The 57,671-nt window shown below is 46.9% G+C and carries 49 protein-coding genes and 1 riboswitch (2 of these 50 only partly in view); of the genes, 30 read left to right on the top strand and 19 right to left on the bottom strand.

Annotated features, from left to right (window positions below; all coding sequences use genetic code 11):
- The 4 genes from oppC to C9J01_RS29790 form a co-directional block, all read right to left on the bottom strand.
- On the bottom strand, nt 1–156 hold the beginning of the coding sequence (gene oppC / locus C9J01_RS13455; RefSeq protein ID WP_107298690.1) for an oligopeptide ABC transporter permease OppC. The gene continues 756 nt to the left of window position 1, outside the view; 156 of the gene's 912 nt are visible here — the first part of the coding sequence; it begins with the start codon at nt 154–156; the stop codon falls past the left edge of the window.
- A gap of 15 nt (nt 157–171) precedes the next feature.
- A complete protein-coding gene (gene oppB / locus C9J01_RS13450) occupies nt 172–1,092 on the bottom strand; it encodes an oligopeptide ABC transporter permease OppB (RefSeq protein WP_039463976.1) in 921 nt (306 codons plus the stop codon).
- 116 nt (nt 1,093–1,208) lie between these two features.
- Nucleotides 1,209–2,840, bottom strand: a complete 1,632-nt coding sequence (locus C9J01_RS13445; protein ID WP_107298662.1) for an ABC transporter substrate-binding protein — start codon at nt 2,838–2,840, stop codon at nt 1,209–1,211.
- A 427-nt stretch (nt 2,841–3,267) separates the two neighbouring features.
- On the bottom strand, nt 3,268–3,441 hold the full coding sequence (locus tag C9J01_RS29790) for a hypothetical protein (RefSeq protein WP_170114906.1): 174 nt from the start codon (nt 3,439–3,441) through the stop codon (nt 3,268–3,270).
- A 623-nt stretch (nt 3,442–4,064) separates the two neighbouring features.
- On the opposite strand from C9J01_RS29790, the gene C9J01_RS13440 reads away from it, so the two are divergent.
- Nucleotides 4,065–4,457 carry a MerR family transcriptional regulator gene (locus C9J01_RS13440; protein ID WP_107298661.1) on the top strand — a complete coding sequence of 131 codons (393 nt, stop codon included), beginning with the start codon at nt 4,065–4,067 and terminating at the stop codon, nt 4,455–4,457.
- 104 nt (nt 4,458–4,561) lie between these two features.
- Here C9J01_RS13440 and C9J01_RS13435 read toward each other — a convergent pair whose 3' ends face one another.
- From C9J01_RS13435 to moaA, 6 genes are all read right to left on the bottom strand, one after another.
- The gene (locus C9J01_RS13435; RefSeq protein ID WP_107298660.1) at nt 4,562–5,611 is read right to left on the bottom strand and encodes a porin; all 1,050 of its coding nucleotides are present in this window, start codon (nt 5,609–5,611) and stop codon (nt 4,562–4,564) included.
- Nucleotides 5,612–6,097: 486 nt separating this feature from the next.
- Complete coding sequence (locus tag C9J01_RS13430; protein ID WP_107298659.1) at nt 6,098–6,634, bottom strand: hypothetical protein; 537 nt, start codon at nt 6,632–6,634, stop codon at nt 6,098–6,100.
- 268 nt (nt 6,635–6,902) lie between these two features.
- A complete protein-coding gene (gene moaE, locus C9J01_RS13425; RefSeq protein ID WP_107298658.1) occupies nt 6,903–7,352 on the bottom strand; it encodes a molybdopterin synthase catalytic subunit MoaE in 450 nt (149 codons plus the stop codon).
- 2 nt (nt 7,353–7,354) lie between these two features.
- The gene (gene moaD, locus C9J01_RS13420) at nt 7,355–7,600 is read right to left on the bottom strand and encodes a molybdopterin synthase sulfur carrier subunit (RefSeq protein ID WP_107298657.1); all 246 of its coding nucleotides are present in this window, start codon (nt 7,598–7,600) and stop codon (nt 7,355–7,357) included.
- Nucleotides 7,597–8,076, bottom strand: a complete 480-nt coding sequence (gene moaC / locus C9J01_RS13415; protein WP_107298656.1) for a cyclic pyranopterin monophosphate synthase MoaC — start codon at nt 8,074–8,076, stop codon at nt 7,597–7,599. Before moaC ends, moaD begins: the two co-directional genes overlap by 4 nt.
- A 45-nt stretch (nt 8,077–8,121) precedes the next feature.
- Nucleotides 8,122–9,111, bottom strand: coding sequence for a GTP 3',8-cyclase MoaA (moaA, locus tag C9J01_RS13410; RefSeq protein ID WP_107298689.1), 990 nt, complete (start codon nt 9,109–9,111; stop codon nt 8,122–8,124).
- A riboswitch (molybdenum cofactor riboswitch) is annotated at nt 9,100–9,243 on the bottom strand. Its footprint overlaps the gene before it by 12 nt.
- 178 nt (nt 9,244–9,421) lie before the next feature.
- On the opposite strand from moaA, the gene C9J01_RS13405 reads away from it, so the two are divergent.
- From C9J01_RS13405 to yvcK, 3 genes are all read left to right on the top strand, one after another.
- Entirely contained in the window at nt 9,422–9,649 is a 228-nt protein-coding gene (locus tag C9J01_RS13405) for a hypothetical protein (protein WP_107298655.1), read from the top strand.
- 153 nt (nt 9,650–9,802) lie between these two features.
- Nucleotides 9,803–10,378, top strand: coding sequence for an LON peptidase substrate-binding domain-containing protein (locus tag C9J01_RS13400; RefSeq protein ID WP_107298654.1), 576 nt, complete (start codon nt 9,803–9,805; stop codon nt 10,376–10,378).
- Between the two features lie 209 nt (nt 10,379–10,587).
- Complete coding sequence (gene yvcK / locus C9J01_RS13395) at nt 10,588–11,493, top strand: uridine diphosphate-N-acetylglucosamine-binding protein YvcK (RefSeq protein ID WP_107298653.1); 906 nt, start codon at nt 10,588–10,590, stop codon at nt 11,491–11,493.
- Here yvcK and C9J01_RS13390 read toward each other — a convergent pair.
- The 3 genes from C9J01_RS13390 to uvrB form a co-directional block, all read right to left on the bottom strand.
- The gene (locus C9J01_RS13390; RefSeq protein WP_107298652.1) at nt 11,455–11,814 is read right to left on the bottom strand and encodes an Hpt domain-containing protein; all 360 of its coding nucleotides are present in this window, start codon (nt 11,812–11,814) and stop codon (nt 11,455–11,457) included. The two genes, yvcK and C9J01_RS13390, sit on opposite strands and share 39 nt — an antisense overlap.
- An 18-nt stretch (nt 11,815–11,832) precedes the next feature.
- Nucleotides 11,833–13,275, bottom strand: coding sequence for a quorum-sensing sigma-54 dependent transcriptional regulator LuxO (luxO, locus tag C9J01_RS13385; protein ID WP_107298651.1), 1,443 nt, complete (start codon nt 13,273–13,275; stop codon nt 11,833–11,835).
- Between the two features lie 396 nt (nt 13,276–13,671).
- Nucleotides 13,672–15,708, bottom strand: a complete 2,037-nt coding sequence (uvrB, locus tag C9J01_RS13380) for an excinuclease ABC subunit UvrB (protein ID WP_107298650.1) — start codon at nt 15,706–15,708, stop codon at nt 13,672–13,674.
- 861 nt (nt 15,709–16,569) lie between these two features.
- On the opposite strand from uvrB, the gene rsxA reads away from it, so the two are divergent.
- The 12 genes from rsxA (at nt 16,570) to C9J01_RS13320 (ending at nt 29,109) form a co-directional block, all read left to right on the top strand.
- Entirely contained in the window at nt 16,570–17,151 is a 582-nt protein-coding gene (rsxA, locus tag C9J01_RS13375) for an electron transport complex subunit RsxA (protein WP_107298649.1), read from the top strand.
- Between the two features lies 1 nt (nt 17,152).
- The gene (gene rsxB, locus C9J01_RS13370) at nt 17,153–17,734 is read left to right on the top strand and encodes an electron transport complex subunit RsxB (protein ID WP_107298648.1); all 582 of its coding nucleotides are present in this window, start codon (nt 17,153–17,155) and stop codon (nt 17,732–17,734) included.
- 1 nt (nt 17,735) lies between these two features.
- Nucleotides 17,736–20,237 (top strand): electron transport complex subunit RsxC, encoded by a 2,502-nt coding sequence (rsxC, locus tag C9J01_RS13365; RefSeq protein ID WP_107298647.1) that lies wholly within the window; start codon nt 17,736–17,738, stop codon nt 20,235–20,237.
- A 2-nt stretch (nt 20,238–20,239) separates the two neighbouring features.
- The gene (rsxD, locus tag C9J01_RS13360; RefSeq protein WP_107298646.1) at nt 20,240–21,286 is read left to right on the top strand and encodes an electron transport complex subunit RsxD; all 1,047 of its coding nucleotides are present in this window, start codon (nt 20,240–20,242) and stop codon (nt 21,284–21,286) included.
- Between the two features lie 10 nt (nt 21,287–21,296).
- Nucleotides 21,297–21,929: an electron transport complex subunit RsxG gene (rsxG, locus tag C9J01_RS13355; RefSeq protein WP_107298645.1), complete on the top strand. Its 633-nt coding sequence runs from the start codon at nt 21,297–21,299 to the stop codon at nt 21,927–21,929.
- Nucleotides 21,929–22,627 (top strand): electron transport complex subunit E, encoded by a 699-nt coding sequence (locus C9J01_RS13350; protein ID WP_107298644.1) that lies wholly within the window; start codon nt 21,929–21,931, stop codon nt 22,625–22,627. Before rsxG ends, C9J01_RS13350 begins: the two co-directional genes overlap by 1 nt.
- A gap of 127 nt (nt 22,628–22,754) precedes the next feature.
- Entirely contained in the window at nt 22,755–23,390 is a 636-nt protein-coding gene (nth, locus tag C9J01_RS13345) for an endonuclease III (protein ID WP_107298643.1), read from the top strand.
- 454 nt (nt 23,391–23,844) lie between these two features.
- Nucleotides 23,845–24,687: an ABC transporter permease gene (locus C9J01_RS13340; RefSeq protein WP_107298642.1), complete on the top strand. Its 843-nt coding sequence runs from the start codon at nt 23,845–23,847 to the stop codon at nt 24,685–24,687.
- Between the two features lies 1 nt (nt 24,688).
- Entirely contained in the window at nt 24,689–25,645 is a 957-nt protein-coding gene (locus tag C9J01_RS13335) for an ABC transporter ATP-binding protein (protein ID WP_107298641.1), read from the top strand.
- A gap of 23 nt (nt 25,646–25,668) precedes the next feature.
- Nucleotides 25,669–26,793 carry an extracellular solute-binding protein gene (locus C9J01_RS13330; protein ID WP_107298640.1) on the top strand — a complete coding sequence of 375 codons (1,125 nt, stop codon included), beginning with the start codon at nt 25,669–25,671 and terminating at the stop codon, nt 26,791–26,793.
- 20 nt (nt 26,794–26,813) lie between these two features.
- Nucleotides 26,814–27,674, top strand: coding sequence for an ABC transporter permease (locus C9J01_RS13325; RefSeq protein ID WP_107298639.1), 861 nt, complete (start codon nt 26,814–26,816; stop codon nt 27,672–27,674).
- A 43-nt stretch (nt 27,675–27,717) separates the two neighbouring features.
- A complete protein-coding gene (locus C9J01_RS13320; protein WP_146157079.1) occupies nt 27,718–29,109 on the top strand; it encodes a CehA/McbA family metallohydrolase in 1,392 nt (463 codons plus the stop codon).
- A gap of 55 nt (nt 29,110–29,164) precedes the next feature.
- Here the strand turns inward: C9J01_RS13320 and C9J01_RS13315 are convergent, their stop codons facing one another.
- The 3 genes from C9J01_RS13315 to motY all read right to left on the bottom strand — a co-directional run bounded on the left by C9J01_RS13315 (nt 29,165) and on the right by motY (nt 30,891).
- Nucleotides 29,165–29,503 (bottom strand): hypothetical protein, encoded by a 339-nt coding sequence (locus C9J01_RS13315; protein ID WP_237156966.1) that lies wholly within the window; start codon nt 29,501–29,503, stop codon nt 29,165–29,167.
- Nucleotides 29,504–29,641: 138 nt separating this feature from the next.
- Nucleotides 29,642–29,965, bottom strand: a complete 324-nt coding sequence (locus C9J01_RS13310) for a hypothetical protein (protein ID WP_107298637.1) — start codon at nt 29,963–29,965, stop codon at nt 29,642–29,644.
- Between the two features lie 77 nt (nt 29,966–30,042).
- Entirely contained in the window at nt 30,043–30,891 is an 849-nt protein-coding gene (gene motY, locus C9J01_RS13305; RefSeq protein ID WP_201797824.1) for a flagellar protein MotY, read from the bottom strand.
- 243 nt (nt 30,892–31,134) lie between these two features.
- On the opposite strand from motY, the gene rnt reads away from it, so the two are divergent.
- The 3 genes from rnt (at nt 31,135) to C9J01_RS13290 (ending at nt 35,883) form a co-directional block, all read left to right on the top strand.
- Nucleotides 31,135–31,803, top strand: a complete 669-nt coding sequence (gene rnt / locus C9J01_RS13300; RefSeq protein ID WP_107298687.1) for a ribonuclease T — start codon at nt 31,135–31,137, stop codon at nt 31,801–31,803.
- A gap of 413 nt (nt 31,804–32,216) precedes the next feature.
- Entirely contained in the window at nt 32,217–33,437 is a 1,221-nt protein-coding gene (locus tag C9J01_RS13295) for an outer membrane protein transport protein (RefSeq protein WP_419686913.1), read from the top strand.
- A 40-nt stretch (nt 33,438–33,477) separates the two neighbouring features.
- Nucleotides 33,478–35,883 carry a VolA/Pla-1 family phospholipase gene (locus C9J01_RS13290; protein ID WP_107298634.1) on the top strand — a complete coding sequence of 802 codons (2,406 nt, stop codon included), beginning with the start codon at nt 33,478–33,480 and terminating at the stop codon, nt 35,881–35,883.
- Nucleotides 35,884–35,978: 95 nt separating this feature from the next.
- On the opposite strand, the gene C9J01_RS13285 is transcribed toward C9J01_RS13290, so the two are convergent.
- On the bottom strand, nt 35,979–36,584 hold the full coding sequence (locus C9J01_RS13285) for a peroxiredoxin C (protein ID WP_107298633.1): 606 nt from the start codon (nt 36,582–36,584) through the stop codon (nt 35,979–35,981).
- 316 nt (nt 36,585–36,900) lie between these two features.
- Between C9J01_RS13285 and C9J01_RS13280 the strand changes: the two genes are divergently transcribed.
- From C9J01_RS13280 to C9J01_RS13270, 3 genes are all read left to right on the top strand, one after another.
- Nucleotides 36,901–38,223, top strand: coding sequence for a Na+/H+ antiporter family protein (locus C9J01_RS13280; RefSeq protein WP_107298632.1), 1,323 nt, complete (start codon nt 36,901–36,903; stop codon nt 38,221–38,223).
- 156 nt (nt 38,224–38,379) lie between these two features.
- Complete coding sequence (locus C9J01_RS13275) at nt 38,380–39,762, top strand: response regulator (protein ID WP_107298631.1); 1,383 nt, start codon at nt 38,380–38,382, stop codon at nt 39,760–39,762.
- Nucleotides 39,763–39,890: 128 nt separating this feature from the next.
- Nucleotides 39,891–44,159 carry a transporter substrate-binding domain-containing protein gene (locus C9J01_RS13270; RefSeq protein ID WP_158264540.1) on the top strand — a complete coding sequence of 1,423 codons (4,269 nt, stop codon included), beginning with the start codon at nt 39,891–39,893 and terminating at the stop codon, nt 44,157–44,159.
- Nucleotides 44,160–44,326: 167 nt separating this feature from the next.
- Here C9J01_RS13270 and C9J01_RS13265 read toward each other — a convergent pair whose 3' ends face one another.
- Nucleotides 44,327–44,665: a Grx4 family monothiol glutaredoxin gene (locus C9J01_RS13265; protein WP_107298629.1), complete on the bottom strand. Its 339-nt coding sequence runs from the start codon at nt 44,663–44,665 to the stop codon at nt 44,327–44,329.
- Nucleotides 44,666–44,963: 298 nt separating this feature from the next.
- On the opposite strand from C9J01_RS13265, the gene sodB reads away from it, so the two are divergent.
- The 3 genes from sodB (at nt 44,964) to C9J01_RS13250 (ending at nt 49,993) form a co-directional block, all read left to right on the top strand.
- Nucleotides 44,964–45,548 carry a superoxide dismutase [Fe] gene (gene sodB, locus C9J01_RS13260; RefSeq protein WP_107298628.1) on the top strand — a complete coding sequence of 195 codons (585 nt, stop codon included), beginning with the start codon at nt 44,964–44,966 and terminating at the stop codon, nt 45,546–45,548.
- 249 nt (nt 45,549–45,797) lie between these two features.
- The gene (locus tag C9J01_RS13255) at nt 45,798–46,904 is read left to right on the top strand and encodes an efflux RND transporter periplasmic adaptor subunit (protein ID WP_237156965.1); all 1,107 of its coding nucleotides are present in this window, start codon (nt 45,798–45,800) and stop codon (nt 46,902–46,904) included.
- Nucleotides 46,904–49,993 carry an efflux RND transporter permease subunit gene (locus C9J01_RS13250; protein ID WP_107298627.1) on the top strand — a complete coding sequence of 1,030 codons (3,090 nt, stop codon included), beginning with the start codon at nt 46,904–46,906 and terminating at the stop codon, nt 49,991–49,993. Before C9J01_RS13255 ends, C9J01_RS13250 begins: the two co-directional genes overlap by 1 nt.
- A gap of 58 nt (nt 49,994–50,051) precedes the next feature.
- Here the strand turns inward: C9J01_RS13250 and asd are convergent, their stop codons facing one another.
- Complete coding sequence (gene asd / locus C9J01_RS13245) at nt 50,052–51,170, bottom strand: aspartate-semialdehyde dehydrogenase (RefSeq protein ID WP_170114905.1); 1,119 nt, start codon at nt 51,168–51,170, stop codon at nt 50,052–50,054.
- Between the two features lie 797 nt (nt 51,171–51,967).
- On the opposite strand from asd, the gene nhaC reads away from it, so the two are divergent.
- The 5 genes from nhaC to hcp all read left to right on the top strand — a co-directional run.
- Nucleotides 51,968–53,419 carry a Na+/H+ antiporter NhaC gene (gene nhaC / locus C9J01_RS13240; protein ID WP_107298626.1) on the top strand — a complete coding sequence of 484 codons (1,452 nt, stop codon included), beginning with the start codon at nt 51,968–51,970 and terminating at the stop codon, nt 53,417–53,419.
- 496 nt (nt 53,420–53,915) lie between these two features.
- Nucleotides 53,916–54,635 (top strand): nucleoside recognition domain-containing protein, encoded by a 720-nt coding sequence (locus C9J01_RS13235; protein WP_107298625.1) that lies wholly within the window; start codon nt 53,916–53,918, stop codon nt 54,633–54,635.
- Complete coding sequence (locus tag C9J01_RS13230; RefSeq protein ID WP_107298624.1) at nt 54,635–55,099, top strand: YjiG family protein; 465 nt, start codon at nt 54,635–54,637, stop codon at nt 55,097–55,099. The genes C9J01_RS13235 and C9J01_RS13230 overlap by 1 nt, the downstream gene beginning before the upstream one ends.
- A 79-nt stretch (nt 55,100–55,178) precedes the next feature.
- Nucleotides 55,179–56,300, top strand: a complete 1,122-nt coding sequence (locus C9J01_RS13225; RefSeq protein ID WP_107298623.1) for a M20 family metallopeptidase — start codon at nt 55,179–55,181, stop codon at nt 56,298–56,300.
- Between the two features lie 443 nt (nt 56,301–56,743).
- A protein-coding gene (hcp, locus tag C9J01_RS13220) for a hydroxylamine reductase (protein WP_039459247.1) crosses the window boundary here: on the top strand, nt 56,744–57,671 show its 5' portion. Its footprint extends 422 nt past the window's final position; the window shows 928 of its 1,350 coding nt (coding positions 1–928); the start codon lies at nt 56,744–56,746; its stop codon lies beyond the right edge, outside the window.

Below are 57,671 nucleotides of genomic sequence, written 5' to 3'. Positions count from 1 at the left end.
CGCCAAGGTGATCAAGCAAAGGATCGTCAAACTCACCATTGCAGCCTTGTTTCGCATAAAGCGGATACGGGCATCCTGCCACAAACTACGGCCTTCAATTTCCAATTGCTCGGAGAATTTCTCAACCGCGTCTACATTTTCTTTTTTAGTCAGCATCATCGGTTGGGCTCCTTAGTAACGGATTTTCGGGTCAATGTACGCCAGAACAATGTCGACAATGGCGTTGAAGATAATGGTCAATGAACCAATCAGGATAGTGATACCCAGTACTAGAGAGTAATCACGGTTAAAGGCAGCGTTAACGAACAGCTTACCGATACCCGGTAGGCCGAAAATTGTTTCGATAACTACCGAACCCGTGATGATACCGACGAAAGCCGGGCCCATGTAGGAGACAACTGGCAGCAGTGCAGGCTTAAGTGCATGCTTAATAATGATATAGCCGTAGCTCAGGCCCTTGGCACGAGCGGTGCGGATGAAGTTACTGTTGAGGGTTTCAATCATGCTACCACGGGTAATACGGGCAAACGTTGCCACGTAAAGCAGTGACATACCCATCATTGGCAACAGCATGAACTTCAGGCCGCCATCGTTCCAGCCACCAGCTGGAAGCCAACCCAAGTTAATAGAGAAGATGTAGATAAGTACCGGGGCGAGTATAAACGACGGCATTACCACCCCGGCCATGGCCGTCGACATTATGCAGTAGTCTATCCAACTGTTTTGCTTCAAGGCGGCAATGGTACCGACGGTGACCCCCATCACCAATGCAAAAATAAAGGCAAAGAAACCGATTTTCGCCGAAACAGGCAAGGCTTTGGACACCAACTCGTTAACAGTGAAATCTTTGTACTTGAATGAAGGACCAAAATCACCCTGTACGATGTTGCCAAGGTACGTGGTGTATTGCTCGAATACAGGCTTATCTAGGCCATACTTGGCTTCGATGTTCGCCATGACTTCCGGAGGAAGCGGACGCTCGCTGGAAAATGGGTTACCTGGTGCAAAGCGCATCAGGAAAAAGGAAATTGTGATTAGCACCAACAGGGTTGGTATTGCTTCAAAAATCCGTTTTGCGATGAATTTAATCATAAACTCCACCGTTCTATTTAGTCTGTGACAGTCGAAAATTTACTGGCGTGAAATACCAGAAAGGGCACTGCTCCCGTCCTGAGAGCAGCGCTTATTATCATGCTTCTTGCTGGTTATTATTCAGCAATGATGTACATATCTTTGGTGAAGAGCTTGTCTTCTGCGTTGTTCGCAGGGTAGCCACCCACTTGTGGGTTAACCAGACGCGCTTTCACGTATTGGTAGATAGGAGCAATTGGCATATCTTCCGCTAGCTGTTTTTCAGCCTGGATGTATAGCTGCTCACGCTCAGCATCTGAAGTCGACTCCAGTGCTTTCGCCATGATTGCATCATATGCTTTGCTGTTGTATTTAGGGTCGTTAGAACTGTTGTTGCTCTGCATTAGTGACAGGAAGCTAGATGCTTCGTTGTAGTCACCACACCAACCTGCACGCGTTACATCGAAGTTACCTTGACGACGTGTATCTAGGTAAGTCTTCCACTCCTGGTTCTCCAGGTTTGCTGTTACGTTCAGGTTCTTCTTCCACATAGAAGCGATAGCTACCGCGATCTTCTTGTGGTTTTCAGATGTGTTGTAAAGCAGAGTGAAGTTCAGTGGGTTACCTGGGCCAAAGCCTGCTTCTTCTAGTAACTCTTTCGCTTTCTCGTTACGTTCTTTCTGGGTCATCTGACCGTACTCAGGCGTAACAGGGTTGAAGTTAGCAGTGATTTCTGGCGTCAGGAAGTAACCTGATTTCTGGCCTTGGCCAAGCAGCGCTTTAGTCACGACATCACGGTCAATCGCGTAAGACAGGGCCTTACGGACACGCACATCGTCAAACGGTGCTTTTTGGTTGTTGAAACCGTAGTAGTAAGAACACAGGTTACCTGAAATAGACACGGAATCAGCGTGCTGGCTCTGTAGACGGCGGAAGTGCTCGTTTGGCAGTTCGTTGGTGATGTCGATTTCGCCCGCTAGGAAGCGGTTCATTTCAGCAACTTGGTTTTCGATTGGCAGGAACGTAACCTTGTTGATAACCGTATTGTCGTTATCCCAGTAGTTCTCGTTACGAGTAAGCACGATACGCTCGTTCACTACCCAGTTGTCTAGGGTGTAAGCACCGTTACCAACGAAGTTCTCTGGTTTAGTCCAGTTATCACCGAACTTCTCAACAACCTTGCGGTTAACTGGTTTAACTGTGGTGTGGCCCATCATCTTAACGAAGTATGGTACTGCCTGCTCTAGCTCGATAACCAGTGTGTAGTCATCTTTTGCAGAGACACCCAGTGTTTCTTTGTCTGCTTTACCCGCGATGATTTCATCTGCGTTCTTCATGGTAGTCATTTCTAGGTACCATGAGTAAGGAGATGCTGTTGCAGGGTCGACAGCACGCTTGAAGCTGTACACAAAGTCGTGTGCAGTTACAGGATCGCCGTTAGACCATTTTGCATCTTTGCGCAGGTGGAATGTGAATGAGCGGTTGTCAGTGGTTTCCCAAGACTCTGCAACACCAGGGACAGTGTTACCGTTCTCGTCTTGGTTGACTAGGCCTTCTAGAAGGTCACGGATAACGTGTGACTCTGGCACACCTTCCGTTTTATGTGGGTCAAGAGAAGCAACTTCAGTACCGTTACCACGAACCAACTCCTGCTTGGCAGCAAGTTTTACCCCTTCCGGTACGTCAGCAGCAATAGTGGAGAAAGAAGTGGCTGCTACAGCCATACCAGCACCCAGAAGAATCGCCTGGGTAATTTTATTCTTATACATGCATTAGCTCCAATACATCGTTAAATACGTCCTTGCGTTCTCCAGTCGGTGCCATCTCACAATATTTGTATCGTTAATCCTAAACAATACAAAGCAAACCGAAGAATTGGTCAAAACATTATCAGGCATTGAAGTAATTTGCCACATTTTGATTACAAAAACCGACATAATTCTTAATAATCAATATGCCACCAGCACAACCCACTAGGTGACATAATTGTTGCAGCCAGATCTATCACAAAATCCAACATCCAGAGAAAAATCCGCCAAATAAGCCAAAAAAAAGTAAAATTTGAATAAATAATTGTAAGATTGAATAAATATACAGCAGAAATATCTTTTATTTTTTACATTACCCCAATATGTCAATAACATTAATGCAAAAACATGACTTTCAGCCATAAAAAAAGCGCCTTTCGGCGCTTAATTATTTGGTATCGCTATCAATGTTGATATTGGGTGGGGCTTCATTTATTGATTGTTCTTTACCCTCCACCATTGAATGTTGATCGTTACTTATCGCTTCATCGAACAAACCGTCGTGGTTGATGTCTTCCATCATTTGCTTGATACGACGATTGGACATTCTTTTATGCTTCATGGAACCCTCCGCTGTTAACCACAGCACTATTGACCCATAAGTTATATTGTTCTGTGCCTCGGATTCTTCACCGCTGCGGCTGTCATACCTTCAGCACAAAAATAACTATGGCACAGGATCCGCAATCCTGCCTGAAGTACCACACTAACAACGTGGTTATAATAACCAAAACTAATATAAAACAAATTTTATAGATTAAGTTATCACATAACTGAACTTTTCAACTTTGATACGTTTCTCTCACCAATTATTAACGCTACTATCGTTTTGTTGGCTAAACCTTTAGTTTGCCCAACGTTCCGTTCCCGTTCCGTTATCCTTGAGAGTAAAGAAAATATGAGACCAGCTGGTTGTTTTTCGCGTCCAAGCCCTTCCCGCGTCCGCCACGGCTACGTGCCAAAATCACGCAAGCCAAAAGCGGAATAAGCGTATCAACTTGATAGACAAGTCCACAAAGCCCCTCATCGAGGGGCTTTCTTTTACTTCTTCGTTAGCAATGATAACTAAACGGCCAGCCTGTCAGCACATGTTAAAAACTTGTGATCTTGGTCTTGTTATGAAATGATCCCGAAGATCAGTGAGCGATCATAGATAAAAAATATAATGCCGCAGGGAAGAAAACTATGGATATCAACAAGCCAACTGACGCGTATACCATTTCCCAACTCGCCGAGGAGTTTTCAGTTACCCTTCGTAGCATCCGGTTCTACGAAGATCAAGGCCTACTCACCCCCATGCGGCAAGGAAAAGTGAGGATATTTTCGCGGCATGACAGAGCGCGGCTGATCCTCATTCTACGAGGAAAGCGACTGGGTTTTAGCCTGCAAGAGATACAGGAACTGTTCCAACTCTATGACTCTGGTGCACAGAACCTCTCACAGATACAGCACATGCTACAGACCATCCAATTGCGCCAACAAAAACTCAAACAGCAGCAGAACGATATCAACCTGTTGATGATGGAACTCAATGCTGCCGAGCGCAAATGCTACCAGCAGTTAAAGAAATTCGATTAATCCCTCCTTTATATACCTTGTAGTCATTTCACTCTTACTTCAGCATAAAAAAGCCCGGCGCATGGCCGGGCAAAAAATAAATAAGACAATGAACGTTTGGGCGATTACCAGTAGACGCGGGCACCAACAGCGAAGCTGCTTTGGCTGTCAACATCTTTAGTCACATTAACAAAGCTGTCGCTTTTCTTGTTGGTGTAACCTAGAGTTTGGCCATCACCGTAGCCGTATTCAACATAGATACGTGACCAGCTGTTGAAGTGGTAGTCGGTACCGATATAGAACACTTTACCGTCACCATCGATTGGTAATTGATCTGACTCTTGCTCTACGTATTCAAAACCAGCGTAAGCCGTAGCATTGTCGGCCCAGCTGTAAGTACCTGCAAGGCTGAATGCATCTTCGTTGATTTCTTCATTACCGCCTTTGTTTTCGATGGTCGCATTATAGTAAGTGAAACCGATTAGAGCTGGGCCAAATGCATACTCGACTGTACCTTCAAAGTATGTATTTTGAAGATCTAATAGATCTTCACCAACTTCAACTGCTTTATCCCGGTTGACACCACCACCAGCGTGAAAATTAAAGTTACCGTAAGACGTTGCGATAAAGGCTTCTGTTAACTCTTGGTTTACATCAGGTTTATCATCACTACCTTCAGGTAGGCCGTAGTTTGCAGAGAAGATGAAACTCTCGCCTTCATAAATATATTTGATCAAAGAGTCATGACGAGCGCCAGAAAGTGTCGCATGACGAAGGGCAGAGCCACCAAAGAAGTAAGAGTAATCTGCGCCCCAAATTTCATCTGAGATTACCCACTGGCGGCCAAAAGATAGCTTACCAAAATCTGTGTCTACGCCAGCATAATGCAGGCGGTTTTTCATAGCGTAATCTTCAGACGCTGTGTCGTAGTTCAGACCAAACTCAACTTTACCGAAAATATCAACCGAATCTGTAACGGCGTACTGTGCCTGTACACCTGCACGAGATGAACCAGCATTCAGAGTGACATCCTTATCCTCTAACTTTTTCACTTCTGTACGAAGATGACCATAGAAGTCAACTAAAGCTTCATCAGTTTGGAAGATTTCTACGGCGGATGCCGAGTGAGCGAAAAGTACTGCTGGGATTGCTACTGCTAGAAGTGTTTTTTTCATTTTTACTTACCTGTAATAATTTTTTTAATCTTGCTGACTCGTCCTGAGCCGAAATGAAACATATCAACAACAAAAAAATTCATCAACAGAGCAAAAAACCGACACAAAAAAGCAAAACAACATAAAACACCAATCTAAAACAACCTAAACGCCAACATAAAAAATCACAAAAAACCTCAAAACCGCCATTATTATTCAAAAAACACCGCAACTCGTTAAGCTTTTATTCAGGTTGGCACTAGTCTAAATTTCAAATCTATCAATAACAAAATGGAATAAGAAGTTTATAAAATAAAAAAATAGATATAAGAAACACAACCAAGCGGTTACTTTTTAACCTAAAAATGAAACAAAACATTAACAAGTGGAACGTATTTAACGGGCAACATCCCACTTATAAGATAAGAAACCAGATTAATAAAAAAGGGAGCAGCTTGTTAGCTGCTCCCTTCTTTACAAACGATGGGTGAATGATTAATTCAATACCTAATGAAGCGGTATATGAATCATCCAAATATCATGTCGATCTTGGTGATATGCACCTTGGTCAATAATCTTATTCAAATACGCCAATCTATGGTGACCTTCCAGAAGATTATAAGGTGCTCTTAGCGACTTGCCATTGACCATAGGAATATCACGTTCATACTTCAAAACGATAGGTGCTTGTGGCCAAGTCCCCTTCTCTTGCATTTCTTGTACAAGCCAACTGCGTTGAAAAATTGGGTTGGTCATACGACGTGATAATTTATCAACAACCTCTTGATGAGGGGTGCGGATCTGTGACTGAATTTGCTCACTAGTCCAGGACTGTAGTTCGAACCGCATTGACTGAAAATCCAGCCAACCCCAGTTACATACAACCCCCTTCCAGTGTCGATATAGCCACTGCTTCAGTACATCGTCGGGGAAATTAGGGAGAACCTGATTGGCTTTCGGCTGCCACTCTTCCCAAGATTCACAGTGGCGGCCGCCAAAACCCTCTGGCTCAAGTTCATAGAGTAGTCGATCGCTCCTGATCATAGGCGTACTCCTTCTATTGCTTGCATTGCATCAGGCTTAGTCCAATAAGCCAGCAAAACCATAACCATTCACTTTAAATGGTTATTTATACCCTTAAATTCAAAGTAGCATAGAGATTGGTGAAAAAATAGCTGAATAATAAAGAAAGTTTATGCGCGTGTGGCGTGTGGCGTGTGGCGTGTGGCGTGTGGCGTGTGGCGTGTGGCGTGTGGCGTGTGGCGTGATTATATTGGCACCTGCAAGATACAGGTGCCAGAAATAAGCAAAATTATTTTTGCTTCCAGCGATCGGCTGCTGACGTATCCGTTTCGCGAGCGTCAACCCAGCGAGACTCATCCGGCGTCTGCTCTTTTTTCCAGAACGGCGCACGGGTTTTAAGGAAGTCCATGATGAACTCACAGGCTTCGAATGCCGCACCACGGTGGGCACTGGTCACGCCAACAAAGACAATCTGATCACCCAACTCAAGATCACCGACCCGGTGGATCACTCGGGTTTTTAGCAAAGGCCAACGTTCGCGGGCTTGCTCGACAATCTCTTCCAGCGACTTTTCCGTCATTCCCGGGTAATGCTCCAAAGACAAACCTGTTACGGCATCGCCTTGGTTGAAGTCACGCACCTTTCCGACAAAGGTAACTACTGCTCCGGCATCAGTCCCTTCTGAAAGAAGAGCATATTCCTCAGCAACAGAAAAATCATCAAACTGAACTGAAATCATGCTTAACCCCCTGTTACTGGCGGGAAGAAAGCAACCTCATCACCGTCTTTGATTTCACTGTCCAAAGAGCTGATAGTTTGGTTAATGGCCACCAGCAGTTTGCCCTGCTCCAATGCCAATTGCCACTTGTCACCTTTGGCAGCAAGGTACTGGCGTAAAGATTCGGCAGTGGCAAAATCTGCCGCAACTTCCAAGCGATCAGTACCGACTAGCTCTTTAACCTGAGCGAAGAATAATACGTTAATCATGATTCCACCTTAAAATGCCCAGACTTGCCGCCCGTTTTTTCCAGTAGGCGCACTTGGCCAATCACCATGTCTTTCTGGACAGCCTTACACATGTCATAGATTGTCAGAGCGGCAACAGATGCTGCTGTCAGCGCTTCCATCTCAACGCCTGTTTTACCTGCCAGTTTACAGCACGACTCAATACGAACCATGTTTTCTGATTCAATGGCTTCCAGTTGTACTTCGACTTTCGATAGTAGCAATGGATGACAAAGTGGGATCAAATCCCAGGTTTTTTTCGCGGCTTGGATACCGGCAATGCGCGCGGTGGCAAATACATCGCCTTTGTGGTGCTGACCCGAAACGATCAACTGTAAAGTTTCTGGCGCCATATGTACAAAAGCTTCAGCGCGTGCTTCTCGAACCGTGTCATTTTTCGCTGACACGTCAACCATGTTAGCTTCCCCAGAAGCATTGATATGCGTAAATTGGTTCATCCGTCTGTCCCAAAACAGAAAAAAGAAAATTTGAAAAGGTGGCGTTTAGCCACCAATAGAGGCTAGGTTTGGTGTCATGCCGGTATTCCCCTCATCGAGGAAATGGCTCACCGCTTTTTCAGCCAAACCACCTTGAATACGGGCAATCAGCTCATCACGCTGCTCATCTTGCTGAAGCAGATCACGTAAATCCACACCATGGTCGCCAAACAGGCATAAGTGCAGTTTACCCAACGCAGAGACGCGCAAGCGGTTACAGCTCTTACAGAAATCTTTCTCGTAAGGCATGATCAAGCCAATTTCACCCTGATAATCAGGATGACAAAAGACCTGCGCCGGGCCGTCATTATTGCTTTTCAGCTTCAGTACCCAGCCATTAGCAATAAGGTAATTTCGAATACTGACACCCGAGACGTGGTGATTATTGAACAGCTCGTCCATTTCACCGGTCTGCATCAGTTCGATAAAGCGCAGCTGGATTGGCCGCGTTTTGATCCAGTTAAGGAACTGCGGTAGCTGCTGGGAGTTGAGGTCTTTGAGCAATACCGTATTGACCTTGACCTGCTCAAAACCGGCGTCAAATGCCGCATCGATCCCTTCCATCACCTGATTAAACATGTTCTCACCGGTGATCTGGTAGAACATTTTAGGATCAAGGCTATCAACACTGACATTGATATGGGTAAGACCGGCTTCTCGCCACTCGTGAACATGCTTGGCCATGCGATAGCCATTAGTCGTAGTAGCGACTTTACGGATACCCGGTTGCTCGGCAACGGTACGAATGATATCGGTAAAATCACGACGTAGACTTGGCTCACCGCCGGTGATGCGCACTTTTGATGTGCCACACTCGGCAAACGCGCCTGTCACGCGCTCGATTTCATCAAGCGTCAGGAAGGATGGCTTCTTCTTCTGTTGAGGATGGTAGCCATCAGGAAGGCAATAGGTACATTTAAAGTTACAGACGTCTGTAACCGACAATCGCAAGTAATAGAACTTGCGATGAAAATTATCTTCAAATTGTTTCGCCACGGAACACCTTTCCAAGTACGGGAGGCCGATGCATTTCTTTATCGACCCTGGTGACAACCTGTCACTGGCTTTAGCCACTTATCCCTTTGCGAAAAGGAACTTAGTGAAGAAAGCTCGGAGCATGGCAATTGTACAGCACCGGATAAAACCAAAATGCGCACAACAGCGTATTACTTATAAAAATATCAGAGGAATGGCCATACAGGCAAACCTCACAGGTTTTTCGTGCTGCATTCTACCTTTCAGCCGATTTCACGACAATACTACTAAAGGGAATACCCGAAAATTTTCTTACTAATAGTGAGGATATATGTCCAATATTATTGAATCTGCGACAGTCGATGATATTGCCCTCTACTTACAACGCGAAGAGGGACTCGATTCGGCACACGCCCGTGAGCAAGCCAAATTAGTTATTAATGGTTTTATTGATATGCAGGAGAAAGGATTAATCAAGGGCTGGTACTTTGATGAGCAAAGCCACTTGGAGCTATTACCCAGTGATAGCGCTATGAAAATTATTGCGAATCAAAAATAATTCGCAAAATGCAAATTGCGAATTGGTACTTTTTTGCATTTTACAACGATAAATAGAGTCAAACGCGCTAGAAACCGTTTTTTAGGCGGTATGTAATCTTGGTATCCCATTTGCAATGTCTATTTCATCAGACAACAGCAACCGGATTAGACTATGAATACTTACATACCGCTACTATTCCAAAAACGCCACGTCTTACCCGGTGGACGCATTCCTCTTCGTATTGCTCCTGGGCCTCAGATGGCAGCATTCAAAGCCGCAATGCGAGAAGGCAACAGTTTTGGTGTTTGTATGTTTGACCAAGACGAACACGGCCATCATTTTTTCCAAATCGGTACCCGCGTTACCGTTGAAGACTTTGACGTGTCTCCAAACAACGGTTGCTTAATCGTTACTGTCGCCGGGCACGAAAACTTCACTATTGATCATATGGAAGAAACCGATGAAGGTTTTTTCTGTGGCGATTGCCAGTTCATTCCGCCTTGGCCAGAAACCGAAGTACGCCAAGACCAGCAAATACTGGCTGAAAAACTCAAGCAAATGTTCAGCAAGCACCCTGAACTCGGTGAACTTCACCACAAAAAGCAATTTGATAATCTGAGCTGGCTTTGTCAGCGTTGGCTGGAGCTTCTGCCCGTACCAGCCAGTGAAAAGCAGATGCTGTTAAGTGCACCGAGCTGCTCAGACACATATGACTATCTGATTAGCATCATGCAAAAACCGCATTAAACCCTTTTCCTTATCAACTGCTCTAATGCTGTACTTGCTTCAACTGCCGTACTAACCATTTAGCCCTCAACCAGTTTGAGGGCGTTTTTTATCCTCTCTCCGCCCACAATCCGTGACTGGCATATCACATCAGTAACATATTTTGTCTTGAGTGCGGTTAACGCGTTACACTGCCAATAACCAACTTAGCTCACACTTTTCTGCCAAAGATGACACACACTACAGACAAAAGTATTACTGAAGCCAAAATTGTCGCCATTGGAGGCGGCCATGGCCTGGGCCGTATGCTTTCGGCCCTCTCTGAGTTTGGCGAGAATGTCACCGGCATTGTCACCACCACTGACAACGGTGGTTCAACCGGTCGTATTCGGGCCTGCCAAGGCGGTATCGCCTGGGGGGATACCCGAAACTGTATAAACCAGCTTATTACTGAGCCATCTGTCGGCTCAATGATCTTCGAATACCGTTTCCGAGGTAATGGCGAATTAAACGGCCATAACCTTGGTAATCTGATGCTCAAAGCACTGGACAACCTCTCAGTAAGGCCTCTGGAAGCGATCAATTTGATCCGCGATATGCTAAAGGTGAAAACCCATATCGTGCCGATGACCGAGCACCCTGCAGATCTTTCCGCCATGACAAAAGGCGGAGAGGTAATTTGCGGTGAGACCAGCGTTGATGAATTGTCTGATATCCCTCAGCGTTTGTATATTGAGCCAGCAGTGCCAGCAACCAAAGAAGCGGTCGTCGCGATCCAGCAAGCCGATATCATTCTGTTAGGTCCGGGCAGTTTCCTAACAAGTGTGATGCCGCCATTGCTACTGAAAGAAATCGAAGTGGCATTGAAGAAGTGCCAAGCCAAGATTGTCTTTGTCACCAACTTGGACAAAGAGCATGGGCCTGCAGGGATGATGGATCTATCACAAATGCTCAATTGGTGTGAGCGTTCGATGGGCGGTCGCCAAATAGATACTGTACTTACCGATGTCAAACGTGATGAGCTGGATGAGAGATACAACCAGCACATTGCCTCACTCGCATCGAATAACCATCAATGGCGACACGACAGGGAAAAGTTAAAACAGGCTATTCACGGGATTATCATGGCTGGCTAGGCGCTTATACTCAACCGCCATCCCTTCAACCATCTGCCTGAACTCAGGCAGGTGGTCTACGATCCACTCATCCTGTCCTTGCTTAACACGCGACTCACACTCTTGCGCCATATCAGCAAGATCATCAGCACCAAAGCTGGCCGCACTACTTTTAATGGCGTGACTTATCTCTCTAACCTGCTTGATCGAAGGCTGATCGGAAAGCTGTCGCTGGTACTGCTCCAATTCATCGCTAAATACATTGAGGAGTAATGTCAATGTTTCCTCGCCGACTTCATCTGCCATACGTTTGATGGTTTCAGCATTAATTGTCATTGCCATGTATTTCTCTCCCTACAACTAACCTTGCGCTTCCTGCCAGGTTTGTAATTTACGGTAAATTGTTGACGGGCTAACTTCCAACAAACCCGCAGCACGTGGAATATTGCCATCACAAGCATCAATTGCGGCTTGGATTGCGCGCTTCTCAACAATCCACAGCGGTTCAACCTGCGATTTATCTATTATTTGTGTTGTGCTTGTCTGTAGCTGAGGTGATTCCTCAGGCGTATTTCCAGAAGCAACAGGTTGATGTGATGCAATTTTAACGCCACCTTGGTTAATTGGTGGAGGTACCATTTCCAAAGTAACTTCTTCACCAGAATTTAACACAACTATGTTGCGAATAACGTTTTGCAGTTCACGAACATTACCTTGCCAGTGGTACTGTTCAAATAAAGTGCTAACTTGCGGTGAAAAACGGGTGAAGTTTTTGCCTTCTTCGACTGACATCAGCGCCAGTAGGGCGTGGGCTATCTCCATGACATCGCCACCACGTTCACGAAGCGGTGGCAAGGTCACAGGGATGACATGCAATCTATAGTAAAGATCTTCACGGAACCGCCCTTCTTGCACTTCTAGCCATGGGTTCCTATTGGTCGCACAAACAAAGCGAACATCCACGGTACTGGTTTTTGAAGAACCCACCTTTTGATAGGTACCGGTTTGGATAAATCGAAGCAATTTGCTTTGCAAATCCAAATCCATCTCACACAGTTCATCAAGGAACAGCGTACCATTATTAGCTAATTCAACCGCGCCCTGACGCTCTGTCGACGCACCGGTAAACGCCCCTTTCACATGGCCAAATAATTCACTTTCGATCAACTCTTTAGGAATGGCTGCACAGTTGAGGGCGACAAATGGTTTGTCATTACGAGGACTTGCTGCGTGCACGGCCTCTGCACACACTTCTTTACCAGTACCACTTTCCCCGGTAATAAATACCGTTGCTTTACTGGATGCAGCAGATTCAATGACCCGGTAAACCGCCTGCATTGGCAAGCTGTTACCAATAAAGCCTTGGTATTGAGCCCCTGATTGCTTAGACGCTGACTGGGACGTTTCGCCTTTGGCCTTTCTGTCTTCGTCCTTTAGGGCATTATTGACCGTGACACGTAATCGATCGGCCTCACATGGCTTGATCAAAAAGTCTTTAGCGCCATAACGCATGGCCTCGACCGCAACATCAATGGAACCATGCGCTGTCATGATGACAACGGGGATACTCGGGTTATCCCGCTTTACCTCTTCTAAGACTTGCATGCCTTCCATGTCTGGCAATCTCAAGTCAAGTAAGATGAGATCGGGGGTGACGTCTTTGACAAAATCCAGTGCTTCAGTTCCCGTACCAACAATGGTTACGGATACGCCCAGTGGATTGAGGTATGACTTATATAACGCTGCGACTGAGGCCGTATCTTCAACCATCAGAATACGGCGTTGGTTTGTTCTGCTTTCCATTGCCCCTCCAAGTCCCATCAATCTTTACTAATTGTAAACAAAAGAAAAAATATGGTGCGACTTTTTCTAAGTAATCGCTTAAATATAGCCAAGCATCATGCTATTAGCATTATGAATCGCACATTGGTTTGCAAAATGCAAATTACTGTCCACAAATAATTACTATAGACGGCTAATTTTGCTGTTAACCCCCTAAAAAAGTACAACTAAAGAGGACTATAAAAAGTTGGCACGCATACTGCTTTAATAAAATTGACTCTTCCTGAGAGTCAACCTAGCCAACTGACGTTGTTTGTGGAATTATTTCACTAAAACAATGACGCCAACCGAACCTATTATCGGTTGGCTTTTTTTTTGCCTGCGATTTACCACGTTGCCAAAATGCACAGGCTCTGATTAGCTGTTAGCAATAAATTGCTCTCGCAATGTGTGAATTTTATCCCTAAGCTCCGCCGCTGTTTCAAACTCCAGGTTCTGGGCAGCATCGTACATGTCTTTTTCAAGCCGTAGGATTTCAGTCTCCAATTCTTGTGGAGACATTGTGGTATAAGTCCCTTTCTTCTCGGCCACTTTATGAAGCTGTGCTGCTCGGTTGGCTTTATTACCTTTACCGGGCGCACCAAGCTCCATGATATCCGACACTTTAGTCTCGAGCGCTTTAGGCACAATGCCATTTTTTTCGTTATGGGCGATCTGCTTTTCACGACGACGCTCGGTCTCATTCATCGCCCGCTCCATTGACCCGGTGATCCTATCGGCATAGAGGATCGCCCTACCTTCTAGGTTACGGGCTGCTCGGCCTATGGTCTGGATCAATGAACGCTCTGAGCGCAAGAAACCTTCTTTATCTGCATCAAGGATCGCCACCAGCGACACTTCTGGCATATCCAAGCCCTCACGAAGCAAGTTGATCCCAACCAGTACGTCGAACTCGCCCAAGCGCAGATCACGAATAATCTCAACCCGCTCTACTGTATCGACATCCGAGTGCAGGTAGCGCACTCTTACATCATGCTCAGTCAGGTACTCAGTGAGATCTTCTGCCATGCGCTTGGTCAGGGTTGTGACCAATACCCTCTCTTGTTTGGCCTCGCGGATCCTGATCTCCGACAGGAGATCATCGACCTGAGTCGCAACTGGACGCACTTCAATTTGCGGATCCAGCAAGCCCGTTGGCCTGACTACTTGTTCTGCAATATCCCCACCAGATTTCTCGATCTCATATTTGCCAGGCGTTGCCGAGATATACAGCGTCTGCGGTGCCAAAGACTCAAACTCTTCAAACTTAAGCGGCCTATTATCCAATGCAGAAGGAAGGCGGAAACCATATTCCACCAGATTCTCCTTGCGCGAGCGGTCACCGCGATACATGGCGCCGATTTGTGAGACGGTGACATGGGACTCATCAATAATCAGCAGGCCATCTGGTGGAAGGTAGTCAAACAAGGTTGGTGGCGGCTCACCCTCGGCACGACCACTGAGGTAACGGGAATAGTTTTCGATCCCCGAGCAAAAACCCAGCTCCATCATCATCTCGATATCGAACTGGGTTCGCTGGCTAATACGCTGCTCCTCAACCAATTTGTTGTTTTCCAGCAACTGCTTTTTACGCCCTTCGAGCTCATCTTTAATGCCATCGATGGCTTCCAGCACCCGCTCCCTGGGCGTTACGTAGTGGGTTTTAGGATAGATAGTGCAACGGGGCAGATCCCGCTGCAGGATAGCCCCTGTCAGCGGATCAAACATACTGATGCAATCCACCTCATCATCAAACAGCTCGATCCTTACCGCTTCTTTTTCAGATTCAGCAGGGAAAATATCTATCACTTCCCCCCTAACCCGGAAATTACCACGCTCGAAAGCGACATCATTTCGGGTGTATTGCAGTTCAGCCAAGCGGCGCAACACATCACGTTGGTCCAAAATATCACCACGGCGCACGTGCAACATCATCTTGAGATAAGAAACAGGATCACCCAGACCGTATATCGCCGATACCGATGCAACAATGATTACATCGCGACGCTCCATCAAGGCCTTGGTGGCAGAGAGGCGCATCTGCTCGATGTGAGCATTCACTGACGCATCTTTTTCGATGAAGGTATCTGTGGTCGGCACGTAGGCTTCCGGCTGATAGTAGTCATAGTAGGAGACAAAGTATTCAACCGCATTTTCAGGGAAAAACTCCCTCATCTCGCCATAAAGCTGTGCCGCCAATGTTTTGTTTGGCGCCAGGATAAGTGTCGGCCTATCCGCCTCGGCAATGACATTGGCCACCGTGAATGTTTTACCGGTACCTGTTGCGCCCAACAACGTCTGGTGAGCGAGCCCTGAATCCAAACCTTCAAGTAACTGATTGATAGCCGTTGGCTGGTCACCGGAAGGAGAATAGCGGGAAGCAAGTTTAAACGTCTTACTTGAAGGTTTTTCCATAATATAAAACCGTACTGGTTAGATGATCAGTATGCTGACCATTGTCCTACGACTGAAAGTTATGTCAATAACCCTCACCGGAAATGACAAACAAGAATGCCCTTAATCATAATAATAAATCTTGACCACCGCTGATTAGCCGCGTATTATCACCGCCCACGCAACAATTCTATGTTGTTTACCTTCCGGTCAGCTTGGCCTTAATTCCTTTTCTTCAAAATATGCTTTTGAGGAAACTTTCCACAACTTATCCAAGTTTTGATTTATATCAATTCACAGCATAGTTGCATCTAATTTATCTCTAAAGTAATCACTCTATCTTTAATCCCCAGCACATTTTTCTCCTCTAACACCCCACCTATAACAGTGGTTTATTGCATATCCGATCTTGGTCACATTTTAACCGCAACGGCATAGAGATGAACGAGAACCTTAGTTTCCAAGCATCCATCAACATAGTTATCCACAGTTTCCGTGGATAAGTGGGCTAAACCCTTGTGCTGTCTGGGCTGAAGGAAATCAAGCTATTTTTTAGTACCAAATTGACCAATGAAGCAAATTTCTACGTATCAAAACGCGGTTGGTTACAAAACGAACAAGAAGTAACTAAACAGGCATTTTCTTCGGTAATGCTTTGCATGTTTGTCCAGATATACTGGCAAGAATAACCACGCTACATCATGGATAAATTAAACGACCAGAGTGGACAAAAATGTTAATGGCGCATTAAGTTGCATTAACTTTGCAGCAATGAATGGCGAAAAGGTCGCCGAAGAAGAAAAACCCTGCTCAAGGGGAGTTGTTATAGGTGCAACAAAGGAAGATAATATAAGGATCTTTTGCAAATAGTATTACGGCGGTATGACTGAATACCTACTCCTCCTCGTAGGTACAGTGTTGGTCAACAACTTTGTACTGGTTAAATTTTTAGGACTTTGTCCCTTCATGGGGGTTTCCAAAAAACTGGAAACGGCCATTGGTATGGGGCTATCGACCACTTTTGTGCTTACACTGGCGTCAGTGTGTGCTTACTTAGTCGAAACCTACATTCTCGTACCTCTAGGTATCCAATACCTTAGAACGCTAAGTTTTATCTTAGTGATAGCGGTAGTTGTACAGTTCACAGAAATGGTGGTACACAAAACGAGCCCGACCCTATACCGCTTGCTGGGCATCTTCCTACCGCTGATCACCTCAAACTGTGCCGTTCTGGGTGTGGCCCTGCTCAACATCAATGAGCGCCACAACTTCATTGAGTCGGTTATTTATGGTTTCGGTGCCGCTGCTGGTTTCTCTTTAGTCCTCATTCTTTTCGCTTCCATGCGTGAACGTATTGCTGCAGCAGATGTACCAGCTCCGTTTAAAGGTGCTTCCATTGCGATGATCACTGCAGGTCTGATGTCACTTGCCTTTATGGGCTTTACTGGATTGGTGAAACTGTAACATGAGTGGATTAATCATTGCTGTGATTGCCATTGCAGCCCTAGCCGCAATTTTCGGTTTGATATTGGGCTTTGCATCGATCCGTTTTAAGGTCGAAGCCGATCCTATCGTCGAGCAAATTGACGCTATCTTACCCCAGACCCAGTGTGGACAGTGTGGCTATCCTGGCTGTCGCCCTTACGCTGAAGCTATCGCTAACGGAGATGACATCAATAAATGTCCTCCAGGTGGTCAGCAGACCATCGAAAAGCTCGCTGATTTAATGGGTGTCGAGGTTCAGGAATCTGCCCACGATGCGGAGAAAAGCATCAAGAAAGTCGCCTTTATTCATGAAGATATGTGTATTGGCTGCACCAAATGTATTCAAGCTTGTCCTGTTGATGCGATTGTTGGGGGGACTAAAGCCCTGCATACCGTCATAAAAGATGAGTGTACCGGTTGTGATCTTTGTGTGGCGCCCTGCCCAACCGATTGTATTGAAATGATCCCGGTAGAAACAACGCCTGAGAGCTGGCAATGGGATTTGAACCAAATCCCCGTTGTGAACATTCCAGCCGATAACAATGAAAGCACGGTGAAGTAACATGCTGTCTATTATTGAACAAATCAAACAAGGTCAGCTGTGGGACTTCCCAGGCGGTATCCATCCTGCCGAGAACAAGACCCTGTCGAACCGTACTGCGATCACTCATGCAGGCGTCCCCGACGAATTGGTACTTCCGCTCAAGCAGCATATCGGTACCAAAGGCGAGATCTTGGTCAGTGTTGGCGACAAAGTACTGAAAGGTCAGCCATTGACCAAAAGTGACATGAGCATGTGTGTGCCAGTCCATGCGCCGACATCAGGCACCGTCACGGCCATTGAACAGAGAACCACAGCCCACCCTTCAGGTTTGAGTGATCTCAGCGTTGTTATCAAAAGTGATGGCGAAGACCAATGGGGCTCCCAGCACAAGATTGCTGACTACGAATCCCTTGAACCCGCCGAGCTCATCGATGCTATCCGCCTAAGCGGCATTGCCGGCCTTGGTGGTGCAGGTTTCCCGACCGGTCGTAAGCTGCAAGGTAGCCTCGGATTAGCCGATATCCTGATCATCAACGCCGCGGAGTGTGAGCCTTACATTACTGCCGACGATCGTCTGATGCAGGATTACGCAGAAGAAGTGATCGAGGGGATCAGGATCCTTCGCCATATCGTCAAGCCGAAGCTAACCCTGATCGGTATTGAAGATAACAAGCCGGAAGCTATCAAGGCATTGGAAAAATGTGTGTCTGCACAAGACAACATTATCATCCGCGTGATACCGACCAAATACCCTTCGGGTAGCTCCAAGCAATTGGTAAAACTCCTGACCGGCCGTGAAGTGCCAAGCCAATCACGCTCATCGGCTGTTGGCGTTGTGGTACAGAATGTCGGTACCGCGTTTGCGGTCAAGCGCGCCATTATTGATGGTGAGCCGCTGATTGAACGTGTCGTCACCCTAACCGGCGAGGCTTTCAAACAACGTGGCAACGTTTTTGCCCGCTTAGGAACACCTATTTCCTACTTGCTAGATAATTACGGCTACAAGCCGGACCGCAAGTACCCGCGCGTGATTATTGGTGGCTCGTTAATGGGCTTCACCCTGCCGCACGCCAATGTGCCGATAACCAAAATCACTAACTGTATCCTGACGCCGAAACGTCGTGAGTTGCCCCTTCATACCCATGAAATGGCATGTATCCGATGCAGCGCCTGTGCTGATGCTTGTCCAACCTCTCTGTTGCCACAGCAGCTACAGTGGTATGCCAAGGACAAAGACTACGACAAATGTGAAGAGTACAACCTATTCGACTGTATCGAATGTGGTGCTTGTGCCTATGTTTGTCCTAGTGAAATCCCGCTAGTTAACTACTACCGCAAAGCCAAAGCTGAAATTTGGGCTAACCAGCAAGAAGCCGCGAATGCCGAACGTGCCAAACAGCGCTTCGAAGCCAAGCAAGCCCGTTTTGAGCGCGACAAAGCTGCACGAGAAAACCGCTTTAAGAAAGCAGCCGAAGACCGTCGCAAGGATATGGCATCAAAAGGTGGTGATGATGCTGTGGCTGCTGCCATTGCCCGAGTCAAAGCAAAACAAGCCGCTGCTAGCTCAGAAACAGCAGATAAGAAACCTGCTGTAGCCGCAGCCATTGCCCGTGCCAAGGCTAAACAAGCAGAGGCGGCTAACACCTCAAATGCAGTACCTAAGATCACTAGCGCTGTGCCTGATAACAGCGAAATGGCAAAACTGCGTGAAGAGCGCAAGCGCCAAGCCCGTGAACGCAAAGCTGCCAAGCTCGCCGAACAGACTGAAACTGACGCTGAAAATCAAACAGAGCAAAGCGCTGATAGCAAAAAAGACGCTGTTGCTGCAGCCATTGCCCGCGCTAAGGCCCGTAAGGCTGCTCAGCAAGCTGATGTGAACGCAGAGCCAACGGAAGAACAATCGGCCAGCGCAGAATCTGATCCAAAGAAAGCTGCTGTCGCTGCCGCTATAGCTCGTGCCAAAGCGCGTAAAGCTGCACAGGAGTCAGGTGGCGAGCCTGAACAGCCAACCGAAGATACCGCAACACAAGCTGATGCTGATCCGAAGAAGGCCGCTGTCGCTGCTGCTGTTGCACGCGCCAAAGCGCGCAAGGCTGCCCAACAGGCACAAGCTGAAGCTCCTGCTGAAGATGCCAAGCCAGAGCATGCTGACGAGGCTGAGGTTGATCCGAAGAAAGCCGCTGTCGCTGCTGCCGTTGCACGCGCTAAGGCTCGCAAAGCTGCCCAGCAAGCACAAACCGAAGCCCCTGCTGAAGAAGACAAGCCAGAGCAAACCGACGAAGCCGAGGTTGATCCGAAGAAAGCTGCTGTCGCTGCTGCCGTTGCCCGCGCCAAGGCACGCAAGGCTGCACAGCAAGCACAAGCTGAAGCGCCTGCTGAAGCGCCTGCTGAAGAAGCTAAGACGGAACAAACTGACGACGCTGACGTTGATCCGAAGAAAGCCGCTGTCGCTGCTGCCGTTGCCCGCGCTAAGGCACGCAAAGCTGCGAAAGAAGCACAAGAAAATAATGAGGAAAACTAACTGTGGCTTTTAATATTGCAAGCTCCCCCCATGCCCACAGTCGCAAAAGCACCAGCAGCTTAATGCGTACTGTTATCCTTTGTACTGGCTTGGGCGTTGCCGCCCAATGGTACTTCTTTGGTTGGGGCGTGCTGCTCCAAATCGCACTGGCTGCATCATTATGTGTGGCTACAGAAGCTGTGATTCTAAAACTACGCCAGCGCCCTTTGATGCCATATTTGCGTGATAATAGCGCATTGTTAACTGGTGTATTGATTGGCCTTTCGATTCCACCTCTAGCACCTTGGTGGATAAGTGTTATTGGCTGCCTATTTGCGATTGTCATCGCCAAACACCTTTATGGGGGGTTGGGACAAAACCTGTTCAACCCGGCCATGGTGGCTTATGTCGTTCTGCTGATTTCATTCCCACTGCAAATGACCACCTGGCTCCCACCGCAATCATTGGCGGCTGAACCTGTTAGCCTACTTGATAGTGTGACAGCAATCCTAACGGGCTTCACCCCTGACGGTTTCAGCGTTCACCAGCTTCGTATGTCGGTCGACGGCGTGACGATGGCGACACCGCTTGATACGTTAAAAACATCACTGACAACAGGCCATACCGCAACAGAGATCCTTTCTGGCCCTGTTTTTGGCCTAATTGGCGGGATCGGTTGGGAGTGGGTCAACCTCGGCTTTTTGCTCGGTGGCCTGACCATGTTGAAAATGCGCGTGATCCAGTGGCATATCCCTGCAGGCATGCTCGGTGCATTGTTCGTCATCAGTACCATCGCGTTTATGATCAGCCCTGATAATACCGCTTCACCACTGTTCCACCTGTTCTCAGGTGCGACCATGCTAGGTGCTTTTTTCATTGCGACCGATCCCGTCTCGGCCTCGACGACAGTCAAAGGCCGCTTGATCTTCGGTGCCTTGATCGGTGTGTTGGTCTTTTTGATCCGCACCTTCGGTGGCTTCCCTGACGGTGTCGCCTTCAGCGTCTTACTTGCTAACATGTGTGTGCCGCTGATTGACTACTACACCCGACCACGCACCTTCGGCCACTAAGGAAGCAACCATGATCAATGCAATGAAAAAAAATGGTGGCATCCTGGCTATTTTTGCCATTCTGGCCACCAGCTTAGTTTCGGTCACTAACCTGCTCACAGCAGGGCGAATTGAGCAACAGCAGCAGCAAGAACTGCTCAAGGTACTTAATCAAGTTATCCCGGCAGAGAGCCATGATAATGAGCTATATAAAAGTTGTACCTTGATTACCAGCGAACAGTATTTAGGTACCGACAGCCCAATGCCAGCCTATATTGCCGAGAAAGACGGCAACAAAGTGGGGATGGCTATCGAAGCTATTGCTCCGGATGGCTATAGTGGTGCTATCAAGCTTATTGTCGGCCTCGATCTGGAAGGCACGGTAACAGGCGTTCGTATCCTAAACCATAGCGAAACGCCAGGTCTTGGTGACAAAATCGAAACACGTATCAGTGATTGGATTTACAGCTTTACTGGCAAACGTGTTGACGGCGATAAGGACTCACGCTGGGCGGTACGCAAGGACGGCGGTGATTTCGACCAGTTTACCGGTGCCACGATAACCCCGCGAGCCGTTGTGGGCGCGGTAAAGAACGTATCGCTATATTACCAGACAAACCAACAGCGACTATTCGAACAGCCACTGAACTGTCAGGGTGAGTAATGATGATGAATAAAGAACTGATGAAAAATGGCTTGTGGAACAATAACCCGGCAATCGTTCAATTGCTGGGGCTATGCCCGCTACTTGCTGTTTCTGCGACAGTTACCAATGCCCTTGGTCTTGGATTGGCTACCACAGCCGTTTTGGTTGGCTCAAACCTGATCGTTTCACTGGTCAGGCAATGGGTCCCATCAGAAATCCGAATCCCGGTATTTGTGATGATCATTGCCTCGCTGGTAACTTGTGTACAGTTGCTGATGAATGCCTACACCTATGGCTTGTATCAATCACTGGGTATCTTCATCCCGTTGATCGTGACCAACTGTATCATCATCGGCCGTGCTGAAGCCTTTGCCTCTAAAAATGATCCTGTCCCTGCCCTACTGGACGGATTATGGATGGGCATGGGTATGACGGCAGCCCTTGTCGTACTAGGTGCTATGCGAGAGATTCTGGGCAACGGTACGCTGTTTGACGGCGCTGACCGTCTACTTGGTGACTGGGCCGCGTCACTGCGTATTGAAGTGTTCAGTTTCGACAGCAGCTTCCTGCTAGCCATCCTGCCACCGGGTGCCTTTATCGGTGTTGGCTTTATGATTGCCCTAAAAAATGCTATTGATAGTAAACGTGAACAGAAAGCCGCCAAGTCGCAGGACAAACCTGCCATTGAACGGGTTCGAGTCACGACTACCAATTAAGACAATGAATAAAACTGCTGGTGAGGGATCGCCAGCAGGACAGAAAACTATAATTACATATACTCATTCAACGCCAAACGCCCCTTTCATGCTTGGTGTTGCTGAGTAGACAACGCCGGAAGTTAGTATGAATAATCAAAAACGCGTCCAGATCTTGGAACGTTTGCGTGCGGAGAACCCTCACCCCGAAACCGAGCTAAACTGGAGCACGCCCTTCGAGCTATTAATCGCAGTCCTGCTCTCAGCGCAGGCAACCGATGTCAGTGTCAACAAAGCCACAGATAAGCTTTACCCAGTTGCCAATACACCACAAACTATGTTCGACCTCGGTGTGGATGGCGTCAAAGAGTACATCAAGACTATCGGCCTATTTAATTCAAAAGCCGAAAACGTCATTAAAACCTGTAAGATCCTGATTGAGAAACACGGTGGCGAAGTCCCTGAAAGCCGCGAAGCACTAGAAGCCTTGCCGGGGGTTGGACGCAAGACTGCCAACGTCGTTCTCAACACCGCCTTTGGCTGGCCGACCATTGCCGTCGATACCCATATTTTCCGGGTCTCAAACCGCACCAAGTTTGCCATGGGCAAAAACGTCGATCAGGTTGAAGAGAAACTGCTCAAGGTTGTGCCTAAAGAGTTCAAGGTCGATGTCCACCACTGGTTGATCCTACACGGACGCTATACCTGTGTGGCGCGAAAACCACGTTGTGGCAGCTGTATTATTGAAGACCTTTGTGAATATAAAGAGAAGACCGAAGTTTAAATTCTCGTTCAGAAGCTCAAAACAATGCCAGCTTTCATGCTGGCATTTTTAATTAAAAACTCCCCATAACCCATCTATCATCATATTAAATTGATGTTTAATTGGCACATTACAATATTGCAGAGAAATTTCAAAAGCACAAAGTCAATGAGATAAACGTGAACATTTAATTAATTACTAAAAAAATCATTAAATGAAAAAGACCATTCATTTAAATTTAATAATTTGAAAAATATTAAATTCATTTCAACCAAGATATTTTTCGTGTTCATAAGACAAAAACAACAGCTCAAATAAACACATTAAAACAACGATTTAGGGTCAAAATATAATATACCAGTCATCATTAGATCTGAAGCTGTCATTTTACTAGAACATTAACTTAATTTTGATGTAGCAAAAAATAAATATTTCACCGTCATTATTGCCGAACTTTTTTATTTGGTCTGGCACGATGAAATTTTATAGAGCAACACTTTACTTCGTAAGGAACACCAACTGGTTGGAGTTACTCCTGCTTATTTCCTTTGTTGTATTCTTTATTAGTCCGCTGACTAATATGGTTATGGAAGCCTTTCGGTTTAATGCATTCGAGCGAAACTACGTTCCAGAGCAAATGTCCCTGCGTTGGTTCCAGTTTATTATCGAGCGTGATGGCGTGACGAGTGCCTTTTATAACTCGTATATGATCGCTATTGTTTCAACGGCACTGTCATTGCTCGTCTGTATACCAGCAGCCTATGCGTTAGCCCGCTTGTCTTTCCCTTTCAAGCACTTCTTTCTGTTCTCGTTCCTGCTATCGAACGCGTTCCCGAAAATGGGTTTGTACATCAGCATCGGTGTTGTGTTCTATAAATTTGACCTCATCGGCACACTTACCGGTGTAATGATTATCCACATCATCAACTCATTAACCATCATGACTTGGATAACCAGTGCCGCATTCAAAAATATCCAGCGGGCACAGGAAGAAGCTGCTCGAGATGTCGGTGCTAGCCGGTTGCAAACCTTCTGGTGGGTCACCTTACCGCTGGCATCGCCGGGGATTGCAGTTGCCACTATTTTTACCTTCCTAGAGTCGTTGGAAGAGTCAACCGGTACGCTCCTTGTTGGTATGCCTAACTACAAAACACTACCGACAGCAATGTACGGCATTATCTTCGATACACCAATGCCTGCAGCAGCGGCATTTGCCATGGTGTATATCGTGCCAATTATCCTGCTATTAACCGCCGTGTATTTCATTGCCAAGCGCAGTGTTCTTTTCAAATCAATGTTCGAAAGTAAAGGGATATAAGATGCCTGCTCATAAACTAAAAGTTCATGAATTAAAGAAAGTTTTCTCAAGTGGCGATGGCGTCAAAGGTGTCAACTTCCATGTTAGCGACGGTGAACTCGTCTCTTTACTTGGCCCATCGGGCTGCGGCAAAACTACAGTTCTGCGTGCCATTGGCGGTTTCAACGATATCGACTCGGGAGAGGTCATTATCGATGGCCATGACATTTCGGGGCTAACCCCCGATGAGCGACCAACCTCCATGGTCTTCCAGGGCTATAACCTTTGGCCACATATGACGGTATTCGAAAACCTGGCACTGGGGCTCAAGATCCGAAAAATCAACAAGCTGGAAATCGAGGCCCAAGTCAGAGAGATGCTTGCCATCCTTAAGATGGACGACCATATCAACAAATACCCGGATCAGCTGTCAGGTGGACAGCAGCAACGTGTAGCTATTGCCCGTTCGCTGCTGCTCAAACCCAAGGTCTTGCTGATGGACGAGCCATTCTCGGCACTCGATGCCAAGATCCGCCGTTACATGCGTGAAGAGCTACGTAAGATCCAGCACCAGCTCGGTATTACTATCTTGTTCGTGACCCACGATCAAGAGGAAGCACTCAGCCTATCTGACCGGATCATCGTGATGAACAAGGGCAACATCGAGCAGGTCGGCACCCCTGATGAAATCTACCATCAGCCGAAAACCCGCTTCGTTGCAGAGTTTATCGGTGAAATGAACTTCATCGAAAAAGGCACCGAAACCATTGCCTTCAGGCCCGAACACATTTCAGTTACCGAGGAAAACTATGACTTTACCGGTGTGGTGCAGTCAAAAATGTCATTCGGCTTATTTTCAAAGCTAATCCTCGACACCCAATACGGCGAAATTCGTGTGGCCATGACCTCCAACGAATATCCGAACCTTCAAACCAATGAAACCGTTGGTCTGAAAATTCATAACTCAATGTCAATTTAATCGATACCTAAGGGAATATTCCGATGAAATCTACCGTCTCTCGCTTGGCAGTCGCTATCAGCCTGCTAGCTTCTGGCGCTTCTTTTGCGAGCAATGTTGAAACCATCAACCTATACTCTGGCGGCTCTGACAATGTTAAGTCGACTTGGGACAAAGTGATCCAAGATTTCGAAAAGAGCCACCCGAATATCAAGGTAAACCTTGAGTTCTTGCCTTCAGGTACCGGCGGAATGGTGGGGGCTGACCGTCTGATTGCATCCCACAAAGCAGGACGTAGCTCAGGTATCGACATCCTAGAAGTGAACCAGTCGGAGCTAAACAACATCCTGTCCCAAGCCGGAACGAAAGCACTAGTCAAAATGGACGAAGCGTCTATCCCCAATCTGAAAAACGTGATTGCCGATAACGCTGGCTCTAAGGGCTATTCCGTCCCTTACCGTGGCACAACCGTCGTTCTTGCCTACAACCAAGAAGATGTCAAAAATGTCCCGACAACATCGGCAGAACTGTACGAGTGGATAAAAGAAAACCCGCAACGCTTCGGCTACTGTGAGCCGGGTACTGGCGGCGCTTGTGATTCATTCCTTGTTAGCTCGGTATACAACCAGTTACCAACAGAAGCGATGACCTCCAGTGACGAGAAATGGTCAAAGCAATGGTCACAGGGCTTCGAACTGCTGGAAGAGCTGCACCCGTTCATGTACCAAACAGCCAACCGTATCCACTACCCGTTCAAAAACCAAGGCGCGCTCGACCTACTGGCCATCGGTGAGATTGACATGACACCGATGTGGGCAGATATGGTACTGGACCAAAAGTCACGTGGTTTGATCCCTGACACTATTGCCATCACCCAGCTAGAACCCGCTTTCACAGGTAGCCTAGTTTCTATCGCTATCCCGCAAGACTCTACCAAGCAAGGGGCTGCCAAGCAGTTTGTTGACTACGTGGTGTCTGCACAGGCGCAAAACCTGTTCGTAAAAGAACAAAAAGCCATTCCGGTTATTGCTAACTCCGAGCTAGATGAAGACGTCGTTAACTCACTGAGCGGGTTAGAAGTCAGTGAATACCGCACTTACTCACTGGGCAACCTTGAAAACCAACTTAAGCGCCAGTGGGCAAACAAAATTGCTGTTCTAAGCAAGTAATAACAATCGGGATATGTGACATGAATAAGCTAATGAAGAAAATTGACAAACAAGCAGTACTGGGAATATGTCTAATGATGCCAGCAATGGCCATTTTGTTATGCTTTGTCGCCTATCCCGTATTTTCCTCTTTTGTCACCAGCCTCTCGGACGGAGCTGGCGGCTACAGTTTTGATACCTACATCAGCCTGTTGACTGATAGCAATGTGCAGACCAATATCCGTTATACCGTCTCGATTGTATTATGGACGGTTGCACTAACCATCCTGTTCGCCCTGATTTTATCCGTCTACCTGCGTTTCTCCTCTTCCAAGAATGCATTTTGGATTGGCAAGATCATCTTATTACCCAAATTTGTCCCGGGGGTCATTGCCGTCTTTGCTTTTATGTCAGTCATCCGCAACGGCGGTGGCCTTACACGTATCAGCTACCAAATCACCGGTGAACGGTTCCTGCCGCAATTGCTCCATACCGATACCGGGATCATTATCATGAACCTATGGTTCAACATTCCTTTTGCCACCTTATTGCTCATGAGCGCGCTATACAAAATCAGCAACAACCAAATAGATTCGGGCCGCGACATCGGCCTTAAGAACCTGGATATCTTATTCAAGATTGTGATCCCGCATATCAAGAATACTATCTACTTGGCAGCTACATTCGTCTTCATCAGCACCATGGGCGCATTCACTACCCCATTCCTGATGGGTGAAAATGCGGTGAAAATGCTTGGGGTTAACCTGTTCCAGGAATTCTCTGTCTATCAGGACTACTCTCGTGCAGCCGCGCTCTCGGTCATTATCTTTGCTATCTCATCTGTCGTAGGTGCCCTATATATCCGCATCATGTTCAACGACAAGAAAAGCACGTTCAGTTAATCACCCTTGTTGCCAATAATATTGAAGATTGATGGACCACCTTATGAATACCGTGACAGCACCGGCCCTACCTCTCACCGTTGACGTTCGATTCAGTGCCCCTGAAACGATCAGGAACAACCTCGGGCCATTTGCCCCAAAATCGATGGCCTACCGGTTTTATGCCAAAGCCGGACACCCGTTAAATATCGAATTGATTGAAGTTCCGTTTGAGCATGTGCTTGTCAGCCTGTATAGCCCATCGGGCCAGTTTACCTGTGCAATCACCTTCAAATCTAAATTGGCGCATTTTCATTTGCCTGTGTTAGAAGAGACTGGGGAATGGGAAATGGTATTTTCCCATTTCCACCCGCTCAGCGGGTATGGCAGGGTGTCACTCCATCAAGCAGGTATCCATGCTGACAGTTTCAATATGGCATTTGATTTCAGCAGTTCCCCCGGCGCAGTGAAGAGCAGCGCGCCCAAATGGCACAAAGGGGATTTTCATATGCACACCTATGTGTCTGATGGCAACGAATCACTGGAGCACCTTGACGAACTGTGTCGCCAAGGTGGCCTTGATTTCTATACAATCACCGATCATAACCTTGTAGTTCGATCTTTACGTGATGACCAGCAGCCGACCTACTCCACCGAACTCACGCTAGATGATAACGGCCATATCAATTTCATCGGCCTAACAGAGCCACTGGATATCCACTCAATTACCAAAGGTGCTAGCACCGTCCATGAAAGTGTTGAGCTGTGCATCAAGGCGGCAAAACAACAAGGCGCGCTCATCTCACTCAACCATCCGTTCAACCCCCACACCGGCGCCAGATACAACTTTGATTTATCTCTGTTCGACACGATGGAAGTCTGCCGCCCCTATCGTGAAGATAAAATAAGTATTGATGATGTCAGGAGCGTCAAAGCCTTCGATGTGCTTTGGAACAACGGTTACCGTATTTTTGCTGTTGGCGGCAGTGATTTTCATGCCAAGGCAAGATCAGAATATATCCGTCCCGGCAAACCCATCACCCACTTTTGGGCAAATTCCAAGAGTCCCTCTTCGGTAAAACAAGCACTTAAACACGGAAACAGTTTTATAACCAAAGAGTGTGAGGTTGAGTACCAGCTAACGGAGATGCACTCTGGTAAGCCTCTGATGTGGGGGGAAGATGTTAAAGCCAATACCACGATACAATTCAATGGTGCCTGTCCGATAAGCCTGAGCTGGCAGCTTTTGCTCAACGGCAAGGTTGTCGACAAGGTTGAGAACCAAGAGGCAGGGTTTACCCTGACACTCTGTGAAGGTGACGTTGCCCGCATTGAGGCTCGCAATAGCGAAGGGAACCTGAAGGTATTCTTCAACCCGGTTTACAGCGGCCAACGTAAGCAGATGCCTCTTGATTGGCTATCACTGAAGCATCAAATAGAGTCTACCTACAGATAAAACAAACGCCCGCTAAAGCGGGCATTTTTCAGCTTAAACTAACTGTCATGGAGCTTTATTCGACTTTACCGAAGTATTCGGTGACTGTAGCCACATAGCTCTCATTGTCACTGGTTGGGTCGTTATACTCGATGGAATAGTAAGGCATGATGCTTTCTTTTAGTTTTTCAGCGATCTGCAATTCCAAGTTATCTGCACTCACTGTACTGACCACTTCATAGGTTTCAGCGCGGTTAAGGTCCATTTCTTTAGCCTGATCTAAAGTTATTCGCTGGGATTTCACCTCAGCGGCAAGCTCTTCGGAAATTTTTTCTGCGGTACTATCCACGACAACATCATTACTAGCGAATGCTGCGCTAGCTCCAAACAACATAATCCATAGGATATTTTTCATAGCCACCACCTTGCTTAGTTATTATTCCCAATAAATTTAGTCTGTTGTAAGCAAAGCCTTCGCTTCAAAAATAAGACTCATAGGTCGGTAAAAGGCATAAAAAAAGGTGGCTAAGCCACCTTTTTTCAACAAATTCAGCTACTCAACTTTATCGTAATAGCCTGTCACTATCGCTTGGTAATTGTTGTCATAACTCCGCGGCACCACATAGGCGACAGAGTAATATTCAATGTTTTTCTCTTTGAGCTTACTATCGACCAACTGATCTAATTTCGATTTTCCCGATACAGTGTAAACAGTAAAAGACTCAGCCCGGTTCAAGCCCATTGATTCAGCTTTCCCCGTACTAACCTCATAAGGCACACCATCGACTTTGGCCACGGGATCGCAGTCTTTAGCAAAACAGTCCTGAACAAACAAAGGAGAAGCCGCGAAAAGCGTAACATACAACAACGATTTCATATTGGACAACCTATGCTCGACTACACCCTATAAAGTTAGTCAAGTAATCCGTATTCGCGAACCTAACTTCACGTTGTCTAGATAATCGTGCGTCCTAGTGAAATGACCACCCGGCGGTTCTTATTACGGCCAATTGGTGTGCTGTTGTCCGCCACAGGCCGACGCTCACCATAAGCTTCAACCTGTATCCGGTCTTCCGGTAACCCCATTGCCATGAAATATTCCTCAAGGCGCTCTGCCCGGCGCTCAGACAATGCCTGGTTAGCTGTTTTACCACCTTGGCCATCGGTATAGGTCGCGACCAGAACCAAATCGACATCATCACTGTAGCGAACAAAATCAGAAATTTGGGCCAAACGCTGCTGCGAGGATTTATTCAGCTGATCACTGCCTTGATCGTAATGGAGAACCGTAAAGGCGATATCTTCGAAACTGTATGGCAATAAGTTATTCAGACACTGACTGAACTGATCATAAGCTGGTTGGAATGCAACCGATGACAGAGAAACATCGATACGTTTGTTTTGCTGCTGCCAGTCCTGGTAACTGAAAGTTGGATAACGTCCGGTTTCTAATTCAGACAACATCACCCAAGCAGTTTGTCCGCCGACATAGCCGTCGAATTGCTTGAAGAACGTTAAGTTAGTGATGCGCTGCGCCGCATCACCCGGCATCCAGCGTGGAGGCATCGAGACCAAGTTAACATTACGGGTCTCGCCCATCGGGCGGCGCATCTTCAGCTCAAAATCGAGGTTAATCTTCTTGCTGGCCTTGGAAGTAAACTGGGCTTCACCGTAGTTGGGGATAGTATGAAGCATCCTACACTCAAGCGGCGTATCAACAGCCACCTTCCACACCGACTGCGACGGTTGGGCAACATAAACAGGCGTTGCACTCGCAGCACTGGCCATCACCAAACCGAGCATTGATGCTAGTGCGCAAATATGAATATTCGAGATTGCCATGGTTCCACCCGTTGTTGCAGTCCTGCCCTTCACACTGCCTGCCAGTGCGTGAGAAATGTGGGGCTCGATATTGTATCGGAAATCGCCAGAAAAACTTTAATCACTCCTTTCTGTTGCACGATTTTACTACAGAACAGGGAAAGGTTTAGCTCATCGATCGAATCTGACATAATGGCCGACTATTTTACATTGATTTGCCGTTTTATGAGCCAAGATAACGAACTAAATACTTTGAAAAGTCGCTTTCGCGGCTACTTCCCAGTCGTCATTGACGTAGAAACTGCCGGCTTCAACTCCAAGACAGATGCATTGCTGGAAATCTGCGCAGTGACACTACAAATGGATGAAGAAGGCTGGCTGAAACCGGCAACGACACTGCATTTTCATGTCGCCCCGTTCGAGGGTGCGGTAATCCATAAAGAAGCGCTAGAGTTCAACGGCATTCGTGACCCGTTTAGCCCACTGCGTGGAGCGGTATCTGAAGAGGCCGCACTGAAGGAAATCTACAAGCAGATACGTAAAGAGCAAAAAGCGGCGGGTTGCTCTCGTGCCATCATGGTGGCCCATAACGCCAACTTCGACCACAGTTTTGTTATGGCTGCTTCCGAACGAGCAAAACTAAAGCGCAACCCCTTCCACCCCTTTGCTACCTTCGACACCGCAGCGTTGAGTGGTTTGGCATTCGGCCAAACCGTGTTAGCCAAAGCGTGTGCTACTGCCGGGATCGAATTTGACAACAAAGAAGCCCATTCTGCGCTATACGACACTGAAAGAACGGCTGAACTATTTTGTGAGATTGTTAACAAATGGAAAAAGTTAGGTGGTTGGCCGCTGGTAGAAAATCAAACAGAAGCTAGTACCGACACCGAATAATTCAAACAAAAACAACTCATCAGACCTCCGACCAAGCCTTTTAAATACGGGCTTGGTCACACTTCCATTCAAACACCCGACTTAAATTAATTGATTGTTTTAAACGCAGTCTAATTAAACATTGCTCAATTAGGCATTTTATTCAAAAACAATACGTTACACTAGGTTAACAATTCTAAATTCCGCTCGTATACTGCGCTGACTGTTTCATATTGTTTCAAGTGGTATCACCGCATGAACGATAACCCATGGCTATTTTATCGTTATTGCGCTTCCTTCGTGTGAACAAATTTGCTGTTCCCCTGTCGTTAAGGGCCCCTTCCGAAACCCCATGGTTCAGTAACACCTTTTTGCGTTTTTCATTCATGGATCGAAGAACAAGATGTAACCAACTCTAAAAGGCACGCATAATAATGACTAAGAAAATTACTCTAACGGCTCTCGCCGTATCCGCAGCGCTACTCAGTATCAATGCCCATTCCGCCGGTTTCCAAGTCAACGAGCATTCTGCCTCCGGCCTCGGGCGCGCATTCTCTGGGGAAGTAGCTGTTGCAGACAATGCATCAGTACTCGCTCGTAATCCAGCAGCGATGATGATGTTCGACCGCATGCAATTCTCTGGCGCAATTTCATACATTGACCCGCAAATCGATGTGACAGCACAAAGTAGTGGTGAAAAAGCTACCGATGTAGCACCAACTGCTATCGTACCTGCCGGGTACTTTATCCAACCGATTAACGAGAAATTCGCTTGGGGCTTGGCCATGTTTACCAATTATGGCTTTGCGACTGAATATCCATCGGATTTTACATACGGCCTAGATGCTGGTACTACCGATCTACTGACCCTAAATTTAAATCCAAACATTGCATATCGGATTAATGACAATTTCAGTATTGGCGCTGGCATCAATATGGTTTACGCCGATGCGGAGTTAATTCGTCATCAGGGCGGGTTAAACATGACTGATCCAAGTGCCAACTTATTAAAACTAGAAGGCGACACCATTGACTGGGGCTGGAACATTGGTTTTTTATATGAACTGAATGAAAACAACCGTTTTGGCCTAAGCTATCGATCGGAAGTAGAACTGAAATTCGATGGTGACTTCACAGACTATATTGGTGCATTTTTAGACAGTAAACAGCCAGGTACAGTCCCCGGCAAACTTAATGTCGTCACCCCTGCCATTGCCGAGATAGGAGGTTTCCATCAGTTAAACAACCAATGGGCGGTTCACTACGGTGTGCAATGGATCCAATGGAGCAAATTCGAAGAATTACGTGCCACAAGTGAACAATGTAAAAACAATGAGTGCCTGCTTAAAGAAGAAGACTTTGACGATAACTTTCGCTATTCCATTGGTGCAACCTATAACCTAAACCCTGACTGGACCCTTCGTGCCGGCTTTGCTTTCGATGAACAAGCAGGCAAATCAACCCTAAGTATCCCTGATACCGACCGTTACTGGTACTCAGCGGGCTTTACTTACAACTACAGTAGCCAGATGACGTTCGACTTTGGCTTTACCTACCTTTACGGCAAAAGCAATAGCTTCAAAGAAAGTGGCGAGACCTTCCATGCCGAAAATGATGCGTACCTAACCTCTGCGCAGATTAACTATATCTTCTGATTCCGGTAGGAAAACAAATTCCAGTTAAGGGAACACCATTATGAAAAAAAGTATTTTAGCACTTAGTATTGTAGCCTCGCTGTCAATAGCTGGCTGTGGCAATGACGCCAAAGTTGAAAATAAAGTCAGCTACGAAGATCATATAATCAAGAGCCTTCAGGCTGACACTCAATTAAAATTTGATGTATTAACAGCTCCAATCCTTCCTACTTTTATGGCAATGGATACCTTCGACGCCACACTATCCACCGATGGTAGTGTTGGTGATAGATTTTACTCAACCAATTTAAATGATCCAGCTACCGCCCTAGGTAAAACTGACGGCTGGAGTGTGTCGCAACCAATTGTAATCCCATTTAACGGAGAGCTAAATCTTATAAGTGCCCAAGGAGCTGTCTACCTAATAGAGACTACTAGCCCTTTAGAAGGCACTCCTTCTGTTGTCAAAATCCTGAGAAATGATACTTCTACACCAGACTTCTCTGTTATGACCCAAAATGGAAAATTAATAATATTTCCGAATAAGCCATTGAACCCTAAATCCGATTACATGTTTGCAGTTACCAACACTCTCGTTGATAGCAATGGTGAACCGGTTGGTATGTCTAATTCATATGCTGCCTTAAAAACAACAGTTAATCCACCAATTGAGGATTTAATTAAGCCACAAGGATTCACTCATATAATTGAAGATACTGTCGCCAAAGCTGAGGAGATAGACCCCACTTCTATCATTTACTCAAGTTGGTTTACTACCGGTTCAGTTGGCGATGTACTCGATACCACCAAAGCCGTCATCGCCGAAACTATTGGTACTGTTATAGCTGGCGGGAAGGTTGGAGATGTTTGGAAAGGGCAAGCAAATCCTAATAACTTAAACCTTGATTCACTTTACCAAGCTAGCATTACTCAAGTTGAAGACATTGAAACATTCTTCATTAATAATCCGTCATTAAAAGCTCTACTTGGTGATAATGAAGCCTTATTGAAAGGCCTCGCAGGTAAATATACATCCAATAATATTAAAGTTTATAAAGGAAATATTAACCTTCCTTATTACCTTGAAGACAACGTTAGTAATGAAGCTTGGAGAAAAACACCTTGGCAAAGTGCTGTACCTAGCCTAGCAAAAATAAAATATATCATGAGCGAAGGCTCTGATGTGGATAAAGCTGCTGTCTTGGAATCCTTGGATGGTATCGACATTACCAAGTTATTATCAGGTGACAGTAAAGAGTTCATTAAATTAATTGGGTTAAAAGTTATTCTTGCCGACGGCTCACAGTTAGATGAGGAGCGTGTCATTACCCAATATAGCCCTCTGCCGCAGATTAAAGCGGTAAAAGAAGTCCCATTCTTACTGATTGTCCCAAATGTTGCCAACCCGGGTGTTACTATTTACCAACATGGTATTACATCGGTAAAAGAAACTGCCTATTTATTTGGTGAGCAACATATTTCTGATGCCGCTTCACCTAAAGCCATCATTGCAATTGATCATCCGCTTCATGGTGAACGAGCATTATCAGACAAGATAATTACGACTCCAGAGACAGCAGATTATTACATGAACTTGGAGTACCTCAATGTTGCCCGTGACAATATCCGACAAAGCATCATTGATGGACTTAGCCTTCGCACTACTCTCGCTTTAATGAAGATTGCTGGTAAGGATGTATTTAAAGATTTAAATGTATTAGATATTGCTGACTTTAATATTAAATCAGATGTCAGCTTTTTTGGTCATTCTCTTGGAGCCATTACAGGTATTGGTACATACCGTTTAGGGAATGATCTAATCGGAGACCCTAAAGCTGATATCCTGTTCAACTTTACCTCCGGCGCATTTGCAAATCCAGGCGGTGGGATCCCTTACCTCCTGCTTGAGTCTGATACCTTTGGTCCGACTATCAAACATTCACTAATGATCGGCGCAAAAGAAAATACATACATAGCTGCTTGTGGCACGTCTGAAAATGGTGGCGCTTGCTTCACGACATTCTATGAAAGCTTAGATGATACAGCCAAAGAAAAAATTGATACCACATTCGCTGAATTCGCCTATGCAGCCCAGACAGTATTAGATACGGTGGACCCATATAACCTTGCAAGCGGTGTAAACGGTTCGGTCTATGTGATGCAAGCATATAAAGATAAAGTTATTCCAAACCAAACCTCTGAATTTGGTGTTATTGGTGGGACAGAACCACTCATTACTCAACTCGGGCTTGCTGATCTTAGTACATATAATGATGGAGAAGTTAGGCATGCGGCTCGTTTCAACTCGAATTCAAATGCAGAACATAGCTCAGTGATAGCCATTCAATCGAAAGATAGCGCACTTGCAACCAAAGAAGCGCAGCGCCAAGTAGCAACATTCTCTGCATATCAAGGTAAAGGAATAACTGTTCAAGATTCACACTTAATCGCACCTGAAACCCCTTAACTAACCTAAACCCAAAAAGGCTAGCCTCTCGGCTAGCCTTCTTTTTATCTCTACTCACTACCAAACTTTGCAGCAGTGAGCTAGCACAACAAACCTTATAGGTCTGCAGTGTGCTCAGACAGGTACGCGGCGACACCTTGTGGTGAAGCATCCATACCTTCTTTGCCTTTCTCCCACTGAGCTGGGCAAACTTCACCGTGTTCTTCGTGGAACTGCAGGGCATCAACCATACGTAGCATTTCGTCGATATTACGGCCTAGCGGCAGGTCATTGACAACCTGATGGCGAACCACACCTTCTTTATCAATCAGGAATGAACCACGGAAAGCAACACCCGCTTCTGGATGCTCAACATCATAAGCCTGGCAGATTTCATGCTTGGTATCAGCAATCAGCGGGTACTGAACCGGGCCAATACCACCGTCTTCAACCGCTGTATTACGCCATGCATTGTGCGAGAACTGGGAATCAATAGATACCCCGATCACCTCAACGCCCTTGGCCTGGAAGTCAGCGAAACGCTTGTCAAAGGCGATCAGTTCCGATGGGCATACAAAGGTGAAATCTAGCGGGTAGAAGAACAGCACAGCAGGCTTGCCCGCAATATGGCTGTGTAGGTTGAAGGCATCAACAATTTCACCGTTGCCAAGCACTGCAGCAGCAGTAAAGTCCGGGGCCGGGCGGCCAACTAGAACACTCATAACAAACTCCATGTTGTCGGCTGGGCTTAAATTTGTAGCATAAAACTCAGCCAAGATAAGATCACGCAGTAATACCTATGTACTACTGCCGAATATTCATACCAAAATGACGAAAACCAGTATAGACAGGGTTATGTAACAAGGCTTAGACATGCAGCACAATAAAAGAAAATTCCTTCACTACATGAATTTTTATTCTACATGTTGTAAATTGATTTCCTTTGAGCAAAGCAGCCAAAACAAATAAGAAACATTGCACATAAGGTGCAAGCTTCAAGCAATTCACGACATAACACAATGGACGGATCTTAAGTTTATGAACCCAGTAGTTATATCGGTATGCGTTATGCTTTTACTCGCATTAATGCGAGTAAACGTTGTAGTAGCGCTTACCTTCAGTGCCATTATTGGTGGCCTGATTGGCGGGATGCCACTTTCGGAAACCATTTCAGCTTTCGAAGGCGGTTTGGGTGGCGGTGCCACCACGGCATTGAGCTATGCCATGCTAGGTACGTTTGCCGTAGCAATTTCACGCTCAGGCATTACTGATGTCCTGGCACAAAAAGTGATCAAGCGTATCAGCGGCCATGACAATGCAGCCGCTGCCACGGGCGTAAAGTATTCTGTTTTAATCATTCTTGTGCTTCTAGCCATTTCTTCTCAGAATGCGATCCCGGTTCACATTGCATTTATCCCAATTGTGATCCCGCCCCTGCTTCACGTTTTCGCCAAGCTAAAAATTGACCGCCGTCTGATTGCCTGTGTGCTGACATTCGGTCTGGTAACACCATACATGGTTCTGCCTGTTGGCTTCGGTGGTATTTTCCTTAACAACATCCTTCTGAAGAACCTGCACGACAACGGCCTTGACGTGACGGCAGGCCAAGTACCGGTTGCTATGATGCTGCCTGCGCTAGGCATGATCTTCGGTTTACTGGTGGCGACTTTCTTCTCCTACCGCAAGCCTCGTGAATACTCAGAAGAGAAAATTCTTGCTTCTGAGCCTGAACACAAAACAATCAACTTGCAGCACGTCTACATTGCTGTGGGTGCTATCGTAGCGGCACTGGGTGCTCAGCTGTACAGCGGCTCGATGATTGTCGGCGGACTGATCGGCTTCATGGTCTTCACCTTCGGTGGCGTGATCAAGTGGAAGGAAACCCATGATGTATTCACCAAAGGTGTGCACATGATGGCGATGATTGGCTTTATCATGATTGCGGCGGCGGGTTTTGCCTCAGTGATGAAAGCAACAGGCGGCGTTGAGACGCTGGTTAACTCACTGGCCGATATCATTGGTGATAACAAGCCACTCGCGTCTCTGTTGATGTTGGTTGTGGGCCTGCTCGTAACTATGGGTATCGGTTCTTCGTTCTCGACTATCCCAATTCTTGCAACAATTTATGTACCGCTATGCCTGACGTTCGGTTTCTCCCCGCTAGCCACTGTTGCTCTAGTGGGTACTGCAGCCGCACTCGGTGATGCAGGTTCACCAGCCTCTGACTCTACATTGGGCCCAACAGCGGGCTTGAATGCAGACGGACAGCACGAGCACGTGTGGGATTCTGTTGTACCAACGTTTATCCACTATAACCTGCCGTTGATTGCCTTCGGCTGGATTGCCTCTATGGTGCTTTAATACAGAATTAAACAGGTATTAGGCCCTCAGTCTGAATAGGCCAGCCGGTTAACCGGCTGGCCTTTTTTTCGCCCAATAACCCTAACCAAATTAAATGGTTATTTAGACATTTTCTGTTCTATAGTTATTCAAGGTGTTTTATATCACGGATGATATATGGACAGGATCGCGCAATCTTCTTTTCTTATCATTGATGACAGCAACATCATTCAAAGTGCTACCCGTGCATTGCTCATGAAGTTAGGTGTGCCGATGAACAACATCATCAGTACCGCGAATGCCAAAGGTGCAGTGCAGGCCTGCAGCAAACGTAAGTTCGATATTATTCTCATCGACCATAACCTGGGCACAGGCAGTACAGGCTTGCAGCTACTTGAATACCTCCATTTTAAAAACTTACTCTCCCGCCGGGCATTGGTTTTTATCGTGACGGGTAATGACAGCCAAGAGGTTTTCTTTGGCTATTCGCAACATGAACCTGACGGTTACCTGATAAAACCCATCCGCTCAGAAGACATTATCAAGCGCGTTACTGCCGGTTTGCAGAAACGGGAGTACTGCGACATATTGCATCAGGCTTATACCAACAATGGGCTTCCAAGTGTAAAGCCGCTATTTGCCAAAGCACCAGATACTGCCGCATTAAAAGGAGGCATCTTGTATGTGGCTGATTTGCTGACCGAGCAGCAGCAATATGAAGAAGCCCAAGCTATGCTGGCCGGCTTGCTGCAGGTCCACGATGTACTGCAAGCCAAAGTGAAACAAACCGAAATACTGGTTGCGCAGAAAAACTATCAACAAGCTTTAGAACAAGTAAACAAGTTAATCCGTTTCAACCCGTTCAATGTCCGCTTGCTCAAACTAAAAACGACTATCTGTACCTTTACCGAACAATGGGAGGAAGCCGAAGAGTCTATTCTTCAGCATATTCAGTTACACAGCGGCAATATCGAGCAAACCCTGACCCTCGCCTGGGTTCACCTTATTCACCTCGATTTGGAAAAAGCGATCCCTCAGCTTATTAAAACGGCGCAACTGCTGCCCCATTCAATGTGGGATACGCCAGGGCGCCGGGGCATGATTCTGTTTGCCGACCTGATGGCACTCCAGCGCAAAAACGATAGTAGCGCCTTAAAGAACTGGCGACTAGATGGTGCTTGGAGCCGTCTGTGTAATGATCCAAAAAGTCGGTTGCGGGGAAAAGGCCCTCAAAAAGCACTCTTGGCGATCCAAGCCTTACTTAATGAGGATAACGATAAAGCTCAGCATATCCTTACCTTGGTTGAAGATAAGGAAGTCGTCGATTTCGAAACCATTTATCTCCTTTGTTGGGCGTATAGCCGGTTGGGGGATAAAAACAACTTTTCTCGTTACCAACAACTTAGCGAAAAAACTCAAGCACCCGTTAGTGAAGGCTTAGCCAACCTTCAAGATATTGCTTTGAATGGCTTATATGAAGCCAACCAAAACCAAAAGAACACGGTTGATAGCAATACGGAAAAACCTAAAGGCAGCATTGTGCTCGACGAAACCAATTAGGTGTACGCTTAGCCCATAACCCGCGAGCTTATGCTCATTTCTTTACAAGGAAGTAAAGTATGCAGCCCAGAACATTGGCGAGATATTTTTCTTTTTTCCTCCTAGCCTGTTGGGTGGCCTTAACCTCCTTGAGTACAGTCGCTAGCCAAGAACCAACCATCCCCCAAAAAACTCAGGTCAGGGTTGGCTTTCCTGGCTTCAACCTTCCCCCCTATATTTTTGTCAGCCCCGCCTTGGAGCAAAACATCACGGCGGAAGGATACGTAGCCTCACCAGATAGTTACAGCGGGCTTCTCATGGATGTCCTCAAACAGGTCTCCCACCATGCTGAATTTGACTATCAGGTGGTGTTTTACCCAACGTTTGAAGAAGTCACCAATGCGTTTAAAGCGGGAGAGCTTGATTTACTGGCTGGGGTTACCTCAACGTCCAACCGGCAAGGCTACATGTCGTTCAGTGAGCCGATTTTTTCCTTGCGTCGTGGTGTAGTTACGCTCAATAAGCCAATCAACCATTACCAAGAGCTCGACAGCGAGGTCATCGCTATCGAACAAGGGTTTGCGCTGCAAGAACTGTTACCCACTATTCTACCTTGGGCCCAACTTCGCCCTGTGCCAGACAGTCAAGTCGCGATAAACAGCATCTTAGAGCAACAGGCCAAGGGGTATATTGGGGATGCGGTTGTTTTGTCTAATCTCATCAAGCAACTGGGCGACTCTCAGCTAACTTTATCAATCTTGCCGGATTTACCCACTAACCACCTGCATTTTTCTACCCCAAAAGGCAAACACCGGCTTCTCAACAGGATCAACTTTGCCTTGGAAGACATTAAAGCTGGCAGTATTAAATCTATCTATAACCAATGGCTAACACCTGACCAACTCAATATGTTTGCTCAATATGGGCACCTCAATTTGAGCCAAGAGGAAAGAAGTTGGCTCGAAGCTAACCCTACTATCACTGTTGGCGTGCATCGCGACTGGGCGCCTTATGATTTCATCAGCGAACAGTCCCATCACTCTGGCCTCACTGCCGACCTACTGAAGATTATTGCCAATGAGCTGGGCGTGAAGTTTGAAGTCGTATCAAAACCCTCATACGAAGCGTTGCGCGAAGCATTTATCAATGGCGATATCATGATGTTATCGGCTTTAACGGAAACCCCAGAAGACGCGCTACAAATGCACTTCTCGGCGCCCTATGTCAATGAACCCTGGGTCCTGTTTGGCAACGCTGATCCCGCACTCACCCAATTACTCAGCCAGGGAACAAGCCAAGTAGGAACAATCAGTGGCACAGCAGGAGAGAGTTTACTCGCAACACTCTGTCTAGATTGTGAAATGCAGTCGTTCCCCGACCAAGATTCCGCTTTTCGGGCACTGCAATCCAAACAGGTCGATCAGGTCCTCACTTCACTCCATCATGCTTCCCCACTGCTGCAAAGTGACTACATCGGCCAGTTCCGTATGCAGGGTCAGATCTTGCCGGATAACTTGTTGCCGCTGAGTTTTGCAATCAATTACCGCCACCCTATTTTATTAAATATCATCAACAAGGCTCTGGCTTCTATTCCATCAGAGGAATACTCAAGGCTCGAACACCAATGGCTCACCTTCGACTACCAAGAAGGTTTAGCACCGCTTGAAGTCGCTAAGTGGGCAGGGTTGATTTCAACCTTGGGTATCGTGGTCATTGCCAGCATTATTGGCTGGAACCGGAAAATGGCCAAAGAGATCCTGCAGCGTAAAGCTGCAGAGCTAAGGGCAAAAAAAGCGGAGCAACGACTCCAGCACCTTGCCGATAATCTTGACGGGATTGTGCTGCAACATATCCAGCCAGATCCCGCCAAGCCACTACAGTTCCAGTTCACCTTTGTCAGTGCAAGCATCAACGAACTATTGCAGGTCTCTGCCGAACAGCTATTTCGTTCACCAGAAACGCTGCTTGATAAAATGGCAATTGAAAATATCCAAGAGCTAGAGCAAAGCATGCTCAACGCCTGCCAGCAGGGACACTGGGATCATGAGCAAGCCATTGCGAGTTCTAGCCCTACACCGATGTGGGTGCAATTCAAAAGCCGAATTACTCCGCATGAGGAGAAGGGTTTCTATTGGAATACCGTCATCACCGATATCTCATTGCTCAAACAGCAGCAATTGGCCTTAGATACTGCAAGGCAAAAAGCTGAAAGTGCAACAGAGGCAAAATCTCATTTCCTCGCTACCATCAGCCATGAAGTACGGACACCTATCAGCGGGATCCTCGGCCTGCTTGAACTGATGGCTGACCAGCAACTCAATGAAGAAACCAAGAACCTGCATGGCGGCCTGACCCAATCCGCCCGAAATATGCTCCATATCGTCAATGACGTGCTGGACTTTTCCAAAATTGAAGCCGGCAAGTTGGATCTCAACCCTGAACAGGTTGAGCTAGGTACTGTACTGGCGCGGATCATCCAACCCCAATCCATCCATGCCCAGCAAAAGTCGTTGGCATTCCACTATTGGCAAGATCCACGGTTGGCCCAATGCCACTTAGTCGATGACATTCGCCTACAGCAAATTCTCAATAACTTCCTCAACAATGCGATTAAGTTTACCCAACAAGGGACAATTTCTCTTGCGGTAGACATCATGGCAACCAAAGAAGAGTTTGCTGGGCAGGACTGCCAGCGTATCCGTTTCAGTGTCAAAGACACCGGTATTGGCATACCCAAAGACAAACAACTGGCGCTATTCCAGCCATTTGCCCAAGCAGATCAAACCACCAGCCGGCGATTTGGCGGTACTGGGCTGGGCTTAGCCATCGCCCACAAGCTGATTGAGCAGATGAATGGCACGGTTGCGCTGAGTAGTGAGGAAGGTAAAGGGAGTACCTTTAGTATCACCCTGCCGCTGCCAGTTTTAAGCCACGAACAAGGTACATCAGTACCCGCCTTCCATACCCAGACAGCAAACGTATTTGGTTACTTTATCCAGCGGGAAGAGCTTTGCCGCTACCTAGAACACTTAGGGTTATCAACTGAACTTACAACACTGGATAACCCGTCGACGGTTTGCAACAAGATCGCTCGAGTTAAGCCTGACTTTGCTTTCTTGACTCTGTCGTTGTGGCAACAACTCAAACTGCCAACCACTTGGTTTGAGCAAAATGCACCAACGACCAAGGTGATCATCATTAATCAAAATCCGATGCTATCGCCAGAGCCTATGGATGAACACTGGTGCTTGTCAGTCAATCCTCTGTTCCCAGATAACTTGCGCCATGTGATGACCCAGCGGGTGGCCCCTTTAGTCCAACACCTAGAGTCACCGGTAACGCAAGTTGTCATGGAGAGTCGTGAACACGCCGAGATGTCAGGGCGATTGATTTTAGTCGCCGAAGATCACCCTATAAATCAGCAAGTGATTGGCAAGCAATTGGAGAAATTGGGTGTAGTGGCCGATATTGTCGACAACGGCGTACAAGCCTTGCAGGCGTTAGAACAAAACCGTTACGGCTTACTGCTTTCAGATTGCCACATGCCAGAAATGGATGGCTATACGCTGGCGACTACAGTACGACAAAAGGAACAGCATGCCCGGGAGCTCTACACTCAGTTTGAGCAATACGATGAAAGTAACGAGCAAAGGGCAGCAAGACTGGCTTCAACGGTGGGCTCAAGCTTTGCTCATTCTTGCCTTGCGGAGGGGTTGCCAATCATAGCCCTCACCGCGAATGCCGTTCAGGGAGAAGATGGACGCTGCTTTGCTGCAGGAATGAGTGACTTTATCGTCAAACCTGTTTCCATCGAGCAGTTAAGCACCCTGATTGAGAAATGGCTTCCACCCAAAACAGCTGAAACCAAACTTCATCCCACTCTAGAAACAGAGGCAACAATAAACACTGACTCAGACATCCTAGCTGATGACTTTGGTGCCTTGTTTGGTGGTATCACTGCAAGCCTTGATACAGCTGAAGAAAATACAGAAGAGCCCAATGAATTAATTAGCTTTGCCTACGATGGCCTAGAGATTAACAGTGAAAGTGAAACAAACAACAAACTCGGGGAGCAGCAAGGCACCAATAGCCCCAGAAAGCCAAGCGGTGCCGATTACTTGTTTGATCGAGAAAAGCTAGTAGCCATGTTCGATGACCACGCATTAACAGAACAGTTGATAGTAGAGTTCAAGGAGACGCATCACCGTGACCTGCAATTACTTGAGACAGCCCTAGCACAACACGATCAATTACAGGTTGCCGATATCGCCCATAGGATGAAGGGGGCATCCAAAATGCTGGAATGCGAAGCGCTGGCCCAGCTACTGGCAGAAATTGAACGTTATGCCTCTGCTGAAAATATCGAGCAAGCCCTGTCGGCGATAGACGAGCTCAGAACCTTAAGTGAGCATTTGTAGACTCTTCTGTGCGCGGGGCACTCAACTCATGCGCTTAGCGCTAGAAATCAGCCTGATCCGCCGATACAAAAACACCTCGAGAAATTGTCTTTCCCGAGGTGTTTTGCGAATACCGTTAGTAATGCTTGGTGTTAACCTGCCTACCAAATCACTATTCGTTCAACAGATTATTCTGCTGCTTCACCGTCACGGCGCTCAGCGGCTTCTTTGATCAATGGCTGAAGTTCGCCTTTCTGGAACATCTCGATGATGATGTCACAGCCACCGATTAGCTCACCTTCAATCCATAGCTGAGGGAAAGTCGGCCATTGCGCGTAGGCTGGAAGCTCAGCGCGGATATCAGGGTTTTGCAGGATATCGACATAAGCAAACTTTTCACCACATGCCATTAGTGCTTGTGCTGCCTGAGAAGAAAAACCACAGCTTGGCAGTTTTGGTGAGCCTTTCATGTACAACAGGATTGCGTTTTCAGAAATCTGTTGTTTAATTTTGTCGATGGTTTCCATAGCTTCCTCTTACGACTTTGCTTTATAAGTTGACTATCACAGACATCATTCTACTTGGTCACGCGCAGGAAAAAAATGCCTAAAGAAAGTAAGGATATTATTTTTCACCTCTTTTTGCCTTTCAGATCTTTTAATAAAGAAAAAACTTGCTAAAATGATTTCACCGTCACAATTTAGACCTATACCTCACGGTATAGTAATCCGGTGACAATAGTCAGTTTCAAATAATAAGTTGGCCCTAGCCGACTGGAAGCAATGTCAAGGGAAACGCCCCTTAACCAAAATGGAGAATCGAGCAATGGCATTCGAACTACCAGCTCTACCTTACGAAAAAAATGCTCTTGAGCCACACATCTCTCAGGAAACTCTTGAGTACCACCACGGCAAACACCACAACACTTACGTGGTTAAGCTAAACGGTCTTATCGAAGGTACTGAGCTAGAAGAAAAATCACTAGAAGAAATCGTTAAGACTTCAACTGGTGGCGTATTCAACAATGCAGCTCAGATCTGGAACCACACTTTCTACTGGCACTGCCTAGCACCAAACGCTGGCGGCGAACCAACAGGTGAAGTAGCTGAAGCTATCAACGCAGCTTTCGGCTCTTTCGACGCGTTCAAAGCGAAGTTCACTGATTCTGCAATCAACAACTTCGGTTCTTCTTGGACTTGGCTTGTTAAGAAAGCTGACGGCTCTCTAGACATCGTTAACACGTCTAACGCAGCGACTCCACTAACTGAAGAAGGTGTTACTCCTCTTCTAACTGTTGACCTGTGGGAACACGCTTACTACATCGATTACCGTAACCTACGTCCAGACTACATGAACGGTTTCTGGGCTCTAGTTAACTGGGACTTCGTTGCGAAGAACCTAGCTGCTTAATCGAGCTTTAATTCCCCTCTATTTCACCATCAAATGATGTTGAGATAAGAATGAAACGTCTGCTTTGGCAGGCGTTTTTTTTCGCCTCTAGCTTTTAGTCTTACCACTGAATTGCCTTTCTGAGCCATTCTAAAAAGCCATAAAAAATATAAAATATAGGTATTTCATAGGCTTGATTGACGCTTTTCTGACAATTCCATGAACAGATGAAAGTAAAAATGCGGGAGTATTCAGCAAGAAGATACTCCTATGACCAGATATTCAGCCTGCAAGACGATTGCCACTTCTTTCCTTTGCCTAGCCCCCGCGATGGTGATGGCCAATGATGTTGAGCCCTCAGCGATTCCGGTTACCGTGGAGCCTGTGTCCACCCGAAGCATTGCCCAGAAGATAGAGGAAGTAGGCAAAATCACCGCACTTGATAACGCCAACCTGACTTTCAGTGCCGGTGCCAAAATTGAAAAGATCGCCTTCAACGATGGCGATGCCGTTAAAAAAGGTGACGTCATCGCTGAACTCGACAGCACCAAAGCCAAAGCGGATCTGGATAAAGCCCGCAGTACCCTCAACTTGGCTAAGACCAAATTACAGCGTACCCGTGACCTACTCGCCAAACAACCAGACGCCCTATCACCGCAGGACATGGACGAGCTTCAGGAGGAAGTTAATTTAGCGGCCGCTGACTTCCGTCAACAAGAAGCAACCTTGAAAGACTACACCATTGTTGCTCCTTTCGATGGCAGACTGACGACATTTACCCATTCCATCGGTAGCCATATTGATGCCTCAACCGCGTTGGTCAGCTTGTATAAGCTAGACCCTGTCAATGTCACCTATGCCATTAGCCAAGAAGATCTTGGCATGGCGCAGATTGGTCAGACAGTGAATGTTTCCGTTTCTGCGTTTCCTGAGCAAACCTTTACTGGCGAAGTGAACTACATTGCCCCAGCGGTCGATGAAAGCTCAGGCCGAGTCGAGGTCCATGCCACCATCGAGAACCAAGAACTGGTGCTTGCGCCAGGTATGTTTGCCAATGTCAGCCAGCAACTACAAAGGGGCAAGGCACAATTGGTTGTCCCGCAGAATGCTGTCCTCGCCAACAATGAGCAGCGCTACCTATGGGTTGTTGAAGGCAGCCAGCCACAGCGCCGACAGGTCGAGCTGGGCGCCAACACCAATGATGGCTACGTCATTATTAAGCAAGGCCTAAAGAAAGGGGAACACGTGGTGATCACCGGCCAGCAAAAGCTAACGGATGAGAGCACTGTCAATGTTCTCTCCTCCCAACAGCCTGAAAAAGCGCTATCAAAAGCGAATGACAACGCCGCAAACGTGACAAATAAGGAGGCAGGATAATGCGCTTGCCTGAAGTCTGTATCCGCCACCCCGTTTTTGCTTCTGTATTGAGTATTGCCGTTGTGCTTCTGGGGATCTTGTCATTCCAAAAGCTAGCTATCCAATACTTCCCAGAGCATCAGACAGCCACGGCAACCGTCAGTGCCAATATCACAGGTGCCAGCGCCGAGTTCATGTCGCGAAATGTCGCCGATAAACTTATCGACGCCGCAACCGGGCTTGATAGCGTCGACACCATGACCACCGACTGTGTCGAGGGCAGCTGTACCCTGAAAATCAACTTCAGCGACGATGTTGATGATGTTGAGTACACCAACCTGATGAACAAATTACGCAGCAGTGTTGAGGCGATTGGTGATTTTCCGCCGAGTATGACTGACAAGCCGACAGTAACGGATAACTCATCAGACACCAGCACCACCAGTAATGTCATCACCTTCGTCAATACCGGTGGCCTTGAGCAGCAGGAGATGTATGACTACATCAGCCAGCAACTTGTACCGCAATTTCGTCACATTCAAGGTGTAGGCAGTGTGTGGGGCCCGTATGGTGGCTCATCAAAAGCGGTAAGAGTGTGGCTTAAGCCGGAGCGCATGAAAGCGCTTAACATCAAAACCGCTGATGTCGTTGGCACATTGAGTACTTACAACAGTACCTTCACTGCCGGTACCATCAAAGGTGAAGCTCGGGACTTTTCTATCAACCCAGTTAGCCAGGTGACTTCATTGCAAGATGTGCAAGATCTCGTCATCCGGGTTGATAATGGCCAGATCATTCGGGTCAAAGATATTGCCGATGTTGTCATGGGTGAAGAAAGCCTGACCCCAAGTTTGCTTACCGTCAATGGTAACCAGGCCATGTCACTGCAGGTTCTGCCACTCAAAACGGAAAATCCCGTTATCGTCGCCGATAGGGTTAAAGCCGCTATAGAATCTATGCAAACTAAGCTCCCTGATGGGATCGAGATGAAGATGGTTTACAACCAAGCCGACTTCATCGAATCAGCCATCGATGAGGGGTTTGCGACCTTGGTGGAGGCCATTGTCTTGGTTTCCATTGTGGTCATGCTTTTCCTTGGCTCGTTTCGGGTTGCCTCGGTACCGATTATCACCATCCCAGTGTGCGTGATCGGTGTATTTTCGGTTATGGTACTGCTTGGATTTAGTATCAATGTCCTGACAATCCTTGCGATTATCCTTGCAATCGGATTGGTGGTCGATGATGCGATTGTGGTGGTAGAGAACTGCTATCGCCATATAGAACAAGGCGAAACACCATTTAACGCTGCATTGAAAGGCAGCAAAGAGATCATCTTCCCGGTGATTGCCATGACACTCACCCTAGCCGTTGTGTATCTGCCTATCGGGTTGATGTCTGGGCTAACGGCTGATCTGTTTCGTCAATTTGCTTTTACCCTAGCAGCGGCAGTGATCATCTCCGGCATGGTGGCCCTCACCTTATCCCCGATGATGAGCGCTTACTTGATTAAGCCTGTTAACCAGCACCCGAAGTGGTTTGCCCGTGTTGACCACCAGCTCAACCGCTTAGCCGACAGATACACGCTTGAGCTTGAGAAATGGTTCAACCGCAAAGCCGTTATGGCTGGATTATCATGTCTTCTATTAGTACTTTCAGGGTTTGCCTTCATCAAAATACCGCAAGTACTGCTACCAACTGAAGACTCTGGTTTCATCGAAGTCACATCAACCGCACCGACCGGTGTGGGCCGCCAGTACCACCTATCGCATAATGATGAACTCAACAGCGCCATGGCAGGCCAAAAGGCTATCGAAGCCAACTTGTCTTACATTGAAGGTACGCCAACCAACCATGTATTGCTCAAACCTTGGGGTGAACGTCAGCAAACAGCAGATGAGGTTATCGCCAGCCTCACGGAAAAGGCTAGCCGTACCGTTTCAGCCTACGACATGTCATTTGCCGTCCGCTCTGCAGATAACCTTGGCATCGCAACGAACCTAGTATTGGAGTTGACGACTGTCGATCGTGATACTGACAGCTTGGCTAAAACAGCAGAGAAAGTAACCACCCTGCTTGAGCAGTATCCGGGGGTGACTAACGTCAAGAACTCAACCCTTCGTGATCAGTTAACCTATGATTTGGAAATTGACCGTAACGCGATCATTTTATCAGGGGTGAATTACAGCGATGTCACTAATGCCCTATCGACCTTCCTCGGTTCAGTCAAAGCGGCAGACTTGCAGGCCGATGATGGTTTCACGTATCCAATCCAAGTACAGGTTAACCGCCATGATCTCGGCAGTTTTAACGTACTCGATAAGCTTTATGTAAGCTCAGACTCAGGCCAGAGCCTGCCGCTGTCGCAGTTTGTCACTATCAAGCAGACGACAGCAGAATCGAGCTTTAAAACGTTCATGGGGAAAGACAGTGCTGAAATCACCGCAGACTTAATGCCGGGCTATACGGCCAGTGATATCAAAGCTTACATCGACCAAGAAGTCCCATCACTGCTAAATAGTGCCCAGGACTACGCCTTCAACGGCACGGTCAAGCTATTGGATGATTCGCAGGCTGGTACCCAACTACTCTTCTTGCTGGCTCTGATCTTTGTTTACCTGATCCTAGCTGCACAGTTCGAGAGCTTCATCGACCCACTGGTCATTATGCTGACAGTTCCTTTATGTATTGTCGGTGCACTGTTGACCCTGGCGATGTTTGACCAAAGCCTGAATATCTACTCGAAGATCGGCTTGCTGACACTGGTAGGCTTAGTCACCAAACACGGTATCTTGCTGGTTGAGTTTGCCAACGAGCAGCGCCGTCAGGGTGCAACCGCCATTAAAGCCGCGCTGGAAAGTGCCCGCTCTCGTCTGCGACCGATTTTGATGACCTCGCTAACGATGATCCTCGGCTCGTTGCCTTTGGCCTTTGCCGACGGCCCTGGTTCTCTGGGCCGGGTGAACATCGGTCTGGTACTGGTAGGCGGCTTGGTCGCAGGTACGTTCTTCTCACTCTTCGTGGTACCCGTTGCCTATGTGGCAATGGCCAAGTTGAAAGAGAAAGATGTTCTGGCGATTTGGCGCCGTCACCGCCAGGCACCAGCAAGCTAGCAATCCCATCAATAAAAAAGGCCTGCATCAGCAGGCCTTTGTTATATAAGTCTTAATCTTATTGCTTTTCAGCCAAGATGATTCGCAGCGTACGACGTAGTGGCTCTGCCGCACCCCACAATAGCTGATCACCAACAGTAAACGCATTGAGGTAATCATCACCCATTGCCAGTTTACGTAAGCGACCAACAGGAACCGACAGCGTGCCCGTTACTTTTGTTGGGCTAAGCTCTTGGACAGTCACATCACGGTCGTTCGGGATCACTTTAACCCAATCATTGTGCGAAGCGATAATCTCTTCCACTTCATCCATTGGCACGGCTTTTTTCAGTTTCAGAGTCAGTGCCTGGCTGTGACAGCGCATTGCACCGATACGTACACAAGTCCCGTCGATAGGAATTGGGTTGTTATCAAGGCCTAGGATCTTGTTAGTTTCTACTGAGCCTTTCCACTCTTCCTTGCTCTGGCCGTTTTCGCGTTTCACATCAATCCATGGGATCAATGAGCCAGCCAACGGTGCACCGAACTCAGAAGCTGGGAAGTCTTCAGAGCGCATAGTTTCCGCAACTTTACGGTCAATATCCAAAATAGATGTCGACGGATCAGCTAGCTCGCTAGATACCGCGTCATTAATTACACCCATCTGGCTGATTAGCTCACGCATGTTTTTCGCACCTGCACCAGAAGCCGCCTGGTAAGTTTGGGATGTCATCCATTCAACCAAACCAGCTTGGTACAAGCCACCTACAGCCATCAGCATTAGGCTAACTGTACAGTTACCGCCTGCAAAGGTGCTTACACCATTGTGTAGGCCCTGTTTCATCTGCTCGTAGTTAACCGGATCAAGGGCGATAATCGACTCTTCTTTCATACGCAGGGTAGAAGCCGCATCAATCCAATACCCTTTCCAGCCTGCTTGGCGTAGTGCTGGGTAAACTTTCTCGGTATAGCCACCGCCTTGGCAAGTGACAATCGCATCCAACTGTTTCAAGCGCTCAATATCAAACGCATCATGAAGGACACCGGCATCCTTACCAAAATTCGGAGCTGGGATCCCCACTTGGGACGTAGAGAAGAAAACAGGCTCAATCACATTGAAATCACCTTCTTCTACCATACGTTGCATCAGGACAGAGCCCACCATGCCTCGCCAACCCACTAATCCTACTTTCATCATGTGCACTACACTCCCTGATCATTGTTCTATCGGTATAACTATCAACATTACTGGTAGGACCTTTAACCAAGCAACAGGCGATAGTTATAACGACAGGCAGACCCCCATCTATAGTAATTTCAGCCACGAAACTCAAGCAGAAGTTGCAAAATTCCTGTAAAAAAAATCACCACCCTGTAAACAAAACCGCCGACATTTATTAAAGCTTGCGGTGAAGAACGCTAAAAAACCATATAACTTTTGGTGAAATTTCGGGCCAGAACACACTCAACAATCGTTCAAATGACCATCAAACACCAACAAAATGTATAATAATAAAGCCAAAAGGTGAAAATCCATTTAATCAGCAACTAACTTTTACCATTACTTATTTTGATCATTTCACCACACATTGATAACCTACCACAGCTCGCAATGGCAATGCTTAATTCTAGAATATCACCTTATTTGCGGTGATATCATCTACCCATTAATGGAATTACACACATGGAAACAATATGAAAGAACAGTCAAAAAACATACAAAGCACAAATTAAGCACGTCAATTTAACAACAAATTAAAATACAAGCGTACTTTTTTAAGGGCTTCCTGCATGATTTTGGATGAGATCACATCTATAGACATTTTTTATCGTGACCTCGAAAGCTATCCGCTAGAGTAGCGGCGAATCAATGCTATTACCCTTTAGCAGACCAATATGGTCATCAAAATTATTAGAAAATAATCCCTTAGGGTTGATAACACCTGTCCTAAGGCTATTCACAATTTACAGGCTCGAACTCACAAGGTTAGAAGTATGAACAAACAGACTGTGAAACTACCGTCGCTGACTCAGGTCTTTATTGCCCTCGGTATTTTTCTTGCGCTGGCTTTCTCTTTTACTGCGAAACTCGATTTACCTATCCAGCTTGCGCTTTATATCGGCTGGTTCGTCATCATGGCACTGGGCATCAAGCTTGGCCATGATTACAAATCGCTAGAAACCGCTGCGACTAAAGGCATTGCTAACGGCTTGGGCGCCGTTCTTATCTTGTTAGCGGTCGGTGCCCTCGTTGGTACCTGGATTGCCGGTGGTATTGTCCCAACCATCATTTACTATGGCTTGAAAGCCATCCACCCTTCAATCTTCCTGTTGGCGACTATGCTGATCTGTTCGATGACAGCACTGGCAACGGGGACTTCTTGGGGTGCGGCGGGTACAGCCGGTATCGCGATGATGGGTATTGGCCAGGGCCTAGGTATTCCTGCGCCAATGACAGCAGGTGCTGTCCTATCTGGCTGTTACTTCGGTGACAAACTATCACCACTATCAGACTCGGTAATTCTGGCTTCATCGATGTCGAATGTAGAAGTTGTGGAGCATATCAAAGGCATGCTGCCGATTGCCCTGATCAGCTACATCATTACCGGTATCCTGTTTACCGGTGTTGGCATTCACTACGCCGGCAATGTCGATATGTCTCAGGTTGATTCTGTTATCCTTGCAATGGACAAGCAGTTCGTGATCTCGCCATTCTCCTTTGTCCCGGTGATCATTGTGCTTGCCCTTCTGGCTTTGCGCCTACCTTCCTTCCCAGTTATCTCGCTAGGTTCATTGCTGGGTATCGTATGGGCGGTAATGGTTCAGGATATGGACCCACTTGTTGCCTTCAACACCGCTTGGGCACCTTTCTCGATTGACTCTGGCGTTGACTTCATTGATGCAATCCTCAACCGTGGCGGCATGTCATCAATGCTTGGCTCGGTGGCAGTGATCATATTCGGCCTTGGCTTCGGTGGACTACTGGATAAAGTTGGCGTCCTGCAGACTATTGCCAAGATTTTCGAAAAACGCGTCAACTCAGCGGGTAGCCTCTCGGTTTCAACTATTGCTACGGCCTTCCTAGGTAACGTTTTCGGTTCAGCGATGTATGTATCTCTTATCCTGACACCAAAAATCTGTGCCAAGAACTATGACCGTCTTGGCTACCAGCGCAAGAACCTGTCACGAAATGCAGAGTTCGGCGGTACGTTGACATCCGGTATGGTGCCTTGGAGTGATAACGGTATCTACATGGCAAGTATCCTAGGGGTCGCAACCTTCTCCTATGCACCGTTCATGTGGTTGAGCTTCGTTTGTATCATCGTCACGATTGTTTCGTCTTACATGGGTTGGTTCGTTGACCGCTGCCCACCAACAGCGACAGTGAGCGAAGAAGCTGAGGAAACAACTCCGCTATCCACCCAAGGACAGCAACAAACTGCATAATTTGCATAACTGCCACTTATGATTAATTCAAAGAGCGCCTTAGAGCGCTCTTTTTTGATCTGTAGTCAACAATATAGTTGTAAACAAATATTAATTGAACTTATACTAACAAAGCGCTATTAACACGCTAACTTATCATTCCTTTTAGCCTCAAAACACACGATAAAAACACTTAAACCACATTATGGAAATGATTAATTAATAATAAAAAAACAATTAATCATGCTTAAAAACATCTATTTTTAATATTAAAATTTGTGAATAGGATATTAATGTAGATCACGATCACAAATACTAGCCATTACCCCATTCGGATTAGCATTCAGTAGCACATATTGACCCCCGTCAATTATTTCCCCGATAAATCAGGGACAATGACCTCGTTTCTTATTTTGAGGGCTGTGTAACAGCGCTATTTGCAGTGAAAAGCTGTGAAGATTTGTTACAGATTCCTTATTTTGGCCAACCGGCCTTTTTGATTCCTAAGAGGTTACATATGAGCAATCCAGCAGAGAAAAACCAAAAGGTAACGATAGGTGCATATATTGCCCTAGCGTTCGCTTTTGTGTTCTTTTCAGGTCTACTACAAACCAATGAGTGGTACGGTGTATTTGATTTCAACACCCTAAACGGCTCTTTCGGTACCATGGCAAACACGGTAACAGCAGCGGCAGACGGTGCGGTTGAAGTTACCCAAACGACCATGCGCGGTACTGGCGGTAGCGGTGCACGTGACGGCTTCCTGTTTGCCCTAACACTTGTCCCTACAGTTATGTTCGCTCTGGGTATGATCAACGTCCTTGAGCACTACGGTGCCCTAGACGCTGCTCGTAAGCTGCTAACCCCACTACTACGTCCACTAGTTGGCCTTCCAGGTGATACTGGCCTTGCGCTAATCGCTTCTCTACAGAACACTGACTCAGGCGCATCAATGACCCGCCAGCTTCAAGAAGGCGGTCACATCACCCAACGCGAAACCGATGTGTTTGCGATGTTCCAGTTCTCTGCCGGTGCAACCATTGTTAACTTCTTCTCTTCAGGTGCGGTGCTATTCACCCTAACCTATGCTGACGGCAGCAACGCAGTAACCTCTTCAATCGGTCTGGCTGTAGTCATCATGTTCGTGATGAAGATTGTTGGCGCGAACATCTTCCGCCTATACCTAAAAGCCACTGACAAGAAAAACAACGTTTCTACTGAGAAGGAGACCGCATAATGTCTCAAGCAACTAAAAAACCAATGGTTACTGATATCTTCGTAGAAGGCGCGAAGAAAGGCTGGGCAATCTCGACTAGCTCAACAATTCCAAACGTACTGATGGCATTCGTGATCATCAAAGTACTTTCACTGACAGGTGCACTAGACGCAATGGGCGTTCTGTTCTCACCTATCATGGGCATCTTCGGCCTGCCTGGTGAAGCTGCAGCTGTACTAATCGGTGCCTGGATGTCTATGGGTGGTGCGGTTGGTGTAGTAATCACCCTGTTTGATGCTGGTATCCTTGACGGTAACCACATCGCTATCCTAGCCCCAGCAATCTACCTAATGGGTTCTCAGGTTCAATACCTTGGCCGTATCCTAGGTGTTATCGGCACAGAAGGCCGCCACATCCCTGTGATGGTTGCGATTTCTGTTCTGAACGCATTCGTTGCTATGTTCGTGATGAACATCCTAGTGTAAATCACTACCTCAAGGGGGCATATTGCCCCCTTTTTCCTGTCGCTATTCATACCCTATAAGGTTTCTCTCAGGAGCTAATATGAGTTTCTCACTGCAAGATTACTTGGAAGAACTACGCCCGCTGATCGATGTTGATTGCGGTACGCTAACCAAAGAAGGCATTGAAGTTATTGCCAACCAGATGGAACAAAAATATGTTGATCTGGGCTGGAACGTTAAGCGCATTGACTGCGGTATTGCCGGTACAGGTCTTGAAGTTCGCAACAAGCCTGACGCAGAGCAAATTGACGTGATGCTAATCGGCCACATGGATACTGTATTCCCTGTTGGCACTGTTGCTGCTCGCCCAATGACGTTTGATGACAAGCGTGCTTACGGCCCTGGCGTTTCTGACATGAAATCTGGTCTATTGAACGTTGTTTACGCCCTGCGTGAAATGGACAAGGAAACACTGGATAAGCTGTCTATCTGTGTATGCATGAACCCAGATGAAGAAATCGGTTCACTACACTCTGAAAAATGGCTAAAGAGCGTTGCGGTTAACGCAAAAAATGTACTGGTGGCAGAAGCTGCCCGTGCTGATGGCTCTTTGGTAAAAGCCCGTAAGGGTATGGCTCGCTACCGCCTGACTTTTGCAGGTAAAGCGGCACACGCCGGTAACGAACCACAAAATGGCCGCAGTGCAATCACTGAAATGGCAAACTGGATCCTAGCGATTAACGAGCTGACCAACTTCGAAAGCGGCACGACCCTAAACGTAGGTGTAGTGAAAGGTGGCGCAGGTGCCAACATCGTTCCAGACCACGCTGAAGCTGTTGTTGACGTTCGCTTCTGGGATAACGACGAATACGCTGCGGCTGATGCAAAAATCCGCGCGATGGCAGAAACGCCATTCGTTGACGGCGTAGCAATCACCATTGACCGTGAAGCACACAAACCTTCTATGGTTCCTTCTGAGAAAACAGAAGCACTGATGGCTTTGGTTGAAGAATCAGGTAAAGAACTGGGTATCGACATTACTTGGCAAGAAGTAGGCGGCGGCTCAGATGCCAACCTTACTGCGGTACTTGGTATCCCGACGCTTGATGGCCTTGGCCCTGCAGGTGCAGGCTTCCACAGTGCTGACGAATACCTTGAGCTTGAAACTATCGAGCCTCGTATCCAGTTACTTAAGAAAGTACTAGCTAAAATCGCGGGTTAATTAATACTAACTCACCGTTTTAGACAAAAGGGCGCTGCGGCGCTCTTTTTCATTCTGCCACTTAATCATTCAGCTCAACTTCCTCCAGCTTACTTCTTCGGGCACGTCAGAGCTTTTCTGTTTGCCCGGTATGCCTCCAAATGTTTCTTACGTACCTTTGCCATATGTGCTTGGGCAAATTGTGATTTTACTTTTAGAGAGGCACTCATAACCATTCCGTATACTTAAGTTGGCGTGGATAGGCTACAGACATACAAAACACCGTTCAATAGAGCAAACTCAATCAATACAATTCGATACAATAACCCTCTTCGTGCCACATAAGTGGCATTTAATATGGATGTTTTCTGCAAAACTGATCTTGATCAATGACGTTACTGCGCTTTGCCCTTATCCTCGTCCCATAAGTTGCAATATAAATACACCTTTAAAGGAATGCAATAATGTCGAACTTAGCAATGTTCTGTCACCAATGCTCTATGGCCCAGACTGGCGGCTGTGGTAGCACGGGTAAAACTCAAGGTACTTGTGGTAAAGATGAAAACCTTTCCCGCCTGCAAGATATTATGATTTTCGGCCTGAAAGGCCTTTCTGCCTACCGTACTCATGCCGATGATCTAGGTGCAGATACCAAGTCAGTTGATGACGTGATTGCCGAAACACTCTACTTCACGCTGACTAACGTTAACTTCAGTTTCGATCAGCATATCGCACAGCTAATGAAGATTGGTGGTGCCGGTAGCGAGATGATGTCTCGTCTTGGTGAAGCCCACCATGGCCGCTTAGGGATCCCTACTCCTGTTTGTGTGCCACAAAACAAAGCTGAAGGTAAAGGTATCCTAGTTACCGGCCACGATCTTGAACTACTAGAGCGCCTTTTGATTGCCACCGAAGGTAAAGGCATCAATATCTATACCCACTCAGAAATGCTACCTGCCCACGGCTACCCTGAGCTGCGTAAGTACAGCCACCTTAAGGGTAATATCGGTAAAGCTTGGTTCGACCAAAAACAACTCTTCCAGAAGTGGAACGGGACTATCATCGTTACCACCAACTGTATTGTCCCGCCAACTGGCCGTGCTGATTATGCAGACCGTCTATACAGCTATGGCATTGTGGGTATCGATAACTGCCGCCAGCTTGAAGATGATTTCGGTCCATTGATTGAGCAGACTTTGAGCCTGCCGGATATCGAAGGTTTCGAGAGCGAAGAAACCCTGATGACAGGCCATAACTACAAGACGATTCTTGGCTTGGCTCCACAGATCCTTGAAGCAGTTAACGAAGGCAAGATCAAACAATTCTTCGTTGTTGCCGGTTGTGATAAGCCTGGTAAGCCGAATGACTACTTCCGCGAGTTGGCTCTATCGA

It is taken from the genome of Photobacterium rosenbergii (assembly GCF_003026455.1).
GTDB lineage: Bacteria > Pseudomonadota > Gammaproteobacteria > Enterobacterales > Vibrionaceae > Photobacterium > Photobacterium rosenbergii.
The sequence above is the reverse complement of the archived record's forward strand: the minus strand, read 5'-3'. Positions and strand labels throughout refer to the sequence as shown.

Bases quoted from the DNA above. Each gene is read 5' to 3' on its own strand.
- rsxC (WP_107298647.1), top strand. From the start codon at position 17,736: ATGCTGTCTATTATTGAACAAATCAAACAAGGTCAGCTGTGGGACTTC.
- C9J01_RS13295 (WP_419686913.1), top strand. From the start codon at position 32,217: ATGACTAAGAAAATTACTCTAACGGCTCTCGCCGTATCCGCAGCGCTA.
- nth (WP_107298643.1), top strand. From the start codon at position 22,755: ATGAATAATCAAAAACGCGTCCAGATCTTGGAACGTTTGCGTGCGGAG.
- C9J01_RS13440 (WP_107298661.1), top strand. From the start codon at position 4,065: ATGGATATCAACAAGCCAACTGACGCGTATACCATTTCCCAACTCGCC.
- C9J01_RS13230 (WP_107298624.1), top strand. From the start codon at position 54,635: ATGTCTCAAGCAACTAAAAAACCAATGGTTACTGATATCTTCGTAGAA.
- C9J01_RS13340 (WP_107298642.1), top strand. From the start codon at position 23,845: ATGAAATTTTATAGAGCAACACTTTACTTCGTAAGGAACACCAACTGG.
- C9J01_RS13430 (WP_107298659.1), bottom strand. From the start codon at position 6,634: ATGATCAGGAGCGATCGACTACTCTATGAACTTGAGCCAGAGGGTTTT.
- luxO (WP_107298651.1), bottom strand. From the start codon at position 13,275: ATGGAAAGCAGAACAAACCAACGCCGTATTCTGATGGTTGAAGATACG.
- uvrB (WP_107298650.1), bottom strand. From the start codon at position 15,708: ATGGAAAAACCTTCAAGTAAGACGTTTAAACTTGCTTCCCGCTATTCT.
- C9J01_RS13280 (WP_107298632.1), top strand. From the start codon at position 36,901: ATGAACCCAGTAGTTATATCGGTATGCGTTATGCTTTTACTCGCATTA.
- C9J01_RS13400 (WP_107298654.1), top strand. From the start codon at position 9,803: ATGAATACTTACATACCGCTACTATTCCAAAAACGCCACGTCTTACCC.
- C9J01_RS13255 (WP_237156965.1), top strand. From the start codon at position 45,798: ATGACCAGATATTCAGCCTGCAAGACGATTGCCACTTCTTTCCTTTGC.
- C9J01_RS13315 (WP_237156966.1), bottom strand. From the start codon at position 29,503: ATGAAAAATATCCTATGGATTATGTTGTTTGGAGCTAGCGCAGCATTC.
- yvcK (WP_107298653.1), top strand. From the start codon at position 10,588: ATGACACACACTACAGACAAAAGTATTACTGAAGCCAAAATTGTCGCC.
- rsxA (WP_107298649.1), top strand. From the start codon at position 16,570: ATGACTGAATACCTACTCCTCCTCGTAGGTACAGTGTTGGTCAACAAC.
- moaD (WP_107298657.1), bottom strand. From the start codon at position 7,600: ATGATTAACGTATTATTCTTCGCTCAGGTTAAAGAGCTAGTCGGTACT.
- C9J01_RS13350 (WP_107298644.1), top strand. From the start codon at position 21,929: ATGATGATGAATAAAGAACTGATGAAAAATGGCTTGTGGAACAATAAC.
- C9J01_RS13445 (WP_107298662.1), bottom strand. From the start codon at position 2,840: ATGTATAAGAATAAAATTACCCAGGCGATTCTTCTGGGTGCTGGTATG.
- C9J01_RS13285 (WP_107298633.1), bottom strand. From the start codon at position 36,584: ATGAGTGTTCTAGTTGGCCGCCCGGCCCCGGACTTTACTGCTGCTGCA.
- C9J01_RS13320 (WP_146157079.1), top strand. From the start codon at position 27,718: ATGAATACCGTGACAGCACCGGCCCTACCTCTCACCGTTGACGTTCGA.
- C9J01_RS13390 (WP_107298652.1), bottom strand. From the start codon at position 11,814: ATGGCAATGACAATTAATGCTGAAACCATCAAACGTATGGCAGATGAA.
- C9J01_RS29790 (WP_170114906.1), bottom strand. From the start codon at position 3,441: ATGAAGCATAAAAGAATGTCCAATCGTCGTATCAAGCAAATGATGGAA.
- rsxB (WP_107298648.1), top strand. From the start codon at position 17,153: ATGAGTGGATTAATCATTGCTGTGATTGCCATTGCAGCCCTAGCCGCA.
- oppB (WP_039463976.1), bottom strand. From the start codon at position 1,092: ATGATTAAATTCATCGCAAAACGGATTTTTGAAGCAATACCAACCCTG.
- C9J01_RS13335 (WP_107298641.1), top strand. From the start codon at position 24,689: ATGCCTGCTCATAAACTAAAAGTTCATGAATTAAAGAAAGTTTTCTCA.
- rsxG (WP_107298645.1), top strand. From the start codon at position 21,297: ATGATCAATGCAATGAAAAAAAATGGTGGCATCCTGGCTATTTTTGCC.
- C9J01_RS13250 (WP_107298627.1), top strand. From the start codon at position 46,904: ATGCGCTTGCCTGAAGTCTGTATCCGCCACCCCGTTTTTGCTTCTGTA.
- C9J01_RS13330 (WP_107298640.1), top strand. From the start codon at position 25,669: ATGAAATCTACCGTCTCTCGCTTGGCAGTCGCTATCAGCCTGCTAGCT.
- C9J01_RS13225 (WP_107298623.1), top strand. From the start codon at position 55,179: ATGAGTTTCTCACTGCAAGATTACTTGGAAGAACTACGCCCGCTGATC.
- C9J01_RS13310 (WP_107298637.1), bottom strand. From the start codon at position 29,965: ATGAAATCGTTGTTGTATGTTACGCTTTTCGCGGCTTCTCCTTTGTTT.
- C9J01_RS13325 (WP_107298639.1), top strand. From the start codon at position 26,814: ATGAATAAGCTAATGAAGAAAATTGACAAACAAGCAGTACTGGGAATA.
- C9J01_RS13275 (WP_107298631.1), top strand. From the start codon at position 38,380: ATGGACAGGATCGCGCAATCTTCTTTTCTTATCATTGATGACAGCAAC.
- C9J01_RS13265 (WP_107298629.1), bottom strand. From the start codon at position 44,665: ATGGAAACCATCGACAAAATTAAACAACAGATTTCTGAAAACGCAATC.
- moaC (WP_107298656.1), bottom strand. From the start codon at position 8,076: ATGAACCAATTTACGCATATCAATGCTTCTGGGGAAGCTAACATGGTT.
- C9J01_RS13405 (WP_107298655.1), top strand. From the start codon at position 9,422: ATGTCCAATATTATTGAATCTGCGACAGTCGATGATATTGCCCTCTAC.
- sodB (WP_107298628.1), top strand. From the start codon at position 44,964: ATGGCATTCGAACTACCAGCTCTACCTTACGAAAAAAATGCTCTTGAG.
- motY (WP_201797824.1), bottom strand. From the start codon at position 30,891: ATGCTCGGTTTGGTGATGGCCAGTGCTGCGAGTGCAACGCCTGTTTAT.
- C9J01_RS13290 (WP_107298634.1), top strand. From the start codon at position 33,478: ATGAAAAAAAGTATTTTAGCACTTAGTATTGTAGCCTCGCTGTCAATA.
- C9J01_RS13435 (WP_107298660.1), bottom strand. From the start codon at position 5,611: ATGAAAAAAACACTTCTAGCAGTAGCAATCCCAGCAGTACTTTTCGCT.
- asd (WP_170114905.1), bottom strand. From the start codon at position 51,170: ATGATGAAAGTAGGATTAGTGGGTTGGCGAGGCATGGTGGGCTCTGTC.
- nhaC (WP_107298626.1), top strand. From the start codon at position 51,968: ATGAACAAACAGACTGTGAAACTACCGTCGCTGACTCAGGTCTTTATT.
- rnt (WP_107298687.1), top strand. From the start codon at position 31,135: ATGAGCCAAGATAACGAACTAAATACTTTGAAAAGTCGCTTTCGCGGC.
- C9J01_RS13235 (WP_107298625.1), top strand. From the start codon at position 53,916: ATGAGCAATCCAGCAGAGAAAAACCAAAAGGTAACGATAGGTGCATAT.
- moaE (WP_107298658.1), bottom strand. From the start codon at position 7,352: ATGATTTCAGTTCAGTTTGATGATTTTTCTGTTGCTGAGGAATATGCT.